At 73.3% G+C, this 56,648-nt stretch carries 53 protein-coding genes (1 of these 53 running past the window's edge); 29 read left to right on the top strand and 24 right to left on the bottom strand.

The features are described from left to right. Positions 1-248: 248 nt before the first annotated feature. Positions 249-1,139, bottom strand: a complete 891-nt coding sequence (locus IE265_RS32705) for a replication-relaxation family protein (protein WP_229916787.1) — start codon at positions 1,137-1,139, stop codon at positions 249-251. A 658-nt stretch (positions 1,140-1,797) separates the two neighbouring features. Between IE265_RS32705 and IE265_RS32710 the strand changes: the two genes are divergently transcribed. Beyond that, a complete protein-coding gene (locus IE265_RS32710; RefSeq protein WP_190039387.1) occupies positions 1,798-2,523 on the top strand; it encodes a DUF2470 domain-containing protein in 726 nt (241 codons plus the stop codon). 117 nt (positions 2,524-2,640) lie between these two features. Here the strand turns inward: IE265_RS32710 and IE265_RS32715 are convergent, their stop codons facing one another. The 4 genes from IE265_RS32715 to IE265_RS32730 form a co-directional block, all read right to left on the bottom strand. After that, positions 2,641-3,741: a hypothetical protein gene (locus IE265_RS32715; RefSeq protein WP_190039454.1), complete on the bottom strand. Its 1,101-nt coding sequence runs from the start codon at positions 3,739-3,741 to the stop codon at positions 2,641-2,643. Between the two features lie 158 nt (positions 3,742-3,899). Then, positions 3,900-5,159, bottom strand: coding sequence for an FUSC family protein (locus tag IE265_RS32720; RefSeq protein WP_190039388.1), 1,260 nt, complete (start codon positions 5,157-5,159; stop codon positions 3,900-3,902). Positions 5,160-5,402: 243 nt separating this feature from the next. Then, positions 5,403-5,897, bottom strand: a complete 495-nt coding sequence (locus IE265_RS32725; RefSeq protein ID WP_190039389.1) for an FBP domain-containing protein — start codon at positions 5,895-5,897, stop codon at positions 5,403-5,405. 298 nt (positions 5,898-6,195) lie between these two features. Beyond that, on the bottom strand, positions 6,196-6,615 hold the full coding sequence (locus IE265_RS32730; protein ID WP_190039390.1) for a hypothetical protein: 420 nt from the start codon (positions 6,613-6,615) through the stop codon (positions 6,196-6,198). Positions 6,616-7,086: 471 nt separating this feature from the next. Here IE265_RS32730 and IE265_RS32735 point away from each other — a divergent pair, with 471 nt between their 5' ends. From IE265_RS32735 to IE265_RS32745, 3 genes are all read left to right on the top strand, one after another. Then, complete coding sequence (locus IE265_RS32735; RefSeq protein ID WP_190039455.1) at positions 7,087-8,055, top strand: phosphotransferase family protein; 969 nt, start codon at positions 7,087-7,089, stop codon at positions 8,053-8,055. Positions 8,056-8,171: 116 nt separating this feature from the next. Then, positions 8,172-9,491, top strand: coding sequence for an ROK family transcriptional regulator (locus IE265_RS32740; RefSeq protein WP_190039391.1), 1,320 nt, complete (start codon positions 8,172-8,174; stop codon positions 9,489-9,491). Between the two features lie 154 nt (positions 9,492-9,645). Beyond that, entirely contained in the window at positions 9,646-9,942 is a 297-nt protein-coding gene (locus IE265_RS32745; RefSeq protein WP_190039392.1) for a hypothetical protein, read from the top strand. 111 nt (positions 9,943-10,053) lie between these two features. On the opposite strand, the gene IE265_RS32750 is transcribed toward IE265_RS32745, so the two are convergent. Together IE265_RS32750 and IE265_RS32755 are read right to left on the bottom strand one after the other, a co-directional pair. Next, positions 10,054-11,013, bottom strand: coding sequence for an SDR family NAD(P)-dependent oxidoreductase (locus IE265_RS32750; protein WP_190039393.1), 960 nt, complete (start codon positions 11,011-11,013; stop codon positions 10,054-10,056). A 314-nt stretch (positions 11,014-11,327) separates the two neighbouring features. Next, the gene (locus tag IE265_RS32755; protein ID WP_190039394.1) at positions 11,328-12,365 is read right to left on the bottom strand and encodes a PHP domain-containing protein; all 1,038 of its coding nucleotides are present in this window, start codon (positions 12,363-12,365) and stop codon (positions 11,328-11,330) included. Between the two features lie 182 nt (positions 12,366-12,547). Here IE265_RS32755 and IE265_RS32760 point away from each other — a divergent pair, with 182 nt between their 5' ends. Further along, positions 12,548-12,784: a hypothetical protein gene (locus IE265_RS32760; protein WP_190039395.1), complete on the top strand. Its 237-nt coding sequence runs from the start codon at positions 12,548-12,550 to the stop codon at positions 12,782-12,784. A gap of 208 nt (positions 12,785-12,992) precedes the next feature. Here IE265_RS32760 and IE265_RS32765 read toward each other — a convergent pair whose 3' ends face one another. The 6 genes from IE265_RS32765 to IE265_RS32790 all read right to left on the bottom strand — a co-directional run bounded on the left by IE265_RS32765 (position 12,993) and on the right by IE265_RS32790 (position 19,511). Continuing rightward, positions 12,993-14,396 (bottom strand): hypothetical protein, encoded by a 1,404-nt coding sequence (locus IE265_RS32765; RefSeq protein WP_190039456.1) that lies wholly within the window; start codon positions 14,394-14,396, stop codon positions 12,993-12,995. Between the two features lie 354 nt (positions 14,397-14,750). Continuing rightward, on the bottom strand, positions 14,751-16,007 hold the full coding sequence (locus IE265_RS32770; protein ID WP_190039396.1) for a glycoside hydrolase family 16 protein: 1,257 nt from the start codon (positions 16,005-16,007) through the stop codon (positions 14,751-14,753). Between the two features lie 201 nt (positions 16,008-16,208). Further along, positions 16,209-16,841, bottom strand: coding sequence for a VanZ family protein (locus IE265_RS32775; RefSeq protein ID WP_190039397.1), 633 nt, complete (start codon positions 16,839-16,841; stop codon positions 16,209-16,211). A gap of 320 nt (positions 16,842-17,161) precedes the next feature. After that, a complete protein-coding gene (locus IE265_RS32780) occupies positions 17,162-17,812 on the bottom strand; it encodes a DUF4230 domain-containing protein (RefSeq protein WP_190039398.1) in 651 nt (216 codons plus the stop codon). 78 nt (positions 17,813-17,890) lie between these two features. Then, a complete protein-coding gene (locus tag IE265_RS32785; RefSeq protein WP_308434836.1) occupies positions 17,891-18,373 on the bottom strand; it encodes an anti-sigma factor antagonist in 483 nt (160 codons plus the stop codon). Positions 18,374-18,560: 187 nt separating this feature from the next. Beyond that, on the bottom strand, positions 18,561-19,511 hold the full coding sequence (locus IE265_RS32790) for an NADP-dependent oxidoreductase (RefSeq protein ID WP_190039400.1): 951 nt from the start codon (positions 19,509-19,511) through the stop codon (positions 18,561-18,563). Between the two features lie 70 nt (positions 19,512-19,581). On the opposite strand from IE265_RS32790, the gene IE265_RS32795 reads away from it, so the two are divergent. The 5 genes from IE265_RS32795 (at position 19,582) to IE265_RS32815 (ending at position 24,564) form a co-directional block, all read left to right on the top strand. Then, a complete protein-coding gene (locus IE265_RS32795) occupies positions 19,582-20,598 on the top strand; it encodes a GlxA family transcriptional regulator (protein WP_190039401.1) in 1,017 nt (338 codons plus the stop codon). An 89-nt stretch (positions 20,599-20,687) separates the two neighbouring features. Continuing rightward, entirely contained in the window at positions 20,688-21,554 is an 867-nt protein-coding gene (locus IE265_RS32800) for a hypothetical protein (protein WP_190039402.1), read from the top strand. Positions 21,555-21,792: 238 nt separating this feature from the next. After that, positions 21,793-22,245 (top strand): peptidoglycan-binding domain-containing protein, encoded by a 453-nt coding sequence (locus IE265_RS32805; RefSeq protein WP_229916789.1) that lies wholly within the window; start codon positions 21,793-21,795, stop codon positions 22,243-22,245. A gap of 316 nt (positions 22,246-22,561) precedes the next feature. Beyond that, a complete protein-coding gene (locus IE265_RS32810) occupies positions 22,562-23,353 on the top strand; it encodes a VOC family protein (RefSeq protein ID WP_190039403.1) in 792 nt (263 codons plus the stop codon). Positions 23,354-23,625: 272 nt separating this feature from the next. Next, positions 23,626-24,564: a hypothetical protein gene (locus IE265_RS32815; protein WP_190039404.1), complete on the top strand. Its 939-nt coding sequence runs from the start codon at positions 23,626-23,628 to the stop codon at positions 24,562-24,564. A gap of 60 nt (positions 24,565-24,624) precedes the next feature. On the opposite strand, the gene IE265_RS32820 is transcribed toward IE265_RS32815, so the two are convergent. Then, positions 24,625-25,059, bottom strand: coding sequence for a VOC family protein (locus IE265_RS32820; RefSeq protein ID WP_190039405.1), 435 nt, complete (start codon positions 25,057-25,059; stop codon positions 24,625-24,627). 152 nt (positions 25,060-25,211) lie between these two features. Between IE265_RS32820 and IE265_RS32825 the strand changes: the two genes are divergently transcribed. The 5 genes from IE265_RS32825 to IE265_RS32870 all read left to right on the top strand — a co-directional run bounded on the left by IE265_RS32825 (position 25,212) and on the right by IE265_RS32870 (position 33,923). Then, the gene (locus tag IE265_RS32825; RefSeq protein WP_190039406.1) at positions 25,212-25,727 is read left to right on the top strand and encodes a putative immunity protein; all 516 of its coding nucleotides are present in this window, start codon (positions 25,212-25,214) and stop codon (positions 25,725-25,727) included. Positions 25,728-25,899: 172 nt separating this feature from the next. After that, positions 25,900-26,823, top strand: a complete 924-nt coding sequence (locus tag IE265_RS32830; protein ID WP_190039407.1) for a hypothetical protein — start codon at positions 25,900-25,902, stop codon at positions 26,821-26,823. A 344-nt stretch (positions 26,824-27,167) separates the two neighbouring features. Beyond that, positions 27,168-27,644 carry a hypothetical protein gene (locus IE265_RS32835; protein WP_190039408.1) on the top strand — a complete coding sequence of 159 codons (477 nt, stop codon included), beginning with the start codon at positions 27,168-27,170 and terminating at the stop codon, positions 27,642-27,644. A gap of 68 nt (positions 27,645-27,712) precedes the next feature. Continuing rightward, positions 27,713-32,437, top strand: a complete 4,725-nt coding sequence (locus tag IE265_RS38755; protein WP_229916791.1) for a tetratricopeptide repeat protein — start codon at positions 27,713-27,715, stop codon at positions 32,435-32,437. Between the two features lie 361 nt (positions 32,438-32,798). Further along, positions 32,799-33,923, top strand: coding sequence for a PP2C family protein-serine/threonine phosphatase (locus IE265_RS32870; protein WP_190039409.1), 1,125 nt, complete (start codon positions 32,799-32,801; stop codon positions 33,921-33,923). A gap of 172 nt (positions 33,924-34,095) precedes the next feature. Here IE265_RS32870 and IE265_RS32875 read toward each other — a convergent pair whose 3' ends face one another. Continuing rightward, positions 34,096-34,905 carry a universal stress protein gene (locus tag IE265_RS32875; protein ID WP_190039410.1) on the bottom strand — a complete coding sequence of 270 codons (810 nt, stop codon included), beginning with the start codon at positions 34,903-34,905 and terminating at the stop codon, positions 34,096-34,098. A 372-nt stretch (positions 34,906-35,277) separates the two neighbouring features. Between IE265_RS32875 and IE265_RS32880 the strand changes: the two genes are divergently transcribed. Both IE265_RS32880 and IE265_RS32885 read left to right on the top strand, forming a co-directional pair. Beyond that, positions 35,278-35,652 (top strand): amphi-Trp domain-containing protein, encoded by a 375-nt coding sequence (locus tag IE265_RS32880; protein ID WP_190039411.1) that lies wholly within the window; start codon positions 35,278-35,280, stop codon positions 35,650-35,652. 125 nt (positions 35,653-35,777) lie between these two features. Beyond that, positions 35,778-36,338 carry a DM13 domain-containing protein gene (locus IE265_RS32885; protein ID WP_190039412.1) on the top strand — a complete coding sequence of 187 codons (561 nt, stop codon included), beginning with the start codon at positions 35,778-35,780 and terminating at the stop codon, positions 36,336-36,338. Between the two features lie 112 nt (positions 36,339-36,450). On the opposite strand, the gene IE265_RS32890 is transcribed toward IE265_RS32885, so the two are convergent. Continuing rightward, positions 36,451-37,554, bottom strand: coding sequence for an SMI1/KNR4 family protein (locus tag IE265_RS32890; protein WP_190039413.1), 1,104 nt, complete (start codon positions 37,552-37,554; stop codon positions 36,451-36,453). Positions 37,555-37,900: 346 nt separating this feature from the next. On the opposite strand from IE265_RS32890, the gene IE265_RS32895 reads away from it, so the two are divergent. The 4 genes from IE265_RS32895 (at position 37,901) to IE265_RS32910 (ending at position 41,276) form a co-directional block, all read left to right on the top strand. Beyond that, complete coding sequence (locus IE265_RS32895; protein WP_190039414.1) at positions 37,901-38,926, top strand: alcohol dehydrogenase catalytic domain-containing protein; 1,026 nt, start codon at positions 37,901-37,903, stop codon at positions 38,924-38,926. Between the two features lie 322 nt (positions 38,927-39,248). Then, a complete protein-coding gene (locus IE265_RS32900; RefSeq protein ID WP_308434837.1) occupies positions 39,249-39,776 on the top strand; it encodes a hypothetical protein in 528 nt (175 codons plus the stop codon). Positions 39,777-39,994: 218 nt separating this feature from the next. Next, entirely contained in the window at positions 39,995-40,651 is a 657-nt protein-coding gene (locus IE265_RS32905; protein ID WP_190039415.1) for a hypothetical protein, read from the top strand. After that, positions 40,641-41,276 (top strand): Fic family protein, encoded by a 636-nt coding sequence (locus IE265_RS32910; RefSeq protein WP_229916793.1) that lies wholly within the window; start codon positions 40,641-40,643, stop codon positions 41,274-41,276. Before IE265_RS32905 ends, IE265_RS32910 begins: the two co-directional genes overlap by 11 nt. A 127-nt stretch (positions 41,277-41,403) precedes the next feature. Here the strand turns inward: IE265_RS32910 and IE265_RS32915 are convergent, their stop codons facing one another. Together IE265_RS32915 and IE265_RS32920 are read right to left on the bottom strand one after the other, a co-directional pair. Further along, positions 41,404-42,717 carry a PP2C family protein-serine/threonine phosphatase gene (locus tag IE265_RS32915; RefSeq protein ID WP_190039416.1) on the bottom strand — a complete coding sequence of 438 codons (1,314 nt, stop codon included), beginning with the start codon at positions 42,715-42,717 and terminating at the stop codon, positions 41,404-41,406. 402 nt (positions 42,718-43,119) lie between these two features. Next, a complete protein-coding gene (locus tag IE265_RS32920; RefSeq protein ID WP_229916795.1) occupies positions 43,120-43,854 on the bottom strand; it encodes an isochorismatase family protein in 735 nt (244 codons plus the stop codon). Positions 43,855-44,616: 762 nt separating this feature from the next. Here IE265_RS32920 and IE265_RS32925 point away from each other — a divergent pair. After that, positions 44,617-45,102: a hypothetical protein gene (locus IE265_RS32925; protein WP_190039417.1), complete on the top strand. Its 486-nt coding sequence runs from the start codon at positions 44,617-44,619 to the stop codon at positions 45,100-45,102. 239 nt (positions 45,103-45,341) lie between these two features. Next, a complete protein-coding gene (locus tag IE265_RS32930; protein WP_190039418.1) occupies positions 45,342-46,082 on the top strand; it encodes a VOC family protein in 741 nt (246 codons plus the stop codon). A gap of 74 nt (positions 46,083-46,156) precedes the next feature. Here the strand turns inward: IE265_RS32930 and IE265_RS32935 are convergent, their stop codons facing one another. Beyond that, on the bottom strand, positions 46,157-47,407 hold the full coding sequence (locus tag IE265_RS32935; RefSeq protein ID WP_229916805.1) for an MFS transporter: 1,251 nt from the start codon (positions 47,405-47,407) through the stop codon (positions 46,157-46,159). A gap of 555 nt (positions 47,408-47,962) precedes the next feature. On the opposite strand from IE265_RS32935, the gene IE265_RS32940 reads away from it, so the two are divergent. The 4 genes from IE265_RS32940 (at position 47,963) to IE265_RS32955 (ending at position 51,625) form a co-directional block, all read left to right on the top strand. Then, positions 47,963-48,763, top strand: coding sequence for a hypothetical protein (locus IE265_RS32940; RefSeq protein WP_190039420.1), 801 nt, complete (start codon positions 47,963-47,965; stop codon positions 48,761-48,763). Positions 48,764-49,028: 265 nt separating this feature from the next. Next, positions 49,029-49,733: a VanZ family protein gene (locus IE265_RS32945; RefSeq protein ID WP_190039421.1), complete on the top strand. Its 705-nt coding sequence runs from the start codon at positions 49,029-49,031 to the stop codon at positions 49,731-49,733. Between the two features lie 67 nt (positions 49,734-49,800). Further along, the gene (locus IE265_RS32950; protein WP_190039422.1) at positions 49,801-50,499 is read left to right on the top strand and encodes a response regulator transcription factor; all 699 of its coding nucleotides are present in this window, start codon (positions 49,801-49,803) and stop codon (positions 50,497-50,499) included. Further along, positions 50,492-51,625 carry a sensor histidine kinase gene (locus tag IE265_RS32955; RefSeq protein ID WP_229916797.1) on the top strand — a complete coding sequence of 378 codons (1,134 nt, stop codon included), beginning with the start codon at positions 50,492-50,494 and terminating at the stop codon, positions 51,623-51,625. The genes IE265_RS32950 and IE265_RS32955 overlap by 8 nt, the downstream gene beginning before the upstream one ends. Positions 51,626-51,688: 63 nt before the next feature. Here the strand turns inward: IE265_RS32955 and IE265_RS32960 are convergent, their stop codons facing one another. After that, on the bottom strand, positions 51,689-52,390 hold the full coding sequence (locus IE265_RS32960) for a 2-phosphosulfolactate phosphatase (RefSeq protein ID WP_190039423.1): 702 nt from the start codon (positions 52,388-52,390) through the stop codon (positions 51,689-51,691). 72 nt (positions 52,391-52,462) lie between these two features. Beyond that, positions 52,463-52,996: a hypothetical protein gene (locus IE265_RS32965; RefSeq protein WP_190039424.1), complete on the bottom strand. Its 534-nt coding sequence runs from the start codon at positions 52,994-52,996 to the stop codon at positions 52,463-52,465. A gap of 119 nt (positions 52,997-53,115) precedes the next feature. Here IE265_RS32965 and IE265_RS32970 point away from each other — a divergent pair, with 119 nt between their 5' ends. Next, positions 53,116-53,583, top strand: a complete 468-nt coding sequence (locus IE265_RS32970; RefSeq protein WP_190039425.1) for an SAM-dependent methyltransferase — start codon at positions 53,116-53,118, stop codon at positions 53,581-53,583. 58 nt (positions 53,584-53,641) lie between these two features. Here the strand turns inward: IE265_RS32970 and IE265_RS32975 are convergent, their stop codons facing one another. From IE265_RS32975 to IE265_RS32985, 3 genes are all read right to left on the bottom strand, one after another. Then, on the bottom strand, positions 53,642-54,208 hold the full coding sequence (locus IE265_RS32975; RefSeq protein ID WP_190039426.1) for a TetR/AcrR family transcriptional regulator: 567 nt from the start codon (positions 54,206-54,208) through the stop codon (positions 53,642-53,644). Then, entirely contained in the window at positions 54,205-54,567 is a 363-nt protein-coding gene (locus IE265_RS32980) for a DUF1304 domain-containing protein (RefSeq protein ID WP_190039427.1), read from the bottom strand. Before IE265_RS32980 ends, IE265_RS32975 begins: the two co-directional genes overlap by 4 nt. Before the next feature lie 197 nt (positions 54,568-54,764). After that, a complete protein-coding gene (locus IE265_RS32985) occupies positions 54,765-56,198 on the bottom strand; it encodes a cytochrome P450 (RefSeq protein WP_229916799.1) in 1,434 nt (477 codons plus the stop codon). 358 nt (positions 56,199-56,556) lie between these two features. Here IE265_RS32985 and IE265_RS32990 point away from each other — a divergent pair, with 358 nt between their 5' ends. Beyond that, positions 56,557-56,648: the 5' portion of a sensor histidine kinase gene (locus IE265_RS32990; RefSeq protein ID WP_190039428.1), read on the top strand. 1,582 nt of this gene lie beyond the right edge of the window; the window shows 92 of its 1,674 coding nt (coding positions 1-92); the start codon lies at positions 56,557-56,559; its stop codon lies beyond the right edge, outside the window.

Genomic DNA, 56,648 nt, shown 5'->3' on the forward strand with positions numbered 1-56,648 from the left:
AACGGCCTGTTGCCCTGGGGCTTTCGAGTCGTACGAACTGCACTGTCCATTGCCACCTCTGGGTTGAGGTGTTGCAACGACCGATAGAACCCAGATGGTCGGGGGTTCGGAGAGTCGTGGTCGGGAGTGTGGTCGGGGCCGAGCCGGCCGCACCGTACGTGTACCCGTTGTCGGGGTGGTCGGGGTGTGGCCCGGCCCCGAGCGCGGGGTGGTGCGGAGTCAGGCTTTGCGGTGAGGTGCCATCCAGCTCAGGCGCTGACCGAGGTCGTGAATGGGGCGCCACACAGGTGCCGAGGGTCCGTTCCCCAGCAGATCGGCCAGCGCCGCGACCAGGACCGGAACCGCACGCAGGAATCCGGGCGGGGTCGCTTGTCGGGCCGTGGCGTTGAGCGCCTGGAAACGGTGCTCGATGCCTCTGGGCCGGTGCCGTCGAGGACGAACAGCAGCCGCGGGAACAGCGGACAGCGCCGCTTCCAGGCCGCCTCCTGCTGTTCCGCGCCGTAGCGTCGGGGCGGTGTGCGCCCGCCGGGTACGGGCACGTATGCGTGGAGCCGCGCATAGGCGCCGACCTTCGCCGACAGTCGTTCGGGGCCCATGGTGGCGCGGTCGACCTCGACGAACGCCCGCAGCAATCTCCAGCCGTCGCCCCCGTCCCGGTTCTGCGACCGCCTCTCGTAGTAGAACAAGCCGTCGGGGATGACGGCTTCGCCGTTGCCGAGCGGGTGGTGGACCTCGGGGATCCAGTCCAGCGGCATGCATACGTCGCCGCGGCGACGGGCGTCCTGGACGAAGGCCAGGGCGGTCTCGGTGACCGTCAGCCCGTGTCCGGCCGCCAACCGCACGGCCGTGGGATCGCTGCCGCGCCGCAGCCGCGGTGCGCAGTTGCGCAGCTCCGGCCACGAAGCCGCGATCCGTGCCCCGTACTCGGTCGGGAACCACACGCGCGTGCGCCCGGCCTGCGGGAGGGTGATGCGGTCCACCAGGCCCTCCGCGCGCAGCTTGGCCAGCCGGCGCCTGGTCTGCTCGATCCGCACCCCGGGTGCGGTGAGCAGATGCATCTGCTCGGTCGTTGCCATCCGGTACTGCACGACCACCGCCAACGCCAGCCGGTCCCCGCCGCCCGCATCCACGTTCACCATCACCGAACCTCCGCAGGTTACGGCGGCACCCCTCCGGCGGGGTGCCGCGCGTCTCCGCCACGGGACCAGCCGGCCCCGACCGGCCCGGCGACCATCGAGGCCCGACCGCGGTCACGATGCGACAACACCGCCCTGAACCGGGCCGACAACCCCGCTTCGGACCCCTCCGGAAACTGTCCGCGCCCCACGGGCCGCCTGACGGTATCTCCGCAGGTCACCACACTCGTGCGGTCGTGGTCGGGAGCCCGACATTCCCCTCAGCACACCCCACGCCGCACCGAACAAAGAAGAAGGAAGAAGGAAGGAGGAAAAAGGGCGGGTGGGGCGGGTGCGTGCCTCGGGGGATCGGCGGCACGTGTTCCGGGTTGCGCGTCGGCGCCGCCTCCGCGCCACACGCACCGGACACGGCCGGCGCGGGTCTGAGCCGACGATGTCGCCGACACGGGGCACCCGGCGGGGTGGCCCGCGATGCGGTGGAGTCCGGGTCGGGCGGGTTCGGCGCTCCGGAACCCTTCGGAAGCGCGCGTTGCGGCGTCCCCGTCGCCGCCATCACGCCCCGAACGCACTGTCACAAAGGCGGCGTGGCACACCCCGCATGGTTGGCGTACACCCCGATCTTCGGTAGGTTAGGCAAGGCTTACCTAATGGAGGTTTTGGGATGGGTGACCGTCACAGCTGGACGGCCGCGCCGGCCACGGCACAACGTGCCAGGTCGGTGCTCGCCGCGGCATGGTCCTGCGCGGTGACCGCTGAGGGCGGCCGCGAGGAGTTCATCGGTGTGCACACCGTGGCCGAGGACGGCCGGGTGCTGCTGCGCCTTCCGGACGACAGCACGCTCGCCGCGGCGGCGATCTGCGCACCCCGCGGAGAGCCGTCCGCCGTCCTGGAGTTCGCGGACGTCGCCCCCGTCCCCGTACGCAACCGCATCCGCGCCCGGCTCTGGATGGCGGGCTGGTTCGCCGCCGAGGAGAGCCATCTGGCCTTCCACACCACCCGCGCCGTGCTGCGCGACGCCACCGGAGCGGTCGTGGTCGACCTCGACGAGTTCGCCGTCGCCGAGCCCGACCCGCTGGCCCTGGCGGAGGCCCAGCTGCTGACCCACCTCGCCGACGCGCACAGCGACGCCGTCGAGCGGCTCACCCGCCTCGTGGAGCCCGAGAGCCTGCACGGCGCGGTCCGGGTCCAGCCGCTCGCCGTCGACCGGCACGGACTGACCCTGCGCATCGAGCGGGCCGGCAGCCACGGCGACGTACGGCTGCCCTTCCACCGTCCCGCCGACGACCTCGGCCAGCTCACCGAGCGCATGCACGTCCTGCTCACCCAGGCGAGCAGGACCGGCTGCCCCCGCACCCTCCAGCGGCAGCACACGGAGCGCGACGGCTGACGCCGCGGCACGGGCGCGGGCCCGTGCCGCGCTCACCGGTCACCATCCGCCGGCGGCCGTCCCCGACCGCCCTCCGGTACGGGTGCCGCCGGCCGGCGGTGACCGGTCGGCCTGCGCCTACCAGTCGCCGTCGCCCACCGGCGCACCGGGCGGGTCGCCCAGCGGCTTCACCTGGTGGGGGGACGGCGGCTGCCACGGCGTGTGGTCGTCGCCGAGCCACTCGCCCACCGGCTTCACCGCGCCCAGCGTGTCCGTCGGAGCGAGGTCCGTGCCGTCCTGGTCGTAGTAGTCGAACCACGGCAGCCCGGCCCGCGTGTACGCCGCGCGGTCGACGGGCGAGGGCGGCGGCGCCTCACCCGTGATGCGCCGCCACTCGGGCGGAGTCACGAGGTGCACGAAGACCCGCCCGGCAGCCTGCGAAGCCCAGTCGGAGAGCGGCCGGTCGTCCTGGTAGACCTCCTGACGCATCGAACCGCCGACACCGAGACCCATCGCCGCCGCGGCCCGGGGAGCGGCGCCCGGAGTGGGCATGCCGCCGGCCGACTGCTGCGGGGCCGGCACGGGACCACCGGGCGGCGGCGGGGCGCCCGGCGCCCCCAGCGACATGGGCATCGCCGCCCCGTAGCCGCCCGCCGCCATGCTCCGGCGCTGCCGCTCGGCGGCCTCCGCCAGCCGGCGCTGCTCCGCGCGCCAGGCCTCCAGCTCGGTGTCGTTGAGGGGGAAGGACTGCAACTGCACCCCGCCCCAGACCTCCTCGCCGGTGACCTGGCCCTCGACAGTGGCCCCCAGTCCGAGAGGCACCGCGACGAACTGGCGGACCGTGCCCTTGCCGGAGTTGATGCCGTCCAGCCACGGCTGCCGGGGCAGTACCACGTAGTTCTGCGGCTTCCGGGCGAGTTTCGGGTTCCACGGCCGGCCGGAGATCGCGCACACCTTGCCGACACCCACCTGGAGCGCCGACGGCTCAGTGGTGCCGCCGAAGCTGAGCCACATCGCCTCGCGCAGGTACACCGGCAGCATCACCCCGCCGCGCGCCAGCCAGTCGGCGGGCACGGTGTCCGGGTAGTCCTCCACGCGCCGCAGGGGGAACTCGCCCAGCCCCGGGGGCAGGGGATGCGTCCCGCTCTCGGGCAGGCGCAGCGTCCGGATGAACCGGATGCGCACCCCGTCCGGCAGCCGCAGTGTGTTCCCGTCGATCCGTACCGTGCCGTCGGCCATCCGCCACTCCCCTTTGTCGTTCCGGTCGCTCTTGCCGCGCTTGCTGTTCCAGCTGCGCTCGCCGTCGCCGCAGGTCCCGCTCGTCGCCGCCGTCACCGGCGCCGTTGCCCGGCCGCCCGGCGTCCAGCGACGCCACCCCGCCACGCCACGCGCAGACGTCACCCCGCACCACGACCGGCGGGGGCGGAACGGTTCCGCCGCCTCGGGTTGAACCGCCGCAACCGCCGGCGCAGACGGTACAGCCACGGCCGCCGCTCCAGTTTCTCGCGCGTGTGGCGGTCGAGTTCCTCCAGCAGCCGGCGCGAGCGGTGCTCCATGTCGAGTTCGTCGAGCATCCGGTTGACCTCGGTCAGGACGGCTCCGTGCAACTGCCACTGGCGCGCGTCACGCCGGATCTCCTCCAGCAGCAGCTGGGCCACCTTGTCGCGGGTTGCGGTGGCGGTCGTGAGCTCGGAGGCGAGCCGTGCCTCCGCGGACTCGGCGTTGTCGCTGACATCGCTGGTGACGAGGACCGCGAAGCTGACCACGGCGTCACCCACCTCGGACAGCAGCTCCTCCAGGTTCTCCCCGATCGACGGTTCGAACAGCGGCTCGGGAGCCCGCTCCTTGGCCAGGTCCGTGAGGGTGCGCGCGAGGACCCGCAGGACGACCGTGCAGATCTCCAGCGTGTCCAGACCGGTGCGCAGCACGACCCGGTGCAGCAGGCCCTCCCGTACCCGCGGATTGAACCGCAGGCTGTCCTCGGCCTGCCGCAGCGCCGCGTCCACCTCGACGATGTCGTGGTCGAGCCGCCGCGCCTCGTGCAGCCGCGCCGCCGCCAGGGCCACGGGCGGGCGCCCCGAGGCCTCCTCGCCGATGCGCAGCAGCAACTGCCGCACCCGGCGCGCGAGATCCTCGATGGACTCGCCCGCGGCGCCGACCCACACCGGCGGCGGGAGCAGCAGATTGCAGCTGAGGCCGACCACCGCGCCGATCACCGTCTCCAGAATGCGGGACCACGCCGTGTCTCCGACGCTGGAGACGCCGAGGACCAGCATCGCGCTGATCGCGACCTCCGGCACGAACTCGCTGACCCGCACCAGATGGCCCACGGCCAGCGAGGCCAGGATGAGCAGGCCCAGGCTCCACCATGTCAGTCCGACCAGGGCGCTGAACCCGATGGCGACGACGACGCCCGCCACCACGGAGTTCACGCGGCGGACGCCGGTGGTGATGGTGGAGTAGAGGGTGACCTGGACGACGAGCAGGGCGGTCAGTGGCGCGGTGAGCGGAGCGGCCTCCGGACTGAAGTGCAGGGCGACCACATAGGCGAGGGTCGCGGCCGCCGCGGAGCGGAGCGTCTGGACCACCACGGGCTCCCGGCGCCACTTGGACACCCGGGCAGCACTCGCGTCCCACACTTCACGTACATCTCGCATCCTTGGCCACTTCCCGTTCCGGGCCCGCGCCGAACTCGGCCGGACGGCGCAGCCCGCCGCCACGGCATTCGGCGGACCGGTTGACGGTGGCCGGCGGTGGGCGGCGGCGCGTGGGTGGCCAGGAGCGGGAGGCACGGGTGCGGCCTGCCGGGGGAGGCGCGGATGGGCCGGTCGGTCGGGCGCATACGGCGGTACGCGCGCGGGTCGACGTGCCCCGTGAGGTCCGGGCCGCAGGGGGAGGGGTCAGGCGTGGAGCCGGTCCAGGAAGGCGGACAGATGCCCCGCGGTGCGGGCGATCTGCTCCTCCAGCGTGAGGCTCTCCTCGATGCGGGAGCCGGACTCCAGGGGCTTCTTTCCGCGCAGGTACAGCGAACATGCCAGGTCGGCGCACATGTAGATGCCGACCGAGTTGCCCTCGCGCCCGGCGGTGCCCGCCTTGCGCGCCGTCATCAGGGAGACGCCGTTGCCGGAGTGGGTCGTCAGGCACAGGGAGCACATGCTGCGGTGCAGGAAGCCGCGCTGCTGCGAGGGGAAGCGCAGGGTCACGCCCACGAGCCCGTCGCCGCGCTCGGTGACCAGGAAGCTGCGGTCGGGCGCCCCGGGGTCGCGCCAGCCGAGGAAGTCGAGATCGGCCCACGGCCGCTCGGCCAGGTCCCTCGGTGTCGCAAGCCGTTTGGCCTCGCCCTTGGAACAGTTGATGAACGAAGAGCGGATGTCCTGTTCGGTCAGCGGCCTCATGACGAGGGTTCTCCTGGAGAATCGGTGATGTCACAGCCTAGGGGTACTAGGTTCTGGACTATGTTACGTAGCCGTTCCCATGGGAATCCAATGAGTTTCCGCCAGGCCCTCCGGTACGGGTGGGGTCCCCTCGCACGGGACGGGAATGCGCCCAGCCGGGAGCCGGGAGCCGGGAGCCGGGAGCCGGGAGGCGGATTCGGGGAGCCGGGTGCCGCGAGGCGGCATGGACGCCGGCCGCATCCCGCAGGGGCGTCCCGGTTGCGGGGCCCTGCGCCCACCCCTCCCCGGCCCGGCGGCGTCAGTGCTCGTCGTCCCCGTCGCTCCCGCCGGCGTCGTCCCCGACGGTTCCGCCGCCGTCCGGACCCGCGCCCGCGCCCGCGTTGGCCAGGCGCAAGGCGAGCGTCCGCAGGAGTTCGGTGCTCTTGACGTCGACGCGCCCCGAGTCGTGGATCTCGGCGAGTTCGGAGAACAGGAACGCGAAGGCGCCCACCAGCGAGATCGCGGCCGGCATCAGGGCGTCGATGACGGCCTGGCCCGCTTCGGCCGGAGTCGCGTCGCCGGGGACCTCGACCGAGGGGAACACCTCGGTGACGAGCCGGCCGAGCTGGGCCTCCCCGGCGTCTATGTCGACCTCGACGTCCTCGTTGAGCCTGCGCACCATTTCCTGGGTCTCGGTCAGGACGCCGATTGCGCGGAGGATGATCTCGCTCTGTTCCATGCGCCGGAGCCTATGCGTTCAGCCCCGGCGGTGGGGAAAGGGTGCGGACCAGGTACCCGGAGCGGGGCCGCCGCCGGGGTGAGCGGCCCTCGGCGCCCCTGACGTGCGGGAGTCGCCCCCGCGCCCCCGGTGCCTTACGTACGCTGTACCGGTGTCGGAGCCGCCCCGTACGGTCACCGACCGGCACGGACGCCACCCGGCTCGAACGCGAACCGGCGTGAACCGAGATGAAGCGGCATGAATTGCGTCGAAACGCTGGCGGGGGTCGGCGCGGGGTGCCGGGCGGTGTGTGCGAGCGGGGTCGCGCGGGGCGGGTCAATGCGCTTTCGGCGCGGACCCGTTGAGCGGCCGCTGGGCGCCATCGGGCGTTGGGGCCCGGAACGGAGACGCGGGACGCCGGAGTACGCGGAGGGTGGGGAGGGCGCGGTGGAGGGGGAGGACGGCGTGGGCGGTGACGGCGGGGCGGACGGGATGGCGGCCGAGCGGGCCAGGAGGGTTCTCGACGCGGCGGGGCTGCCGTCCGCGGCGCTCGCCCACTGCCGTCCGCTGAGCGGCGGGTCCTACAACACCGTCGAGGAGATCGTCCTCGGCGACGGCACCCGGTACGTGCTGAAGACACCGCCGCCCGCCTCGGTCCCCGGGCTGGCGCACGAGCGCGAACTCCTCGTGTCCGAGGCGGAGTTCTACCGTGCCGCCGCCACCGTCGGTGTGCCCGCGCCACGTGTCGTGCCGCTCTCGGAGGGCGTGCCCGCGGGCCCTCACCTGCTGATGACGGCCTGCCCCGGCGAGACCTGGTCCACCTACCCGGCACCGGAACAGGCTCTGTTGCGAAAGGAGTTGGGGCGCCAGGTGGCCCGGCTGCACACGGTGACCGGCCCCGGCTACGGCTATCCGTCCGGCGCCCTCGGCCCGCTCGCCGCGGACTGGCGGACCGCCTTCACGGCGATGTTCGACGCCGTCGTCGAGGACGCCCGCAGGTACGGGGCCTGGCTGCCGCGCCCCGTGGACGAGGTGGCCCGCGCGGCCGCGTCGGCGTACGCCGTGCTGGACGAGGTCGCGCTTCCGTGCCTGGTCCACTTCGACCTGTGGCGGGGGAACATCCTGGTCGAACGGCCCGCGGGCGGTGCGCCGGGGATCGGCGGGCTGATCGACGGCGAGCGCATGTTCTGGGGCGACCCGCTCGCGGACTTCGTCTCCCTCGCCCTGCTCGGGGACATCACCGGGGACCAGGACTTCCTGAAGGGCTATCAGGAACTGCGCGGTCAACTGGAGTTCACCCCGTCGGTGCGCCGGCGCCTGGCCCTCTACCGCAGCTACCTCTACCTGATCATGTGCGTCGAGACGGTTCCGCGCGCGTACGGGGACGAGCACGCCGGGTGGCTGCGCGAGGTGGTGGGCCCGGAACTCGCCGCGGCCCTGGACGAACTGGGCCCCCATTGATCCCTTGCTTTTATCTCACCCTATAAAGTAAGTAGTGAGTTAAGTTCCTGCGGCGGTCGCGTCAGGACAGCGCGCGACGGTATCTTGCAGGTCGGGGGCAGGCGGGAAGGAACCAGATGGCGGGGCGGAGCGGTCGCACGGTACGTGACCTGCGGCGGGGCAATCGTACGGCCGTGCTGCGGCGGCTGTACTTCGACGGACCGATGAGCCGCTTCGAACTCGGCCCGGCCACCGGACTGAGTTCCGGCTCCATCAGCAACGTCGTCTCCGAGCTGGTGGCCGACGGCCTGGTGGAGGAGGCGGGCAGCGTCGACTCCGACGGGGGCCGTCCGCGCACCCTGCTGCGTGTCTCGCCCGCCAGCGGCCACATGATCGGCGTGGACGTCGGCGAGACCCGGGTGCGGGTGGAGCTGTTCGACCTCACCCTGACCGAACTCGCCCGGACGGACAGGCCCCTGGAGCACCGGGGATACGACGTCGACGTCGTCGTGGGCCACATCCGCGACGGTGTCGCCGAGGTGCTGGCCGCCGCGGGCATCGCTCCCGAGCGGCTGCTCGGGGTCGGCATCGGCGTGCCCGGCATCGTGGAACGTACGGCGGAGGACGGGGCCGTGGTGCACGGCCAGACCATCGGCTGGCCCGCGGTGCCGCTGGAGTCGCTGCTCCGCGAGGCGTGCCGGCTCCCGGACTCCGTCCCCTACTTCACCGACAACGGCGCCAAGACGCTCGGCCAGGCGGAGATGTGGTTCGGTGCCGGACGCGGCGCCCACAACGCGGCCGTGGTCCTGTTCGGTTCCGGCGTCGGCGCGAGTCTGGTCTCGGACGACGTCGAGTACGGGCGGGCCGTGGAGTGGGGGCACCTCACCGTCAGGGTCAGGGGACGCCGCTGCCGGTGCGGCGCCCTCGGCTGCCTGGAGGCGTACGCGGGCGCCGAGGCCCTGCTGGAGCGCTGGGAGGAGCAGGGAGGACGGCCGCCCGAGGGGGTCGACGAGGAGACCGCGCTCACCGCGATGCTCGCCGCCGCCTACCCCGCCGACGGCGGGACGGCCGACCCCGTGGCGCTCGCCGTGTTGGAGGAGACGGCCGAGTACCTGGGCGCGGGCCTGTCCGACCTGATCAACCTGTTCCAGCCGGAGCGCATCCTCATCGGCGGCTGGGCCGGTCTCCAACTGGGCTCCCGCTTCCTGCCCGCCGTCCGCGCGCACGCGACCTCCTACGCCCTGCGCCATCCGGCGGGGCGGGTCACCATCGACCTCGGCGCGCTCGGTCCCGACGCCGTCACGGTCGGCGCCGCGATCCTCCCGCTGGCCGACTTCTTCGCGCACGGCGGCCGGCGCGCCGGGTCCGGCACCGAGGGCACCCCGCCCCCCGCATGGCAGGCCTCCATGGAGGAGCGCGCACCGCGGGCCTCCCTGGAGCAACGCACCGCGCACTGAGGATCTTCGGGGTTTCGCACCCGCGACCTCAGGTACCCGCCCCGGGCCGGGCACGACGGCCCGCCCCCTGAGCGCGCCCGCAGGCGTGCGAGGAGGCGGACACGGATGTGCGGGCCGGCATTCGGCGCTGGGTGAAACGGAGAGGGAGTGCGCGGTGACGGACAAGCGGACGGAGACCCCGGGGGAGCACGGCGGCCTGATACCCCGTGACATGCCGGACCAGCAGGCCCAGGACGGCGACGACCCCTGGGACGTCGTCCCGGCCGGGCCCTCACGGGAGGCCGGCTCCGGCGGTGAAGGCGAGGCGGACCCGGCGGACTCCGCGGACGGGCCGCAGCGGGACGCGGAGGGCGTACCGGGCACCGACGAGGCGGGCACGGGCCCGCGGGGCGCTCCCCGGAAGGGCACCGTGCATCCCGAGCACCCCGGCCCGCAGGAGTCACCCGCCTGATCCCGGGCGCGCGGGTCCGGCCCCGGGCGGGGTGACCGCCCGGGGCCGGGGCGCGCCACCCGGGGCCCGGAGGCCCGGCGCCCGCCCGGCCCCACCGGGGGTGGCGGCGGCTCAGGCGAAGGCGTCGACGCCCGTGAGTTCCGCCGACAGGGCCCACAGCCGGGCGGCGGACACGGGATCGATCGCGTAGTCGCGCACGCCGGTCCGGTCGCCGTCGGCCGTGGCGGTCTCGGCGATGTCGCAGTCCTCGCAGTACACACCGCCCATGCCGTCCAGTTGCGGCGAGGTCGCGGCCCACACCTGGGTCGCGGCACCCTGCTCGGGCGTCTTGAAGGCGTCGGGGACGGCGGGCACGCCGTTCTCGTCGATCCAGCCGCGCTCGACCATCTCCTCCTTGGCGAGGTGGCGTTGCAGCGGAGTGAGGATGCCTCCGGGGTGCAGCGCGAAGGCGCGGACGCCGGAGTCCTTGCCGAGGGCGTCGAGTCGGACGGCGAACAGCACGTTCGCCGTCTTCGCCTGCCCGTACGCCTGCCACTTGTCGTAACCCCGAAGCCAGTGCGGGTCGTCCCAGCGGATGTCCGAGGTGTGGTGCCCGGCGGAGGACACGGAGACGACGCGGGCCCCGCCGGGGGCCAGTGCGGGCCACAGCCGGTTGACGAGGGCGAAGTGGCCCAGGTGGTTCGTCGCGAACTGGGCCTCCCAGCCCGGTCCCACACGGGTCTCCGGGCAGGCCATGATCGCGGCGTTGCCGATGAGGATGTCGATCGTGCGCTGCGAGGCGAGGAACCGGTCGGAGAACGCGCGCACGCTGTCCAGGTCACCGAGGTCGAGTTCGTCGACCTCCGCCCCCGCCACGTCCGCGAGTGCTTCCCTGGCGGCCGCCGGACGCCGGGCCGGGACGACGACCTCGGCGCCCGCCCGGGTCAGCGCCCGGGTGGTCTCCAGGCCGAGCCCCGAGTACCCGCCCGTGACGATCGCGAGCTTCCCGGTCAGGTCCGTACCGGCGAGCACGTCGTCCGCGCTGCTCCGGAAGCCGAACCCCGAGCCGATCTTGTGCTGTGCGGTGGTCATACGTCCGACGCTACGGACTGGAGCGCACTCGAAGTCAAACGGAACGCGCGGCCGGCGACCGGGCGCGGGCAGAGGAAAGGCCCCGACCGGACGGGGGAATCGCGGTCGGGGCCGTCTGTGGGTGGCCGCGGATGGCGGTCGCCTCTCGGCGGAGTGCTCCACAGGGCTTCAGCCGAACGATCTTCCCTGTGGGCGGAAGGTGAGGCCCGGGGACACTGTTCCATCCGCACCCACAGCTGATTTAACGGGAAACTACTGATGAGTGTTCCCAGGTCGGCGCGGTCCGGCCGTGATCTGTGTCACGAAGGCGGACCTCACCCGCCCGGCGTCCCGGCCGGTGTCCGGCGGTCCCGCGCCCAGGCCAGCAACTCCGGCTCCGACCAGGTCGTGACCACCCGCTCCGGGGGCACCCCGCACTCCTCGGCCCGCGCGCACCCGTACGCCTGCCAGTCGAGCTGCCCCGGCGCGTGCGCGTCCGTGTCGACGGAGAACAGCACGCCCGCGGCGACCGCCCGGCGCAGCAGCCGGCGTGGTGGGTCGAGCCGCTCGGGACGGCTGTTGATCTCGACGGCCGTGCCCGTCTCGGCGCACGCGGCGAACACCTCGTCCGCGTCGAACCCGGACTCGGGCCGCCCCCGCCCGGTGATGAGCCGGCCCGTGCAGTGCCCCAGTACGTCGGACAGCGGATCGCGGACGGCGGCGACCATCCGGCGGGTCATCGCGGCCGCGTCCATGCGCAGTTTGGAGTGCACGGACACCACGACGACGTCGAGCCGGTCCAGCAGCTCCGGCTCCTGGTCCAGCGACCCGTCGTCGAGGATGTCGCACTCGATGCCGGTGAGGAGCCGGAACGGGGCCCAGGTCTCGTTGAGCGCCGCCACCACGTCGAGCTGCTGCCGCAGACGATCGGGGGACAGGCCCCGCGCGACCGTGAGCCGGGGCGAGTGGTCGGTGAGGACCGCCCACTCGTGCCCGAGACGGGCCGCAGTGCGCCCCATCTCCTCGATCGGGCTGCCGCCGTCCGACCAGTCCGAGTGCAGATGGCAGTCGCCGCGCAGCAGGGCCCGCAGCTCCTCGCCGCCCCGGACGAGGGGCCCGGCGGACTCCCGCTCCAGGTTCTCCAGGTAGCCGGGCACCTGCCCGGCCAGTGCCTCGCGCACCACCTGCGCGGTCTTCGGCCCGATGCCCTTCAGGGACTCCAGCCGTCCGTCGGCGGCCCTGCCCGCCAGCTCCCCGGCCGGCAGCGCCGCGACCACGCCCGCCGCCGTGCGGAAGGCCCGTACGCGATAGGTGGGAGCCAGGGAGCGCTCCAGCAGGAAGGCGATGCGGTCCAGGGCCTCGGCGGGGTCCATGCCTCCAGCGTCGCCCAGCCCTGCACCGCTCGCACGGCGGCGGACGGGCCCACGTGCCACGATGTAGCTCGTACCGCGAACCTCGTACGGACGCCGGCCCGCCGGCGTCGCCGAGTGCCACGACGACCGACAGCACCGCCCGGCAGGCTTAGTGGCGGAGCGCCTGTGGAACCGGTGGGATCATGACTGAAATCGCAAGCCCTTACATCTCGCACCCGCGGATCACGGTCCTGGCGGTCCAGCCCGGCAATCCGCCCTTTCGCATCGTGGAGATCGACGGCGACGTCATCGGCGAGGCGAAGAACTTCACGGACGTCCTGATGGCCGCGGCGGCCTACGGCATCGTGGTGCACGACGCCGACGACCCGGACGTGGTCCGCTGGGTCGGCGGCGACAAACTGACCTGGCGACTGCGCTGAGCGCCGCCCGGGTCCCGGGCGCCGCGCGACGGTGACACCGCGGCGGGAGGGCCGGGCCCCGTGCACCGGGTCGCCCACGGGCTCCGTGCCGGCAGGCGCGCGGGTCGCCCGACGCCGGGGAACGGACACGGCCTCGCGTCCGGCGCCGCGCGATGCCTCCCCGAGCCGCCGTCCCCGCCGGTGCGCCCTGCCCGCCCGACGCCGGTACTCACCGGGGGAGTCCCGCCTCCCACTTGCGCCGGCGCACCGCGTCGTCCCCGAGGACGTGCCGGCACAGGTCGAGGAGTTCGCCCACCTCCGAGTCGCCCTGCGGTGCCCCCGCCGAAGGGCGCCAACGCAGCACGGCCTGCCCGGCGCGTGCGCGCAGCCTCTCGTCCGGGTCGGCGAGCAGCGCGACCGCGGCACGCAGCGCCGCGGCGCCGCCGCCCGCGACGAGCAGCCGGAACGCGGCGGCCCGGACGTGCCGCGGCCGGTCGGCGGCGGTGCGTTCCATCAGCCATCCGGCGGGCAGCCCGCCCGCAGACGGGAGCAGGGCCGCGACCGTCTCGCGCGTGACGCGCGGGGCCGGGTCGTCGAGCAGCGGCAGCAGCCCGTCCGCCCTCGCCACGTCGAGCGTGCGCAGCCCCGCGACCGCCGCGGCCCGTATCCCGGGCCCCGCGTGCCGGACCAGCGGCCACAGCAGCGCGCCGTCCGCGCGCTCCCCGCACTCGGCCAGGCCGATCACCGCACCCGGTGAGGGCTCCGGCGCGTCCGGTCCCGAGCACCGCGTCCGGTACCAGGCCGCCGGATCGCCGCCCGCCTGCCGTACGACGTACCGGGCGCACGCGCGCACCTGCGCGGCCCGGTCGTCGAGGAAGGCCCCGGCCCCTTCCGCCCGGCCCGCCCGGCGCAGGGCGGTGACCCCCGCCGCACGGGTCCGCGGCGTACGCGCGCCGAGCAGCCGTACCAGTACGGCGTCCTCCGTCGCCCCGTCGCCGTCGCCGACGGCCGCGAGCGCCGCCGTGGCACAGAGGTCCTGGACCACGACGTCGTCGTCCCGGGAGGCGGTCGCGGCGAGCTCGGCGGGGGCGAGTACTCCCTGCTCCACGGCGATCCGGTACCCGAACCGTCGTACGGTCCGGTCGGGATCGGCGAGGAGGACGTCGAGGCGCGCGCGGGGCGCCCGGTCAAGGACCTCCCGGAGCAGCCCCACGCCGAACTCCCCCCGGCCCCGGCGGCCGACGCGCAGGATCAGGGGCGCCAGAGCGACCGCGGTGTCCGCGTCGAGGGTCTCCCGCAGTACCTGCCGGGCCCGCTGCCGTACGGGGGCGACCCAGTCGGCACACCGGACGGCGATGAGCGGAAGCAGGTCGGGCCGGCCGGCCGCGTCGCGCACGGCCGCCTCCCTGACCCGCCCGTCGCGGTGGCACAGCGCGACCGCGAGGCGGGACAGGTCGTCGGCCGGCGGCGCGCCGAACGGCGGGGACGGCGCCGGGACCATGCAGCGACTCCGCACGTCCTCGTCGAACGCCTGCCAGGCGGCGGGGTCCCCGGCGGCCGGTGCGCGGTGCGGCGGCGGTCCGGGCGTGGGCCCGGTCACCGCGGCCGCCGTGCCTGCCGAGTCGCCGATCATGTCCGTCCCCCGTTCGTCCTGCTCCAGACGGAGATCGTAGAGCCGTACCGGCGCGGAAGTCGCCCGCATTTCCTGCGGTCGACTCGGCATGGGGCCACCCGTTTGCGTTTGCCGTGACCCGTCGGAGAGCCGGGCGGACGCGGACCGGCCCGGACCTGTCGGGCACAGGTCCGGGCCGGTGGTGGCACGGGTTCCGGCGGGGACGGCCGGGATGCCGGCCCACGGCGGCGCCCGCCCCGCCCCGCTCGGGGCGGCCGGTCCGGTCGGCCGCCCGGACCCGCATGGCGGTCGGCTGCCCGACCCGCGCGGCGGTCGGCCGCCCGGTTCCGCGCGGAGGTCAGCCGATCGGTCTCCTCAGCCGACCGTCCACTTCTGGTTGGCCGTGCCGGCGCAGGTCCAGATCTGCAGGCGTGTCCCGTTCGCGGAGTTGTTGCCCGTCACGTCCAGGCACTTGTTCGCCTGCGGGTTCACGATGTCGCGTGCCCCGGTGACGGTCCACCGCTGGGCGGCGGTGCCGTTGCAGTCGTAGAGCTGGACGGGCGTACCCTCGGCCGTTCCGCCCGCCGTCACGTCGAGGCACTTGCCCAGCGCACGGATCGAGCCGTCGGAGCCCACGGTCCACTGCTGGGCGGCCGTGCCGTTGCAGTCGTAGAGCTGGACCGGCGTACCGTTCGCGGAGTTCGCCGCCGCCACGTCGACGCACTTGCCCGCGAGACCCCGGATGGGAGCGCCGCCCGAACTCTCACCCGTCGTCACCTTCACCTCGTCCACGACGAGTTGCTGCGGGAACACGGTGGACCCGTCGGGGTCGCCCGGCCAGTAGCCGCCCACCGCGAGGTTGAGGATCAGGAAGAACGGCTTGTTGAACACCCACTGCCTGCCGCCCAGATCGGCGGGCGTACGCCGCTGGTAGACCGTGCCGTCCACGGACCACGTGATCGCCTCGGGCGACCAGTCGACGGCGAAGGTGTGGAAGGCGTCCGCGAACGCCTGGCCGCCGGGCAGCGTGTACGCGCCGCCGATGCCGCCCGAGCCGGAGTACCCGGGGCCGTGCAGGGTGCCGTGCACGGTCGAGGGCTCGAAGCCGACGTTCTCCATGACGTCGATCTCGCCCGAGTTCGGCCAGCCGACCTGCCCGATGTCGTTCCCGAGCATCCAGAAGGCGGGCCACATGCCCTGCCCGCGCGGCACCTTCAGCCGGGCCTCGACCCGGCCGTACGTCGTCGTGAACCTGCCCGAGGTGTTCAGGCGGGCCGAGGTGTACTCACAACGGCCGTACCAGCACTGGTAGTTGTTCGGGTTCTCGCGTCGGGCGGTGATCACCAGGTGGCCCTGGCCGTCCAGGGCCGCGTTGTTGGTGCCCGCGGTGTAGAACTGCCGTTCGTGGTTGTTGACGTTGTCGCCGGTCTCGGTCTGCCACTTCGAGGAGTTGACGGCCGAGCCGGCGGGCCCGTCGAAGGTGTCCGAGAACGTGACGGCCGCCGCCGCCCTCGGCTCGGGTGCCGCGGCTCGCGTGGGGTCCGCCTGGGCGGGCGTGACGGCGGCGGAGGCGAGGAGTACGGCGGAGAAGGCGGCGAGGAGGCATCTGCGGAGCAGGCGTGGGGAGTCCACGACTCTCCCTTCCGTACGGCGGCCCCGTGCGGGGTGCGCCGACTGAGGTGGGGGGTGCGTGCTTCGCCTCTTGATTTAAGAATTGAGGAAAGGGGGTGTCAAGGCTTTGGTACGGACCAACCGTTCACATCCGGTGGTCCGCCCCGCCCGACACCCCCTGGCACTCCCGCCGCTCCCGCGTCACCGACGCGGCCGTGCGCGTCAGGACTTGGCGCTCTCCCGCCTGCCGCGCCGCTTGCGCGGATGCACCGCGCGGCTCAGCCGGCGGCCGAGGATCAGGTAACCGACCAGCGCACCCGTGGTGTTGAGGATGACGTCGTCGATGTCGAAGGCCCGCCCGGTGATCAGCGCGCCCTGCACGAGCTCGACCAGCAGCATGACCGTCGCGGTCAGCAGGAGCACCCGCAGGATTCCGCGCACCCGGGGGATCAGCACCGGAAGCAGGATGCCGAACGGGATGCCGAGGACGAGATTGCCGCCGATCTGCCGGAAGGCGTCCCGCAGTTCGGGCTGGTCGAGATAGGCGCGCAGGGAGCGGCCCGGATGCATGTTGTTGTGCGTCAGCGCCTCGGACGCCGGCGACGGCTGGAGTGTGATCTGCGCGAGGGCCGCGGCGAACGCGACCATGGCGGCGAAGGCGACCAGCACCAGCAGCAGCCGTACGAGGAAGGGCAGGGGCCGCCGCTCCCGGGTGGCCGCCGACGGGCGGGCGGACTTGGTGTTCCGGGACCCGCGCTCCTTCTTCGCCGGACGGGGGCGCGACTTGCCGGACCGGAACCGTGAGGCGGACAAGGAGCGAAGTGCTGTACGTGGACGTGACACTGCGCGGTCCATCCGACCTCCATTTATCAACCGTGCTGCTGGCCCTCGACCAGTTACCCCGAATGGGTCGGACAATGCAGCCGATGTTCGACGTGCGGAAGCAGGGTCCGAGTTCCCGGTGTTCCCGGTGGTCAGGGCGGTTTCCTGTGCTCCCTGGAGCGGGCCCGCGGAACCGGGGAGGGGCCCGGCGGGGTGTTCGCCCCGCCGGGCCCCTGGACCGCGGTATGCGCTTGCAGCCGGCCGCCTCGGCCGGGTCCGTCCGGGCACGGGCGGGCATGGCCGGGCCGTGGCCGCCGACCCGCGGACGACGGCTCACGACCGGAGGTGGCGGCTCACGACCCGTAGGTCACGGTCACCTCCTTGAAGCCCAGCGAACCGAGCAGGCCCTTGAGCATGCTCGTGGTGTTCCCCTCGGCGCGTTCGGTCAGCTCGCTGTCCTTCGCGGCGTCACCGATGTGGCGGGCGGCGAGCCGCTGCACGGCCCTCTCGTCGTTCGGATTGTCCGAGAAGACGTCACCGAGCCGGTCGAGCAGACCGCGCTGCTTCGAGACGGCGTACGACTCGTCGGGGTCGAGCGCGGCCTTGCCCAGCCGGGCGTGGGGGAGATTGAGCTCGGCCGAGGTGCGGTCCTTGTTGACCTTCACGTCGTTCTCGCCGACCTTCCCGAGGTCGACGTAGGCGTCCACGGTGCCCGCGCCCACGTAGAGGGTGCGGGTCCCGCGGAGCGCGTCCGGCAGGAACCGGGCGTCCTTCTCCAGGTCCACCACCACCTGGAAGTTGCCCGAGGCGGCTTCGTAGCGGCTTATGTCCTGTATGGACTTGAGGAGCGTGGGCCCCGTCCGGTCATGGGTGTCCTCGCGGAACACGTCGCGCAGCCCGGGCAGCAGGCTGAGCTGCAACCCGGCGCCGAGCACCACCAGAACCAGCACGATCGCGCTCGCGACCTTGGCCCATCCCGGCAGGCGTTTCAGGGACGTCGTCATGTGACCGCCCTCCTTCCCTCCTCCCTTGTGCCCGCCAGAACCCTTGGCAGACAGGCATGTTGGGCGGGGGCGGACGGGTCACAGGACCTCGGAGGCCGCCTCGTGCCGGCCGAGCACCTCGTCCATGCCCGCCAGCGGAGTCACGACGCGGTCGAAGCCGGCCACCTGCATGATCCGGAGGGTCAGGGGGTGGGTGCAGACGAGCTGGAGCCGGCCGCCGCGGGCGAGGACCCGGCGGCGGGCCCGGTACAGCAGTCGCAGTCCCGAGCAGTCGAAGAACTCGATGTACCGCAGGTCCAGGACCACTTGGGCGCCCGGGCGCCCCGTCACCTCGTCGAGGACGGGGACGATGTCCAGGGCCGCGATGATGTCTATCTCGCCGTGCAGCTCCAGCACGGTGTTCCCGCGGTCCTGATGGACACGCAGGTGGGGAGTGCGGGACGCGGGATCGTCGCGCACGACGACATCACCTCCAACCAGGTCACCGGGGGCCAGGGTGACGTCGTTCTGCGAGAGCAGGCGCGGCACCGTGGGCCAGGAGGCCGCCAAAACGATTCCCACCCAGCAAGTTACCCTCGTTGGAGTGAATTCCAGCATGTTCGATTGACATATGTCTGGGATTTAATGTGCGTGGCGTGTGTGGGATGCGCCCCCTGACGCGCCCGTCGTTCCCGTGTCCCGCGCCCCTCGCTCCCCGGGCCTGCGGCCTTTTCCTCCCCGGGACCCGCTCCCCGTGCCCGTCGGGGTGTCAGCGCACCTGGAGCACCAGCTTGCCCGTGGTCCTGCCGGTGTCGCCGAGGGCGTGCGCCTTCGCGGCGTCGGCCAAGGCGAAGGTCTCGGCGACCGTGGCCCGGAGGCGCCCCTTCGCGACGAGGTCCGCGATCGCGTTCATCCCGGCCTGGTCCGCCTCGACCAGCATCTCGATGCCGCGCACGCCCGACCGGTCCGCCTCCTCGGCGAGTTCGGTGGTGCCGGTCGGCAGGATCGACACCAGCAGACCGCCCGGGCGGAGGGTGCGCAGGGAGCGCGACCGGTAGTCGCCGCCGATGGTGTCGAGGACCACGTCGACGTCGCGGACGGCCTCGGCGAAGTCGGTCTCCCGGTAGTCGACCGGCTCGTCGACCCCGAGGCCGCGCAGGTACTCGTGCTTGCCCGAGCTGGCCGTCCCGATGACGTACGCGCCCCGCGCCTTGGCGATCTGGACCGCCAGGTGACCGACCCCGCCGGCCGCCGCGTGGATCAGGACCCGCTGCCCGGACCGGACGTCCGCCGTGTCGACCAAGGCCTGCCAGGCGGTCAGCGCGGCCAGCGGAAGCGCTCCCGCCTGGATGTGGTCGATCCCGGACGGCTTGCGGGCGAAGGCCCGCGCGGGGGCGGCGACGTACTCGGCGTGGGCGCCCACGCCGTGCGGGTAGGGCAGCATGCCGAAGACCTCGTCGCCGGGCTGGTGCAGGGTGACGCCCAGGCCCACGGCCTCGACGACCCCCGAGACGTCCCAGCCGAGCACGAACGGCGGCGTCCGGAGGAAACCGCCGCCTGCCCGGTGCTTCCAGTCGGTCGGATTGAGGCCGGCCGCGTACACCCTGACCAGGATCTCGCTGGGGCCGGGCTCGGGGACTTCCAGTTCCACTTCCTTGAGGACCTCGGGACCGCCGAGGACGTCCTGACTGATGGCTCGCATGGTGCGGGGAGTGCTCATGGGCTCCAGACTGCCGGGCGCCGGTCCGACAGAAAATGGCAAGATGGTCATTGTTCGATAGGATCGTGCCATGCAGCGGACGTACTGCGGGGAGAGCCCCGAGCAGACCGGACCCGACGGACCGGACGCGCACGACGAGCGGGTGGAGCGGGTCGTCGTGCTCGCCCTCGACGGCGTGTACCCCTTCGAGCTGGGCATCCCCAGCCGCATCTTCGGCTCGGCCGAAGGCCGCTACGAGGTGCTGACCTGCACCGTCGACGGGAAGCCGGTGCGCAGCAGCTCGGACTTCTCGATCACCGTCGACCACGGCCCCGAGGTGCTGGCGACGGCCGGCACCGTGGTGATCCCGCCCTTCAGTACGTCACGGGTCGGCGCGGAACTCGCCGAGCCGGTCGCCGCCGCGCTGCGCGCCATCCGGCCCGGCGCCCGGATCGTCTCCATCTGCACGGGCGCCTTCGTCCTGGCCGCGGCCGGCATGCTCGCCGGACGCCGGGCGACCACGCACTGGGAGCTGGCGGGGCTGTTCCGGCAGATGTTCCCGGACGTGGACCTGGACCCCGACGTCCTGTTCGTCGACGAGGGCTCGGTGCTGACCTCGGCGGGCGCCGCCTCCGGCGTCGACGTCTGCCTGCACCTCGTGCGCGAGGACCACGGCAGCGAGTTCGCCAACCGGGTGGCCAGGCGCTGCGTGGTCCCGCCGTGGCGGGACGGCGGGCAGGCCCAGTACATCGAGCAGCCCGTGCCGGAAGCCTCGGCCGCCGGCACCGCGGCCACCCGGGAATGGGCCCTGCGGCGGCTCGGAGAGCCGCTGACACTGGCGGACCTGGCGGCCCACGCCCGGATGAGCGCCCGCACCTTCGCCCGCCGGTTCAACGACGAGGTCGGGATCAGCCCCGGTCGCTGGCTGATCCAGCAACGCGTCGTGCGCGCCCGGCAGTTGCTCGAATCCAGCGACCTCCCCGTGGACCGGATCGCGGGCGAGGTCGGCTTCGCCACCGGCACCTCGCTCAGACAGCACCTGCACGCGGCGATCGGTGTGTCCCCGCAGGCCTACCGGCGTACGTTCCACGCCACCCGCCCGCGGTGAAGGGCGGGCCCGTCCCCCGGTGACGCCCGGGTGAACGTTTTCCGCCGCCGGGGCGTCGGAGGGGCAGGAATCAAGGGCAAGGGGGCGCGATGCGTGGATTCGGGGCCGGCGGAGTGGCGGTGGCGGTGCTCGTCACGGCCATGACCGCGACGGGATGCGGCGAGGGCGAGACCGACGGCGGGCTCCTGGCGGAGGAGGCTTCCGTCAGCACGCCGTACAGCGGTCCGCTCCGGGTGCCGCACAAGGAGTACGACGAGGACAGCCCGCGGGCCACGAAGGCCGAGTCGGGCGCCGCCGGGATGGCCCTGGAGTGCGACGGGGAGATCGCCTCGGGCGGCTTCGGCGGCAACTGGAGCAAGCGCGACGGCGGCGCCACCCCCGAGGACGGACTCAGGACGTACTTCGAGGTCGAGCAACCGGACGTCCCCAGGTCGGGCTACCGCGTCGAGCGCAGGGACAAGGGCCGCGTCCTGTTCTCGTACGACGTCGACGGCCGTACGAAGGTGGCCGTCATCGTCGCCAAGGACCAGCCCCACAGGCCCGGTTGGGGTCCGGAGACGACCGCCTCGTGCGACATCGCGGAGTTCCCGCCGAGCTTCAGCGAGGAGCGCGGGCTGGAGATCTGGACCGACGGGCGCGGGCGTCGCCTGCCGCTGTCGACCATCAGCAGCTCCCAGGGCTCGGAGCACTGCGACTGGCAGTCGGCCCACTTCCTCGAACTGGGCAGCGGGGCCGACCGAGTCCTGTACGCCCGTGATCCGAAGGGAGTGCTCGACGGCATGCTCACCGCCGCGTACGACGGCGACGCCACCCTGCCCGACGACGCCCGGGACACCGGGTACCGCCGCGGCGAGAAGCGGCTGTGGCTGTCCGAGGACCGGACGAAGGCGTACGTCCGGACATCCGGCACGGTGGAGATGTGGCCCGCGGTGAAGCCTCGGATGGGCTGCGCCTGACGGCCGTCCCCCTCGGCGCACGGGCTTCGAGGAGTGCGCGCTGCCCCCGCGAGGCACGGGTCCCGGCCGTCGCGTACGGGAACGGTGGCCCCACGACGGCCTCACGGCGGACAGGGCCCCGTCCGCCCTCCCCAGCCGCAGGCCCATCAAACCCTCACAACCGGCAATACCGGTTCAGGAATGTACGGCGGTAGCGTCATTGCCGTCCCAGTCACTCCAGTATCGGGGGAAAAGGTACATGATCTCGAACAGGCTCACGAAGGTACTGTTAGGGACCCTGACAGCGGCCGCTCTCGGTGTCGGCACCCTCGCGGGTGCGACCGTGGCCGCGGCAGCACCCGCCCAGCAGGTGTCGAACCAGACCGTCGGCATCCAGGCGTACAACAACCTCGGCCTGAACACGTCCGAGGCCAAGAGTGCACAGTGCTACGTCCGCGACGCCGGATTCAGCCCCGGCGCCATCGACGGCGAACTCGGTACCAACAGCTGGAAGGCCTGGCAGCGTTTCCTCAACGACCGCGGCTTCAACGCCGGAACCGTTGACGGCGACGTCGGCCCCAACACGATCCGCGGCCTCCAGCGCTTCCTCACCTACATCGGCTACGACACCGGTGGCATCGACGGCGACGCAGGAACCAAGACCAGGGCTGCCTGGAAGGCGTTCAGCCACCTCGGTGGAGGCTGGTGCTGAACACCTGTCGCGCGCTTGAGGACGGACTGCCCCGCGCAGGCGTTCCTCGATCGTCCTGACACAGCGTCCGATGCGCCGTAGGCGCAGCGCCAAGCGGCGCGGGCCCGCCCCGGGAACTCCCGGCGGACCCGCGCCGCCGCCGTCTCCGCGAGGGCGGCGCCATGCCTACAGGACCGAGCGGCCGGGCGGGGGCACTACGGCGGTCAATGGTCCGTACGGGTGGACTCGGCCCAGGTGGCCGCCCACCGGTGGAAGGCTCTGCGTGGGGGTCGGCAGGCGGCCCCGGCACGACCACCCCGTCACGTGGAGGACCGCGATGTCCGAGACCGACTTCCGCCCCGGATCGCCCAACTGGCTCGACCTCGGCAGCCCCGACACGGACGCGGCCGCCGCGTTCTACAGCTCGGTCCTCGGCTGGCAGTTCGTCTCCGCGGGGCCCGAGGCCGGCGGGTACGGCTTCTTCCAGATCGACGGGAAGACCGTCGCCGCGCTCGGGCCGCTCACCGAGGAGGGGGCGAGCTCCGCATGGATGATCCACTTCATGACGGAGGACATCCGCGCCACCGCCGCGGCCGTCCCGGCCGGCGGCGGAACCGTCCGGATGGAGCCCATGGACGTCATGGGCGAAGGATGGCTGGCGCAGGCCACCGATCCGCAGGGCGCCGAGTTCGCCCTCTGGCAGCCCGGGCGGACCGCGGGACTGGACCTCATCACCATGCCCAACTCCCTGCTCTGGGCCGAACTCCACGTCGCCGACCCGCTCGCCGCCATCGCCTTCTACCACGGCCTCTTCGGCTGGCGCAGCCAGGACATGAAGACGCCCGGCATGACGTACCGGGTGCTCAGCACCAAGGACGGCGACCAGCCGATGGCGTCCTTCGGCGGCGTCGCACCCCTCGGCGACGGACCCGGCGGCGGGGTCGACAGGCCGCGCTGGGTGCCCTACTTCCACGCGGAGGACGTCGACGCCACGGTGGCGGCGGCCACGGAGAACGGCGGGTCCGTGCTGATGCCGGCGGCGGACGTGCCGGACGTCGGCAGGATCTCCTGGGTCGCCGATCCCTTCGGCGCGGTGTTCGCGCTCCTGAAGCCCGACCCGCGGATGTGATCCCGGCCGGCGGGGCCGGGCCGCGGCCACCTTCGGGCTCTGCCGGGGCCGCGGCCACCTTCGGGCTCTGCTGAGCCGGGGCCGCCGTCGGCCCGGGACCCTCCGGCCCGTACCGTCCCGCAGGCGCTCCCGGGGCGACGCGCGAGCCGGAGTGGGCCGCGGACTCCCCGGGCCCCGGGTCCTGGGAACGGGCCTGCCGGCCGACACACGCAACACCGCCACCGGGACCGACCACCGTGGCGGTCCCCGGACCCGTTGCCTACGCTCCTCCCATGCGCCGCAGCGATCTCAGTCAGGACGACGGCACCTGGGCGGGCCTGACCCTCGACGTACAGGACCGCCGCCCACCGGGTCTGCGCCTCTTCAGCGCCGGGCAGCGGCTGCTGCTCCGCCAGCAGTCCCGGCCCGTGCTGCTCGCACTCGTCGACCAGCACCTCCAGGGCGTCGACTTCTGGCGGACCGACGAGTACCGCTCCTTCGTCCCGCCGCTGCGCGCCGACGCCGGGCGCGCCCTGGCGGGCAGCCCGGAGCGGTGGGCCCACCGCTTCGCGGGGTACCTCGAGGAGTCACCGGAGAGCCCGTTGCACGAGGGCCGCTGGCTGCTCTCGCACGAGAGCCCGCTGAGGGGCCGGCTCCGGACGCACGCCGACATGTCGCACGGCGAGCACTGGAGAGCGATGCTCATCGAGGGGCACCCGGCGGGCCTCATCGACTGGTTCTTCCACAACATCTCGTGGGAGGTCCTTCCGCTGCGGCCGATGCCGGAGCCCGACGACAGCCGCGTCAAGGCGTACCGCAAGCAGGCCCGTGAGGGAACGCTCCCTCCCGTCCTGCTGTGGTGGGTCAGCGGCCTGCACTGCCATCTCGTCCTGGACGGCCACGCGAGACTCGCCGCCGCCGTCGCCGAGTCCGTGGAACTCCCGCTCCTGCAACTGCACCGAACGCTGTCGCACGAGGACCTGGCGGCCCGCACCGACGAGGCCGCGGACTTCTACGAGGGCGAACTCGCCCGCCACGCCCGGCTCCGAGCCGTCCACGGTCCCACCGTCCCCGACGGAACCACGACAGCCGGCCCGCAACTGGCCCGCCTCCTGGGCGATCTGAGCAGAGCCGAGCAACCCACCTGGGCCTGGCCCCTGCCCGGCGGGGAGGACCAGTGGCACCGCATCGCCCGCGAGGTGACCGCAGGCGGGGACTGGCCCGGCAACTGAACCGTCGGGCGCGGGAGCGGTGCTCGCGCGGCTGCGCGCATGTGCGGCCCGGCAGGGCGCTCAGTCGAGGCAGAACTCGTTGCCCTCGACGTCCTGCATCACGATGCACGACTCGTTCTCGCCGTCGGCGAGCAGGACGGTCTGGCACACCGCGCCGAGCGCGACCAGCCGCGCGCACTCGGCCTGAAGCGTGGCCAGACGCTCCTCGCCGACGAGCCCGGTGCCGGCCCGCACGTCGAGGTGCACCCGGTTCTTGACGACCTTGCCCTCGGGGACGCGCTGGAAGTACAGGCGCGGACCGACGCCCGAGGGATCACTGCAGGCGAACCACGCACCCCGCTCCTCGGGCGGCAGCGTGGCGTTGAAATCGTCCCAAGTGGCGTAGCCCTCCGGCGGCTTCGGCGCGACATACCCCAGGACCTCGCACCAGAAGCGGGCGACGCGCTCGGGGTCCGCGCAGTCGAAGGTGACCTGGACCTGCTTGATCGTTGACATCGGCGCACCATAGCAAAGGTGTTCGGCCGCCCATCTGCTTGTGGGCGGGGGACCGGCGGGCACACTGGTGCGTGCCCGTGCCGGGTGGCTGACTGACCTCTCCGGCACACGTGATGAGCGGCGCCGACGCGCGCGGAAGGGAGCACAGGGCCATGATCCTGCCGGCGGTCCGGGACCCCCGCTTCGTGACGATCCGCCGCGGCGGGACCCTCACCGACGCGGATCACCACCTCCTCGCGCTCTGGGCCGCCACGTGCGCGGAGCACGTTCTTCCGTTGTTCGAGTCGGCCCGGCCCTCGGACCCCCGACCGCGCCACGCGATCGAGCAGGCCCGCGGCTGGGTGCGGGGCGAGGTCAGGATGATGGAGGCCCGTGCGGCGGGCGGCCATGCCATGGGGGCGGCCAGGGACCTTCGCGGAGCGGCACGGCACGCCGCGTACGCCGCGGGCCAGGCCGGGGCCGTCGCCCACGTCGCCGCGCACGAACTGGGCGCCGCGGCCTACGCGATCAAGGCCGTACGTGCCGCGGCACCGGCAGGCGAGGGCGAGACGGCGGGACGGCTCGAGTGCCGGTGGCAGCGTGACCGGCTCCCGGAGGCGATCCGGGAACTCGTCCTCGACGACCAGCGGTTGCGGAACGACATCTGCTGGTCGGTGTTCGACTGCTGAGACGGATGACACGGCTGACGCCTGCCGTTCCAGTCGTGTCGTGGGCGACCATCCGGTGTGGAGACCGGTGTGGAGACCGGTGCGGAGGCGGGGTGCGTGCCCCGGTCGCGCGGGGCTGGAGTGAGTACGGCGACTCATGCGCTCCGCGGTGACGGCTGGCACGATCCTCGGCATGACGAGTGGCAGACGGACTCTGACGGCCCTGCATCTCCTGCTGGTCTGGGCGGTGACGGCGGTCGCGGTGCCGACGCTGGGCCTCGGCCTGGTGATGTCCGCCTGGGGCGGCGGGGGAGTGGGGGCCGCGCCGGTCCTGCTGCTGGGCGTGCCGCTCACGGTGGGGCTGCTGGCCACGGCGGGCATCCCGGCGCGGACCGTGGTGCCGCTGTGCGACTCCGTGGGGCGGCGGCTCGGCTGGGCCGTCCTGGTCCTCCTCCTCGGCACGCTCGGCGTCGTGGCGGGAGTGGCCGCCTACGGAGGGGACGTCGACCTGGGGAGCGCGGCCACCAGGATCGCGCTGACGGGCGCGCCGTACGCCGTGGCCGCGGCGTTCTTCGTGCCCAGCGGGTGGGTACGGGCGGGCGCGGTGGTGGTGCTGGCGGCGGCGGTGGTGTACGGGGGCGCCGTCGGGCCGGAGCACGCACGGCAGCGCCGGCACGCGGCGGAGGTCGCGGGGTTCCGGGAGCATCCCGAACTGCTGCGTCTGGGCGACCCGCCGTCCGGAATGCGGGTCGCCCACGCCTGGGTCGGCCCCGCCGACTTCGGCGTCGACTACCGGGGTGTCCGGGAGGACGAGTTCGCGTACGTCGGCCTCACGGTGCGCTCGCCGCTCACGCCGGCGGCCCGGTGCCCCGAGCCGGCGGAGGAGGACATGACCTGCACGGTGGGCGCGCGCGGCGAGTTGTGCATGGTTCGCGAACTCCGTGGAGGCGTCCGCGAGATCACGCTCGTCCGCCGCGACCGGAACGCGGAGGTGCAGGTGGAGAGCCAGACCCTCGGCGAAGCGGGTCTGCGCCGCGTCCTCGACACGCTGCACCCGCTGTCGGACGGGGAGTTGGCGGAGCTGATGCGCGAGGACCGGATCGACCACAGGCCGTGAGGCGTCCCTGCGTGCTCGGTGGGGGAGGTGGGACGCCCGGCATGCCCGGCGCCCGGCGCGTCGGTGCCGCGGGCTCGCCGACCTCGTCGGTGCGCGGGGCACGGCGATCGCACACCCGGACGCGGTGGCCTCCTCCGAAGACCGCGCGGACTGCTCGGACGCGGGGCGGCGGGTCCGGCGGAGCGGGGCACGAGCCGACCAGTACGCCTACGTCGACGAAGGTGGCGCCACCCCCGACACCGTACGCAACTGGCGCACGCGCGCACGGGTGTTCTCCCGGCGGCGGCCTGCGGTGGGAAGTGCGGCGCTATCGTCGGCGAAGGTCCACGATCAGGGGGTTGGGGATGCTGGAACAGGCTCTGGTGGTGCTCGCGGCGGCCGGCGGTACGGCGGTCGTGCAGGCCGCGGGCACGGACGCGTGGACCGGACTGCGCCAGGCCGTGGCGCGCTGGTTCGGCCGCGGTGACGACGGGCGCGAGCGCGCGGAGTCGGAGCGGCTGGAGCAGACCGCCGTCGCGTTGCTCACCGCGGACGACGCCGAGGTGGAGCGGGCACGGCTGCGCGGCGAGGCGTTCTGGCAGGCCCGCATCGAGGCCCTCCTGGTGAGCCTCGACGAAGCGGAACGCGCGCGGGCGGCCGAGGACTTCCGCGCCCTGCTCGCCCCGTACACCCCGCGGGACGGTGTCTCGGCCGGCGCGGGCGGGCTGGCCGCCGGGGGCGACATCACCATCCGGGCCGACAGGGGCTCGATCGCCGGCGGTGTCATCCACGGAGGTGCCCGCGTCGAAACCCCTACGGTGCCGGATCCGTCCCAGGGCTGACCGGACCGGCTTTCCCCAGCCCACCCCTCGCGGCGGGTGACGTCACCGCCCACGCCCGCGACCACAGCGTGGCCGTCGGCACCATCGCCGCCGGCGGAACCCTCTCCTACCACGCCGCGCCGCCGCGCGAAGTGACCTGGCCGCACCAGGTGGGCGTACTGCCCCGGCAGGCGGACTGCTTCCAGGACCGGGCAGCGGCCGAACAGCTCGAACAGGCCGTGGCCGGCAGTGGCACCGCGGTCCTCGGACAGGTCCTGGCCGGAATGGGCGGGGTCGGCAAGACGCAGCTCGCAGCCGACCACGCCCACCGCGCATGGCGCGCCGGCCGCGTGGACCTGCTCGTATGGGTCACCGCCACGACCCGCCCCGCCATCGTCAACGCCTTCGCCCAGGCCGCGGTCGAGATCCTCGGCGCCGACCGGGACGACCCCGAGCGGGCGGCCGCGCAGTTCCTGGCCTGGCTGGAACCCAAGCCCGCCCGCGTTCCCGGCCCCCGCGGCGCCCGGTCGGCGCCGCCGCCCGCCGAACCCCGGTGGCTCGTCGTGCTGGACGACGTCGCCGACCCCGCCGACCTGCGGGGCCTCTGGCCGCCCGCGGGCCCCGGCGGGCAGACCGTGGTCACCACACGCCGCCGCGACGCGGCCCTGACAGGACCGGGCCGCAGCCTCGTCACCGTCGGCCTCTTCACCCCCGATGAGGCCGTCGCCTACCTCGGCGCCGTACTGGCCGCGCACGGACGCAACGAGCCGGCCGATCAACTCGCGGCTCTCGCCGCGGACCTGGGCCATCTGCCCCTCGCCCTCTCCCAGGCCGCCGCCTACCTGGTCGACGCGAGCCTGAGCTGCACCGCCTACCGGGCCCGGCTGTCGGACAGGGCCCGCAACCTGACCGACCTGGTGCCCGAACCCGACGCCCTCCCCGACGACCAGTCGGTCACAGTCGCCGCCGCCTGGTCCCTGTCCATCGACCGCGCGGACCAGTTGCGCCCACGGGGACTGGCCCGGGAGACCCTCCGCCTGGCCTCGATGCTCGACCCCAACGGCATCCCCGCGCAGATCTTCACCAGCCCTCCCGGCCTGGCCCACCTCACGGGACACCGCACGCCGGCGGGCCCCGGGGCCTCCCGGAGCCGGCACCAGGTGACGGAGGAGGACGCGGCCGACGCGCTGCGGGTCCTGCACCGGCTCAGCCTCGTCGACTACACCGCGGACACCCCCGCCCAGTCGGTACGCGTCCACCAGCTCATCCAACGCGCCGTCCGCGAGCCGCTGCCCCGGACGTCGTACGAGGAACTGGCCGGCACCGCCGCCGACGCCCTCACCGCCTCCTGGCCCGCCATCGAACGCGACACGGCCCTGGCGCAGGCCCTGCGCGCCAACACCGAGAGCCTCACCCGCCACGCAGAGTCCTTCCTCTGGCGCACCTCCCCACCTCCGCCGACCGCGCACTCCGTCCTCTTCCGGGCCCTCACCAGCATCGGCGAGGCCGGCCACCCCGACGCCGCGGCGGTCCGGGCGCTGGAAATGGTGCGCGCGGCCACCCGCAGATTCGGTCCGGCGCACCCGGACACGCTCAACGCCCGGCATGAATGGGGCCGTTGGCGTGGCGAGTCGGGAGACCCCGTCGGCGCCGCCGAGGTCTACGAGCAACTGGTCCCGGACCGCCAGCGCGTGCTCGGCGCCGACCACCCGGACATCGTCGCCGCCCGCGCCGAACTGGCCCGGTGGCGCGCCGAGGTGGGAGACCCCGCCCAGGCCGTGACCGCGTACGCCGAACTCCTCGCCGCACGCGAGCGGGTGCTCGGCCGGGACCACCCGGACACGCTCACCGCCCGTCACGAATGGGCCCGTTGGCGCGGAGAGGCGGGAGACGCCGCCGGCGCCGCGGAGGCGTACGAGCAGCTGGTGGCCGACCGCGAGCGGGTGCAGGGCGCCGAGCACCCCCACACGCTCACCGCCCGGCATCAGTCCGGCCGGTGGCGGGGCGAAGCGGGGGACCCGGCCGGTGCGGCAGCGTCCTTCGAGTCGCTGGTGCCCGTACGCAACCGGGTGCTCGGGCCCGATCACCCGCAAAGCCTGGGCTCGTGCCATGAGTTGGGCCACTGGCGCGGTGAGGCGGGAGACGCGGCCGGTGCCGTGGAGGTCTTCGAGCGGTTGGTGCCGGATCGCGAGCGGGTACTGGGTGCCGACCACACCGAAACACTGGCGGCCCGGCACGCGCATGGCCGATGGCGTGGTGAGGCGGGTGATCCGGCCGGTGCCGTGGAGGTCTTCGAGCGGTTGGTGCCGGATCGTGAGCGGGTGATGGGCGCCGACCACCCGGACACGCTCACTGCCAGGCATGAGTTGGGCAGGTGGCGGGGCGCGATCGGCGAATCGAAGCGCGCGGTGGAGGTCTTCGAGCGGTTGGTGCCGGATCGTGAGCGGGTGATGGGCGCCGACCACCCGGACACACTCACCACACGGCATGAGCTGGGCAGGTGGCGGGGCGAGACCGGCAGTCCGGGCGGCGCCGTGGAGGTCTACCGGAATTTGGTGGCCGATCGGGAGCGCGTCCAAGGGGCTGATCACCCGCACACCCTCCTCGCCCGGGCAGAATGGGCCCGATGGCGCGGCCAGTCGGGGGATGCGGCCGGTGCGGCGGACGCCTACGGCCTGCTGGTGCCCGACGACGAGCGGGTGCTCGGCCCGGACCACGCGGAGACGCTCAACGCCCGGCACGGTCTGGGCAGGTGGCGTGGTGCGGCCGGGGACCCGTCCGAGGCCGCCGCGGTGTTCCAGCGTCTGGTGGAGGACCGGGAGCGTGTCCAGGGCGCCGATCACCGGGAGGCGTTCACCGCTCGGCACGAGTGGGGTCGTTGGCGTGGCGAAGCGGGTGATCCTGCCGGTGCGGCGCAGGTCTACGAGCGTCTGATGGCGGATCGCGGGCGTGTCCAGGGCGCCGATCACCCGGACACGCTCACCACACGGCACGAGTGGGGTCGTTGGCGTGGCGAAGCGGGTGACCCGTCCGGTGCGGTGGAGGTCTACGAGCAGCTGGTGGCGGACCGGGAGCGTGTCGAGGGCGCGGACCATCCGTACACCCTCGTGGCCCGCGGCGAACTGGCGCGATGGCGTGGTGAGTCGGGCGACCCGACCGGTGCGGCGGACGCCTATGAGCAACTGGGCGCGGATCGCGAACGGGTGCTCGGCATCGACCACCCGGACACCTTGTCCAGCCGGCACTGGTTGGGACGTTGGCGTGGTGAGGCGGGTGACTCGGCCGCTGCGATGGAGGTCTACGAGCGGCTGGTGGCCGACCGCGAGCGGGTGCTCGGCCCCGACCACCCGGACACGCTCACCGCCCGGCACGCGTCGGGCCGTTGGAGAGGGGAGAACGGGGACCCCGGCGGTGCGGTGGAGGTCTACGAGCGGCTGGTGGCCGACCGTGAGCGGGTGATGGGCGCCGATCACCCGGACACGCTCACCGCCCGGCACGAGTGGGGTCGTTGGCGTGGTGAGGCGGGTGATCCGTCCGGTGCGGTGGAGGTCTACGGGCGTCTGGTGGCGGACCGCGAGCGGGTCCAGGGCGCGGACCACCCGTACACCCTGCTGGCCCGCGCCGAACTGGCCCGCTGGCAGGCCGAGACGGGAGAGCCCGGCCTCGCTGCGACGGCGTACGCGGACCTGCTGGCCGCGCGCGAACGGGTGCTCGGCATCGACCACACGGACACCATGGCCGCCCGACACGGGCTGGGTCGTTGGCAGGGCGAGGCGGGAGACCGCGATGCCGCCGAGGAGACGTTCGAGCGGCTGGTGGCCGACCGGGAGCGGGTGCAGGGGGAGGACCATCCCGAGACGCTCACCGCCCGGCACGAGTTGGGCCGCTGGCGTGGTGAGGCAGGCGACCCGTCCGCTGCGGTGGAGGTCTACGAGCGGTTGGTGGCGGACCGGGAGCGTGTCCAGGGCTCGGACCACCCTTACACCCTGGTGGCCCGCGCCGAACTGGCCCGGTGGTACGGCGAGTCGGGGGACGCGGCGGCTGCCGCGGAGGCATCCGAACGGTTGGTCGCCGACCGTGAGCGGCTGCTCGGCGTCGACCACTCCGACACGTTGGGCACCCGGTACTGGCTGGCCCGGTGGCGGGGGAAGTCCGGCGATCCGGCGGGTGCGGCGGAAGCGTTCGACCGGTTGGTGGCCGACCGCGAGCGGGTGCTCGGCCCCGACCACCTCAACACCCTGACCGCCCGGCACGAACTCGGCTATTGGCGTGGTGAGGCGGGTGACGCGGTCGGCGCGGCGGAGGCGTACGAGCGGCTGGTGGTCGACGGGGAGCGTGTCCAGGGCGCGGACCATCCCCACACTCTGCTCGCCCGGTACCAGTTGGGCTGCTGGCGTGGGCGGGCGGGTGATCCGTCCGGTGCGGCGGAGGTCTACGAGCGGCTGGTGGAGGACCGGGGCCGGGTGCTCGGCCCGGACCACCCGGACACGTTCGCCGCCCGGTACCAGTTGGGCCATTGGCGGGCGAAGGCAGGCGACGCGGGCGGCGCGGCGACGGTCTTCGAGCGGCTGGTGCGGGACCGCGAGCGGGTGCTCGGCCCCGATCACCCCGACACCCTGGCGACACGCCACGAGTGGGCCTTCTGGCGTGGTGAGGCGGGCGACGCGGCCGGCGCGGCGGAGTCGTTCGCCGATCTGCTGGCGGACCGGGAGCGGCTGTTCGGCCCCGACGACCCCGGGACCCTCACCTGCCGTCGAACCCATGCGTACTGGGTGAGCAGGGCGGAGTCGGCCGCGAACGGGTCGACCGGCTGACCGACCCGGCCGGTGCGCGGCCCGGCCCGGCAGCTCGGGGCTGCGTGCCCCTCCACCGGGTCGGGCGGGTGCTCGGATGCCACCCAGGCGGTTCGGGGCCGTGCGCGGTGTGGACCGGCCGGGCCGTTGCCGGACGGGAGCGGGCCGGCTGACGGGAGGCTCGGCCGTCGAGCGCCTTCGCGGAGGCGGCCCGCCGGGACGGGACCGCCGCGACGGGTCCACCCTGACGGGCGCCCGGCAGTACGGGACCGCCGTGACGGGCCCGCCCGGCGCGTGTGCGCGTGGGGTCGGTCGGACCGCTTCGACCGGATGGTGGAGGTCGCGCCCCCGGAGATGATCACCGGTCGTCTACGATCCGATCATGGGTGACATCGGAGCATTTCGGACGGTATTCGCCAAAGTGAGGCGTCGGGACCCCGGCCTGCTGTCCCCCGTCGCGCTGACAGCGGTGATCGGCCTGCTGGCAGTGTTCACGCCGCAGGACGTGCCCTTCACCCAACTGCTGCCTGCGGCACCCGCTCTGGCGGCCTCGGTGTGGTCGGTCGGAGCGACGCTCGTCCTGGGCGCGATCTGCGTCCTGCCGGTCGTCGGCTACGCCCTGGCCTTCTCCGACGCGTCCGCCCCGTACACGGCCGGCGCCATCGCCGCCGTCACCCTGGCCGCCGCGCACGCCAGCCACCTCCGCCAGCAACGGGAGCACACCCTCGCCCAGGTCCGTGCCGTGGCGGACGCGGCCCAGGAGGTCCTCCTGAGGCCCGTCCCCGACCGGATCAGAGACCTGGACATCGCGACCCTCTACCTGGCCGCCGCACCCCAGGCACGCATCGGCGGCGACTTCCTCGCCGCGGCCGATACCCCGCACGGTCTGCGCATCATCCTCGGAGACGTCCGTGGCAAGGGCCTCGGCGCCGTCGGGGTCTCCGCCGCGCTGCTCGGCTCGTTCTACGAGGCCGCGTACGAGTCACCCGACCTCGGCCAGATCGCGCGACGCCTGGACACCGCGCTCACCCGCTACAACGCCGCCGTGACCAACGAGGAGTTCTGCGAGCGCTTCGCCACGGCCGTCATCCTGGAACTGCCGCCCACCGGTTCCCTCGTCTCCATCCTCAGCTGCGGGCATCCGCCGCCGCTCCTCGTCCGTGACGGGACCACCCGGGTCATCGAGCCGGCCGCTCCCTCGCCGCCCGTCAACCTCGCCGCGCTCATCGACTGCGACTACCACGTCGAGCGGATCCACTTCGTCCCCGGTGACCTGATCCTGCTCTACACCGACGGGGTGACCGAGACCCGAGACCCGGACGGCGTCTTCTTCCCCCTGGCCGACTGGGCCGGGCAGACCGCCACGACGTCACCCACCGTGCTGCTGCGGACCCTCCAGAAGGCCCTGGTGCGCCACAGCGACCGCAACCTCGACGACGACATCGCCTGCGTGGCCATCCGCAACGCCCCGCAGTCGCAGAGCCAGTCCGTGGAACTGGCCACCTGACGGACGTCCGAGCCCTCCCGCGAGGCCGAAACCGGTGGCCGGGGGCCAGTTCGTCAGTTGTCCGAGGCCTCGCCCGCCGGTCACCGAGTCCGAGCTCCGAGCCCGAAGGAACGGGTGTGCGCCGGGCCCGAAGGAAGCCGAGCCCGAAGGAGCGGGTGTGCGCCGGGACTTCCTACGCCGTGCCGCGGACGACCGCCACGGGGCAGTGCGCGTGGTGCAGCAGGGCCTGGCTCACAGAGCCCAGCAGCATCCCGGTGAACCCGCCGCGCCCTCTCGCCCCGACGACCATGAGCTGGGCGGACCTGCTCGCCCGGATCAGCGTCTCGCGGGTCTCGCCGCTCAGCACCTCGTGCCGGACGGTGACGTCCGGATACCTCTCCCCGTGCCCCGCGAGTGCCCGTGCCAGCAGGCGTTCGGCGCCCTCGGCCCCCGTACCTGGTGCCACGTGGTCGGGCAGCCACGCGTGCACGGCCAGGATCTCGGCGTCGCGCAGGGCCGCCTCCGCGAACGCGAATGCGACCGCTTCCTCTCCCGCGGGGGAGCCGTCGACTGCGAGCACGATCGGTCCGGTGCCGGCCGGTTCCTCGCGGGCCACCAGAACCGGGCAGTGGCTGTGCGCGGTCAGGGACGCCGCCGTCGATCCCAGCAGCATGCCGATGAAGGCCCCCGTGCCCCGGGGGCCGACGACCAGCAGGTCCGCCACCTCCGACTCGGCCGTCAGCACCGCCATCGCGGTACCCGCCACCACGGACTCGGTGACCGCCACCTCGGGCGCCACGCTCCGGGCATGCTGCGCGGCCTCGTCCACCAGACGATGGAGGGGCGCGGGGTCCGGCGGCGAATAGGCGGGCCTGGCCGGCAGGCCGACGGCGTGCACGACGTGCAGTTCCGCGCGCCGCCGCCGGGCCTCCTCGGCCGCCTCACCCACCGCGGCGAGACTCGACGACGAGCCATCCACTCCTACGACGACACGGTTGCCCACTGTTCCTCCAGCCCTCACAGGCACTCCACGTTCCAAGCTTCGGCGCGGGACGGTGATGGCGCCATCCGTGCAGGCGGCAGGCGGCAGGCGGCAGGCGGCAGGCGGCACGCGCCAAGAGGCAGGCGGCCGGGGACCGGGGTCCGGCAGGGTCGGGGTCCGAGGGGACGCGGCGCCCTGCCCTCCCGGCACCCGCCCCCGTCCGCCCGAGGTGCGGACGGGGCCCCGGGGGACGAGATTGGAATGAGTTGTGCGCGCCGTTGTCGCGATGCCCCCGCTCAGCGGGCGCGCTCGGCGCACCGAAGTGATGAGGCACCGACGGCCCGGCCGCGCGTCCGACCCGGAGCCGGGCCGTTTCCGGATGGGAGACACCCGTTGAAGGACTTCAAGTTCGAGCAGAAGCGTTCGCTGTCCCGCTTCGAGGCGGCCGACCAGCTGAGTGCCCTCGCGGCGGCGTTGCGCAAGGGAGGGGAGGTCGAACTGGAACTCGGCGCCGGCACACTGAGCCTTCGCATCCCCGACGACCTCCGCAGTGAGGTGGAGATCGAGATCGGCGACGGGGAGGTCGAGCTGGAGATCGAGTTCACCTGGCCGACCGCGTCGCCGAGGCCGGCACCCTCGCGGACGGCGGAAGCGGCGGACAAGCCGGTTCCGGCGAAGACCGCGGCCGCCAGGCCGGCACGCGGAACCACCACCGCCGGCAGCAGCAGGGGCAAGAGCGCGAAACGGTCCGCCACGAAGGCGTCCTGAGCCGTGGAGGACGCGGCAGGCGCGTCGTAAGGGATTCGTCATCTCCCGAGGGCCACGCGCGGACCCTCCGGCTCGTTGAATGGGGTGGTGGCAGAAAGCCGGGACTCTCGGAGGGCGGGGCGGGGATGGGACGTGTACGTGGGGTGCTCGGCAGGCCGTGGGCCGTCGGGCTGCTGGTGCCGGCCGTTGCCGGGATCGGCGCCGGGCTGTTCTGGTTCGAGCCGTGGAAGCTCTGGCAGGACGAGACGGTGAACGAGGCACCGCCCCTGGTGGTCGAGGCCTCCCGGTCCGCCGGGGCGTCGCCTTCCGCGACGGCCTCCGTGCCGGACGGACCGCTGACGCTCGCGAGTGGCGAACTGGTGAGCCACGAGCACGAGACGTCGGGCACCGTGAAACTCGTACGGCTGTCCGACGGCTCCCATGTCGTGCGGCTGGAGGAGCTCGACACCAGCAACGGGCCGGACCTGCGCGTGTGGCTGACCGACGCGCCGGTCAAGGAGGGCCCGGCCGGCTGGCGCGTCTTCGACGACGGTGAGTACGTCAGCCTCGGCAGACTGAAGGGCAACAAGGGCAGCCAGAACTACGCCGTGCCCGGGGACGTCGACTTGTCCGGATTCAGCAGCGTCAGCATCTGGTGCGACCGCTTCGACGTCTCGTTCGGCGCCGCCGAACTCGCCCGCGCCTGAGGCCCGACGTGCGGATCCGGCGTACGGGACCGGGAAGCGTTGACGTACTTCGCCGCACACTGACGCCAGTTGACGCCAGGTCAAGTCGCGGTCGCTGGCGTGGACTTCCCCGCTACACGACAAACGGTGCGAAGCCGATGTGGTCCAGAGCGTCCTCGTGGGGTTCGGCGACCCGGGGCAGTCCCTCCGTCGTGAAGTGGCCGCGCAGCCAGTCCAGGAGCACGTCCGTGAGGGTGCCCGGCAGCGGCGGGCCCTGCTGGGCGTGACGCGGCACGACGATCAGCGGCCAGTCGTCCGGTGTGGCGCCCTCGGTGAGCCAGCACAACTGGTCGCCGTCGATCGAGTCGGCGAACGGCAGGAAGCCGCCCGGCTCGGGCCAGACGGCCAGCGGGTTGAACTGCGGGAACCGGGTGCGCCTGTCGCGGTAGGCGTCCCCGAACCACTCGACCACGGGTGCGAGGTCGTACTTGTCCGGGCCGAGCGGGGTGTTGAAGCTGAGCCAGTCTGCCCAGCACCCGGCCCCGTAGGCCTTCATGAAGTCCACGTACTCGGTGGGCAGGCGGGTGCCCAGCCGCTCGTACAGCCAGTCCCAGGTGTGTTCCCCGAGATCGGGTGCGGCGGGAGGGGGCACGAGGGCGATCAGGGTCTCCAGGCCGCTGCCTTCGGCGAATGCCGCCCGCTGCTCCGGCGTGGGTTCAGGGCGTCGGGCGGGCGGGGTCCACGCCCCGGGTTCGAGGTCGGTGAGGAAGGCCGTACGGACCGCGGAGGGCCGGAGTCCCTCGGCCACCAGGCGGACCAGGGTGGGCAGCAGGGGCGTGCCGAAGCGCCGCCAGGGGTCGCGGCCCGCGTTCTCGTCGTCCTGGCAGCGCAGCACGACCGGCCACCGGTCGGGGTCGACGGACGCGGTGGTGTCCCAGTACAGGGTGTCCGCGGTGCGCGTCGCGCCGAAGGGGATGACGCCCGGTGCGTCGCGTCGGCCCTCCAGGACCCAGGTCCCGTAGTCGAACCAGCCCTTGTTCCCGCAGGGGGTGTGCAGCCACAGGTGTTCGCCGATGTCCAGCGGGCCGTACGCGGAGGCCACGGCCTTGTAGTCGGCGGGCAGGCGCAGGCCCAGCCAGGACTCGACCGCCGCCCAGTCGACCGGGACGGCGGGACCGTCCGGGGGCGGGCCGAAGAGGTCGGCGAAGGCGGTGACGTGGGAATCCGAGGCGTTCATGCGTGCAGGGACCTCCGAGCCCGGCGAATGGTTGCCCCGTCGGGGGAGCGTACGGGTGCCCCTGCGGCGTGGCTGCCGGTGAGGACCGGGGGAGGGGGCGCGTCCCGGCGATCTCCGACGGCCAGCGGTTGCCGCTCCGGACGGCCGATGGTGGGATGGAAGGGTCTTGTGCCGGACCGCGGTGGCCGGCGACGGCAGGACGAAGCGTGATACGGACCGTCCCGGTCGCGACGCGGCGCCTGTGGTGGAGAGTCCGAGCACGACCTTCGGTGCCCTCGTCGACGAGTGACGCCGGAATTGGCCGTTGGCCGCGGTGGCATCCGTTCCAGATCACGGAGGCACCCCTGTGGATACCTATCGCGCCGCGCAGGTGGCTACGGCGAACGGACATTTCGAGGTCGTCGAACGCGATGTGCCGGCGCCGGGCCCCAACCATGTGCGGCTGGCCGTCGAAGCCTGCGGCATCTGCCACAGCGACGACTTCTTCGTGAGCGGCGGCCTGGCCGGAGTGCGGTTTCCCCTGGTTCCCGGGCACGAGGTCGCCGGGCGCGTGGAGGAGTTGGGCGAGGGGGCCGAGGGCTACGGCTGGAAGGTGGGGGACCGCGTCACAGTGGGCTGGTTCGGGGGCAGTTGCTGGCACTGCACGCCCTGCAGGAAGGGCGACTTCATCGTCTGCGAGAACCTCAAGGTTCCCGGCTGGGCCTACGACGGGGGTTTCGCCGAGTCCATGATCGCCCCGGTGGACGCGCTGGCCCGGATTCCAGAGTCCCTGTCGGCCGTGGACGCGGGGCCCATGGCCTGCGCGGGAGTGACCACCTTCAACGGGTTGCGGCGCAGCGTCGCGGAACCGGGCGACCGGGTGGCCGTGGTGGGCCTCGGCGGTCTCGGACACCTCGGCGTGCAGTTCGCCAGGGCGATGGGGTTCGAGACGGTGTCCATCGCCCGGGGGCAGGAGAAGGCCGAGCTGGCCGAGCGGTTCGGCGCGCACCACTACATCGACAGCACCGGATCGACACCGGTCGGGGAGGCGCTGCAGGCCCTGGGCGGAGCCAAGGTGGTGCTCGCGACGGCCGGCGACTCCGCCGCCATCACGGCCACGGTCGACGGGCTGACGCCCAGAGGCGAACTCGTGGTCATCGGCATCTCGCCCGAACCCTTGGACATCACCCCGCTCCAGCTCATCCTGGCGGGCCGGGTCGTGCGCGGCCACCCCTCGGGTACGGCGCAGGACGTGCAGGCCACGCTGGACTTCAGCGCCCTGCACGGCATCCGTCCCACGGTCGAGGCGCTGCCGCTGAGCGAGGCCGAGGCGGCGTACCGGAAGATGCTTTCCGGCGAGGCGCGCTTCCGGATGGTCCTCACCAACGGCTGACCGGGCGGGATCCGGACCGGAGTTGCCGCGGCGGCCCCCCGCGGACGCGGAGCTGTGCGGCCGCACGGCACGGGGTCACCGGGGTCACCGGTCGACGAGCCGCGTCCGACGAGTGCCTGTGCCGCGTGTGCGTCAACCACTGAGCAGGAGCCGCACGGGCCCGTGCGGGGGGCCGCTTCGGCGGGACCGCGCGGACACGCTAGGCCTGCGCGGTGCCGCTTTTTGACGTGTCGTCAGCAGTATCGTCCGTGCAGGCCCGTCGAGGCCCGGGCGCCGGCCCACCAGGGCGGGCGCGAACGCGGTGCGGGACCGGAACGGGGCGATGCGGCAGATGGTGGACGACGGGCAGCCGGCGCTGCCGCCCGAGCAGGACGCGGGCGCGCTGGCGGACCGGCTCAAGGAGCGCATCTACGCGACCATCACCATGATCGCCGTGGTGGTGGGACTGTCCCTGGGCCACGCCGGTCCGACCGGCGCCTTGGCCACCGTCCTCACGACCGCCCTGGGCCTGTGGCTCGCCGCGTTCGTCGCCGACCAGCAGGCGCACCGCACGGTCCACCGCCATCTGGCCACCGGACGCGAACTGCGCCGGATGCTGTACGTCAGCAGCCCCCTGCTCTCCTGCGCGGTGGGCCCCGCGGTGATGATCGCCCTCGCGGCCCTGGACGTGCTGTCCCTCTCCGCGGCCCTGCTCACGTCGGCGGGACTGGGCGTCGTCTCGCTCTTCATCTGGGGGTGCACGGGCGGGGTGCGCATGGGAGGCGGCCTCCTCCTCGCGACCCTGGCAGGCCTTCTCGACGCGGCCATCGGTGTCGCGGTCGTCCTGGTCAAGGTGTCCGCGGGCCACTGACTCGGGGCATGTGCCGGGCGGGGGGCCGCGTCGCCCCCTGCGGGACTCCGTCCCCCCCCCCGGCGGCATCGCTCCTCGTCCGGCGGTGCGGTCGCGCGGCCGCGCGCGAAACCTGGATGACAGCGCCTTGAGCGTTTGGCACAATCGCCCGGCGCTCTGCCCCGCCCGATTCCCGAGGAGTCACCACGACCACCACTGACCAGCTCGCTCCGGCCCGGTTGCCGTGGTCCGCCGCCGATCCCGACCGCGTTCCCTTCGTCTGGGACGAGGAGGAGGCGTCCCGCACCACCGCCGAGATCACCTCGATGGTCCCCGTCGCGGACGCCGGATGGCAGGAGAAGCACCGCTTCATCCACGAGGTCACGGTCCTGCTGGCGGCCCGTTACGGCCGGTGGACCTGCGGATGGCACTGGGCGGTCGGCGAGGGCGGCGGGGGCGGTGTCGTCGGCAGCTGGTGCTGCGCCTCCCATTCCGTACGTGAACCCGCGGCGACAGCGGCCGGCGTGATCGCGTCACTGCTGGAGTGGCGCGACTGGCTGGAGGAACTCGCCGAACGGTTCCAGCAGTTGGCGCCGCCCGCCGAGGCGGACGCCGAGCTGCGCAGCTGGCACCTGGAACGGGCCGCCACCCGCCTGGTCACCGTCGTCGTGGACCGTACGGGTGCCGAATGCGGCTGGTACGGGCTCTGCCACACCGTGCTGACCTGGTTCCTGTCCTCCACCGGCATGGGTCCGGAGGACGCGAGGGCTGCCGTCGAGGCCGCGATCGGTGGACGGTTCGAGAGCTGGACGACACCACCGCGGCCCCTGGTCGACACCGTCGGCGAGGACCTCGCCGTGGGCCTGACCGGAGAACGGCCCTACCGTGAGCGCTGATGCCCTGGCCGCCTGGTGCCGTACCCGGAGCCGGGTCGACTGGTCCGCCGCGGGCGATGCGACGCCGGGTCCGGTCGACGCGATCGAGGACGGCCTCGCCGCGTGGTGCGGGACGCAGAGCCGGCCCGCGAGCCGGGATCGGGGCCGCAGGCTGCTCGTGGCGCTGACCCGGACGCGCGCGGACGCCTCGCAGGGCCGCCCCCTCACGTACCCGCTGCTGGCCGAATGGCAGCGGCTCGTCCTCGGCGTCCCGCAGGTTGGCTTCCGGCAGGGCGACGCCTTCGCCAAGGGCGGCCGTGAACGCTACGCGCTCACCCCGCACACCCGGCAGGACTTCGAGGAGTGTCTGCGCGATGCCGCCGACGCGCGGGTCCCCCTGGCCGCCCGCGCGGCCAGGGCCTTTCTGGACGTGGCCTTCTTCCACCCGTTCCCGGACGGCAACGCCCGCCTGGCCATGCTCACCCTGGGCCATGTCCTGGAGCTGGAACGGGTCCGGCTGGATCGGGCCGGCCCGCTGCAGACCACGCGCTACGCGGACGACGCCGCCGGCGCGGCGGACCTCGCCGTCCTGGTCTCGGTCCTCATCCGCGCGACCCGTGGCCGGGCCACCGGAGCCCGTCACTGAGAGCACGGCGCTTCCGGGTTCCGGGGTACCGGTCCTCGGCGGCCGTCCGTCGCCGACCGACGCACGGCCGCCGTCGGTGACTGCCGGGGGCGGGTGCCGTACGCCGGCCGCGCGCCCCAGGGCCAGGTCAGTGGCCGTCGTACTCCGGCGGGACGCGGAGGATCATCATCGCGGTGTCGTCGACGGCATGGCCGCCGGCATGGGCGGACGCCTCCCGCCAGAGCAGGTCGAGAGTGGTGGCGGCGTCGGCGCCGTGCGTGGCGGCCAGCGTCCGGGCGAGGCGGTCGTCCCCGAAGAGCGGGCCGCGGTGCCGGTCGCGGGCCTCGGTGAGGCCGTCGCTGTAGAGGAGCAGCGAGTCCCCGGGGTGCAGGCGGAAGGCGGTCTCGTCGAAGTCGTCGCGGGAGGCCGGGATCTCGGGGCTCAACAGGATGCCGGTCGCGTTCAGTTCCTCGACGGTGCCGTCCGCACGCCGGATCAGGGCCGGCGGGTGGCCCGCGCTGGCGTAGAGGCCGGTGATCCCCTCGGAGGTGGGCTCGAAGACGGCCATGGCGGCGGTCAGGAAGCGCTCGCTGACGCGCTGGTCGACCAGCGCCTCGTGCAGCCGGTGCAGGACGGTGGCCGGGTTGTGGTGCTGGTTGGCCTCGGCGCGCACCGTGTAGCGGGCGAGGGTGGTGACCTTCACCGCGTCGAGGCCCTTGCCGCACACGTCGCCCATCACCGCGGACCACTTGCTGTCGCGGGTCCGGAACAGGTCGTAGAAGTCGCCGACCACCTCGGCCCCCATGGCGCCGGTGGCGTCGGCCGGTCGGTGGACCGCGGCCACGTCGAGTCCGGGCACCCGTGGGAGGCAGGGCGGCAGCAGGCTCTCCTGCAGTGTTCGGGCCAGTGCGGCCGAGGCGTCGCCCGAGGCCCGGGCCTCGCGCAGCGCCTGGCGCAGCGCGATCTCTGAGGAGACCGAGCGCGCGAGGATGCGCAGGGCCTCGCACTGCTGCGGGGTGAAGGGCCGGGCGTTCTTGTCGATGACACAGAACCCGCCGAGTACGTGCCCGTCCGGCGAGACCACGGGGTAGCCCGCCCAGGCGCCCATTCCGAGAGCGCTGATGGCGGGGAGGTCCATGATGCGCGGGTCGGTCCTCGCGTCCGGCGCCAGAAGCTCCTTGCCGGTCCCGATCAGGAGGTGGCACGGGCTGTCGTGGATGCCGTTCTCGCGCTCGGCCGCCGGAACCGCGCCCACCGCGCTCTTCCAGAACGACCTCCGCTCGTCGGCGACGGTGAAGAACGCCATGTCCGCGCCCGTGAGGGCGAGGGCGAGCCGCCCGATGTCGTCGAACGCCCCCTCGGGACCGGTGTCCAGCAGTCCGGAGGCCGCCACCGCCGCCAGTCGCGCCGGATCGGACACCTGCGCCGGCAGTTCTCGGGCCGGGGTCGCATTCACGGTCATGTGCTTTCCTGTCCTGCTCGCGAATCCTCGGCCATCGCCGCGGAACCGTTCGGGCCGCGGGGCGCCGCGTCCTTCGGCGTCCGTCCGCGACGCCTGGACCTGCGGCTGTCCCGCTGCCCGATTTCGTACTGTCGCCTCCGCGAGGGCTGTCGCGCCTGCGCGGAGTGCCGCCCCTGCGCGGAGTGACGCCTCCGCGCGGAGCGCCGCCCCTGGGTGGAGGCTTGCCGCGGGGGCCCGCCGCGATGGAGGGCCCTGTTCCGGACGTGGGCGAGGGGTGCCGTGTGCGCGGGCCCGCCGCGTCCGGCCCGGGAGGGCCCGGGGCGACGGCCCGCCGCTCGCGCCAGGGGTGCCGCTACGAGTGCCGGGTACCCCGGAGGGCACGCCTTTCCGCGCGTCGGGCGGTCAGTGCCCGTCACCCGTGGCCGGGGTACGGCCGGTGGGCTCGGACCTGCCCTCCTCGAACCATTCGGGCGCGGTCATGCGCCCGCTCCCGTAGGCCATGTCGGTGTCCAGGAGGTAGCCCCAGCTGGGCAGGTGGTCGTGGACCGCCCCGGTGGCCAGCGGCCAGCCGTCGGCCGCGTCCCGGCGCCAGTCGGCGATCAGCTCCGCCGCGACGCCGAACCAGGTCCTGATGTGCACCCCGGCCCGAGAGAGGTTCGCCACGGTCGCCTCACGGACGATCTGCCCGGGTGCCTCGGCTCCCGAGGCGTCGATCACGGCGTGCACCTCGTAGCCGTCCTGGACCATGTCCAGCGACGGGAACGACAGGCAGGTGGAGTCCGTGACACCGGCCACGACGACCTTCCTGCGGCCGGTGGCCTCCAGCGCCTCGCGGAAGGCGGGCCAGCGGTAGGCGTTGATGACGCCGGGGCGGCGGACGACCTCGGCGTCGGGGAAGAGCGAGGCCAGTTCGGGCAGCAGGGGGCCGTTGGGTCCCCAGTCGCGACTGGTGGTGACGATCACGGGAAGACCCAGGGTCCTGGCCGTGCGGGCGAGGCCGAGGACGTTGTTCCTGGCCGTCTCGGGAGGCATGTCGTCGATCAGCTGCATCAGACCGAGCTGGTGGTCGATGAGCAGCACGACCGCGTTCTCCGGGGTCAGGGTGTCGTGGGGTCCTGCGTTTGGTGCGTGCGGCACGTGTCACTCCTCTTCGTCGGCGATGGGCGGACAGTTCCGTCTCGATGCCGGGGTGTCGTCCACAGCGTTGGACCGAATAACCCTTGAAAGTGTGACAAGGGGGTCTTGCGCCAGGTGAGGAACGGGGTCCGGTCCGGGGAGCGGGCGTGGGCCGCGCCCGCCCGGTGCGAGGCGCCGGTTGCCCGCGGTCCTCGGAGCGGGGCAGGGGCGTCACGACGGCTGCGGGCCGAATCCCGGCTCGCGCCGATCCCTGCCGGTGCCGTGCCGGGCTACCGGACTCGTCGGCGTTTCCGCCCGGCTTCCCCCGCCAGGTGTCCCGCAGAAGCCGGAGGTCGTCTCCGGATCCCAGGACGGCATCCCCGGGTCTCCCTGTCCTCCCAGCTCAACAGGGGTGGGACAGCCCCACCGTCCCGGATGTGACGACAGCGGTTGTCGGGAGCTCCAGGCGTCCTGGAGTCTGTGGACGTCGCACCGGCCGAGGCGGCGAGACCGGCCGCACGACAACAGACCCCTGCGCCCGGGCACCGGGACATCCCTGTGTCCGGGGGTGCTCGGTGCCTCGTACGACTGCCGTCCTACGACGCGCAGCGCACCCGGGTTCGGGCCGTGGAAGGAAGCCGAAACATGAACAGCAGTACCCCGCACGCCGTAGTCCGGGGCGCCGCGCGGCAGTCGCCGCCGGCCTCGTCCCGGCCCTCGGGTCCGGTGCGGTGTCGCAGGCTTCCGGTCCCGGTCCGCCCGGCGCAGCGGTAGCCCCCCACCATGTCACCCAACAAAGGAACCCATGTGAAGAAGTCCCGTACGGGCCGCCTGGTCGCGGCCTCGGCCGTACTGATCAGCAGCGGCGCCATCGCCTTCGTCCCCGCGTCGGCGGCCTCGGCCACCGAGGACGACTGCGACGGCATCGGCGTCATCGGCGTCTTCAGCGCCGTCGGGTCCGGAGCCTCGTTCGACTTCAACGGCCGCCGTGTCGAGCTGCAGAACGAGTCGGCGCTCGACCGCTACAGCCGCGCGGAGATCAAGTCCGGCCGCAAGGCGGGAGACCGGCTGTGGGTCGACCGCAGCTTCCACTCGTTCCCGAACACCAAGGGAATCGTCACCGACCAGCAGGCGAAGAGCGAGGGCTGGAAGATGTGCGGCCCGTACACCGGCAGCCGCACGCAGTCCGTCTACAACTCCAACTACGCCGCTCGCGCCTGTGCCGAGCTCGACGGCATCACCAAGTGCGGCAAGTGGTACGTGGACTGACCTGTCCCGGCGGTGGGGCACCCGGGCGGTGCCCCACCGTGTGACCGCGTCCCGCGAGGCCGTCGCCCGTCCCACGTGGACGCGCGGCGGCCTCGCAGGCCGTGCGGGTGTGCTCCTCCGAGCCACCCGGCCGCGGAGGGCGGGGCCGACGGCTGCGCGGAGGGTCTCGTCCGGTCCGAGTGAGGCCGCCGCGGCGGACGTCCGGGACGTCGTCGCGGCGCGTGCATAGGATCGGCGGCATGGCACTGCGACCGGTCCACGTGAACGTGAAGGCCCAGGACAGCTCGGCGATCGGCCGGTTCTGGGCGGAGGCGCTCGGCTGGAGTGCGTTCCATGCGGGCACGACCACGTACGTGGGCCCCGGCAGCGAACTCGTCTGGCCGGACCCGGCGGTCCTCGGCATCGACGTCGTCCCGGTCCCGGAACCCAAGTCGCGTACGAAGAACCGTGTGCACCTCGATCTCGCCAGCAAGTCCCTGGCCCATCAAGCGGAGTTGGTCGCGCGGCTCAGGGCCCTCGGCGCGACGCCCGTCGACGTGGGGCAGGGGGATGTGCCGTGGACCGTCCTCGCAGACCCCGAGGGCAACGAGTTCTGCGTGCTGGAGCCGCGGGAGGTCTACCGGGACACCGGTCCGGTCGCCGCGGTGGTCGTCGACTGCGCGGACCCGCGGGCCATGGCCCGGTTCTGGGGCGGTGCGACGGACTGGACCCCGCACGAGGTGACCGACGACCAGGCGGGGCTGCGCTCCTCCAAGGGGGTCGGCCCGTACATCGAGTTCCTCCGCGTCCCCGGTACGAAGACCGTGCCGGACCGGGTCCACCTCGACCTGCTGCCGTACCCCGGCGACGACAAGGAGGCGGAGGCGGCCCGGCTGCGGGCCCTCGGCGCCACCGACCTCGACCTCGGCCAGGGCGACGTCCCGTGGACGTGCCTGGAGGACCCGGAGGGCCACGAGTTCTGCGTCCTCGCCCTTTCCTGACACGGAGACATGCCGATTTGCCGACATGCAACCGTGCCTGAGTGCCTGAACGCCTCAGCGCCTCAATGCCGGGATCACGCGGGGCTGCCGGGCGTGCCGTGAGCCGCCGGCAGCGTACGGCCGAGGCGGGCGAGCGGGGACAGGGCCATCACCACCGGTGACAGCAGCATGCCCGAGGCGGCGACCAGCAGGCCGGCGCGCAACCCCCACTCCTGCGCCAGGAGTCCGCCGAGCAGGGAACCGATCGGGGTCAGCCCCATGCCGACGAACGTGATCGTCGCCGCCACGCGGCCCTGCAACCCGTCCGGTGTCACGGCCTGCCGCACGGCCATGACCGTGACACTCACCAACTGCCCGCCGGCCCCGAACACGAAGCCGACCGCCAGGAGTACGGCGATCGTCTTCCCGGACGAGCCGTGCAGGGCGGGCACGCACAGGAACACACCGTCGCCGAGGGCCGCCGCGCCCACGAGCACGGTGCCGTGCCCGAACCGGCGCGGCAGTCGGGCGGCCAGGAGGGAGCCCAGCAGCGCACCCGGCCCCGCTGCCGCGAGCACCAGCCCGACGGCCGTGCCCGACAAGTGCAGTTGACGGGAGAGGAAGAGCAGGTGGACCGTCGCCGTCGCCGCGAAGGAGAGCTGGAAGGCGGCCGAGGCCAGGCACACGGCGCGCAGCACGGCATCACCCGCGACGAAGCGCAGGCCCTCGTGGATGCGCCGCCACACCCGGGGAGGACGTTCGGATTGCTCCGGGACCGATTCGATCCGCCGGATGCGACGGATCGACAGGGAGGACAGCGCGAACAGCAGGGCGCCGCAGGCAACGGCGACCGGTGCCGGGAGCAGGGAGACGAGCGCACCGCCGAGGGCGGGACCGCCGATCTGCGCGGCGGACCGGCTGCCCTCCAGCGCGCTGTTGCCGAGGATCAGCCGATCACGTCTCACCAGCCGTACGAGGGACGCCTGGTACGCCACGTCGAAGAACACGGAGAGCGTCCCGACGACGAAGGCGAGTGCGAACAGCGCGGGCAGGCCCAGCAGTCCGAGCAGGCAGGCCGCGGCGGCGACGCCCAGTGCCACGGTCCTGCCGACGTCCGCGAGCAGCATCGTCGTGCGGGTTCGCCACCTGTCCACCCAGGCGCCCACGAGGAGTGAGAGCAGGGCGATCGGCGCCTGCCCCACCGCACGGAGGGCACCGAGTTGGCCGGCCGTGGCGTCGAGGGCCAGGAGTGCGAGGAGCGGGAGGACCACCATGCCGGTGTGCTCGCCGAGTTGGGACGCCGACTGGCCCGTCCAGAGTCTGCGGAAGTCGGCGTCCCGCCACAAGCCCGACGGAGCGGGACGACCGGTACGGCGACCGGCCGAGGCGGTGGAGGCGGTGGAGGCGGTGGAGGCGCCAGCGGAGTCGGACAAGTCGGACGAGTCGGGTGAGTCGCATGAGTTGGTGGAGGCTGAAGAGGCGCACGGGGCCGGAGAGGGCTGAGGGGCCGGAGAGAACATGGACGGGTCTGACGGCACGGGAATCCCCTGGACTGCGGACGGCGAGGCCCGGCACCGGCCGCGAAGGGCAGGCCGGCGGGTCGGGCGGAGGAAGGCTCGCTGTGCCGCGACAGCAGGGGGCGGCACGCGATGACGGGCCGCGGACGGCCCACAGTGTCAACGCGTGCTCGGACGACCGGGCATCTCTCGTCTCCTCGTGGTCACTTGCCGTCCCCGGACACTAGCCGCCGACTCGACCGGTGCGAAAGCAGGTTGTGGGCCGCGCCGGCCGGAGGCACCTCCCGGACGCGAGCAGGAGCGAGCACGCGCGACGGGCGGCGTGACCCGTGCATGGACGCGGACCGGGGCGGGAAACTCCGACCCAGTGAGGGGAGGCCGGTGTTGAGCCAAGGGGAGCTGTTCACGGCCGTGTCGGCCGTTCTGTGCGTGGCCCACGCCGTGCTCGGCGTGCTGTGGTGGGCGCGTGACCGGGCCGACCGGGCCGTCGTCGCCCGGCTGGACGCGGCGGACATCGACCCGTACCACGCCGTGGCCACGACCGACCGCGACCCCGGCCGCGACGCGGACCGGGCCGGAGCCGCCGAACTGCTGCTGGCGGGTCTGATCCGCGTCAAGGACGACGGGCAGGTGGCCGTCACCGCCGCGGGCGCCGCTCCCGACATGACGCCGGAGCATCCGGTGCCGGCCGCCGTGCTGACCACCCTGCGGGGCCACGCCGCCCCGTGGGCGCTCAACTGGCTGTACCTGGACGCCGAGCACCGCGCGCGGCGCGATGCCTTCCTGCGGGCCGAGGACGCCAGGTGGCCGCGTTGGGCCACACGCTCCCGCGACCGCGTGAAGCCCGCGGCGATCCTGGTCACGGTGCTGTTCGCGGGCTGGTGCTCCGGCCAACTGCTGTACGTGAGGGGGGCGTTCTCCGGTCCGGGCGGCGAGGTCGCGGCCGCCGTGTTCGTGGGACTGCTGATGTGGGGCGTGTTCGCGCTGGTACTGGGCCTGGTCGTGCTTGCCGTATGGCCGTGGCGCAGGGACCGGTTCTCCGCGTACTGCCGCAGCCTTCCCCCGCACCCGGCCGAGGCCGCGTTGGACGACGAAGGGCGCGACCGGCTGCACCGGGCCATGACCTACAGCCCGCCGAGGACGGAGGTCGTCGAGGACCTGTCGTGGGACCCGGGTGCGTTCTGACGGGGTGACCCGTGACCGGCCTCGGGCCGGAGGCACGACCCCGCCCCGGGGTCGGAGGACACGACCCCGCCGCCGGTACGGAGGACACGACCACCCCCGCCGGTACGGAGGCAGCCACCCGCCGCAGGCCGACAGTGCGACCCGTTCCCCGGGACCGAGGCTCCGAGGCTCCCGGCGGCAGCGGCGCGGCACCGACAGGCGTGTATCGCCGGCGTATCGAAAACCGCATACGCCCCCGGAACCGTCCTCCGTCTTTCATGAGGACATGAACACCGAAGCCTCCCTGCCGGCAGAGCCGGGCCGCACGCTCAGGATCGTGCTCCTCGGACTGGCGGTCCTCACCCTGGCGAGTGCGCTCTTCGCCCTGCGCCGGCCGCTGATGATGTCCGCCCCGGTGTGCGCGGCCGGACGGTGGCACGGCTGCTTCGACACCTTCAACGGTGTGGTGCTCATGACGCTGGTCGCGCTGCCGCTCGCCGTACTGGTGGCATGGGGCCTGGCCCTCCGACGGCGTGCCGCCGGTGCCGAGCGGGCCTGGCGGATGTCGCTGGCGGAGGTGGGCATGGTCCACGGGACGGTGCCGTTCCTCTGGATGACCATGATGCCGGGCGCCGCACCGGGTGTCGCCCCCCGCCGCGTGAGCCTGGTCCCGCTGGGGGACCTGGTCACGATGGGGGCGGGCGGGATCGTCGGCAATCTGCTGGTCTTCGCCTCGCTGGGGTTCTTCGCCCCGGTGCGATGGGCGGCGCTGTCGTCCGTGCCGCGGGTCCTGGCGCTCGGAGCCGCCTGCTCGGTCCTGGTCGAGATCGCGCAGTACGCCCTGTGGCTGGACCGGGTGTCCTCCGTGGACGACGTGCTGGTCAACGCCACCGGCGCCGCGCTGGCCGCGCTCGCGTCGCGCCGCTGGTGGCGTACGACGGCCCGGACGGGTTCGGACCGGCCCCGTCCCGCGCCGGCACCGGCGGGCTGAGCCGGGTGTCCGTGCGTACACGCCGTCGCATCCGTCCGCTGCCTGCCGCGCTGCTTAGGCTTCGTACATGCGCGTACTGATCGTGGAGGACGAGCCCCACCTCGCCGAGGCCGTCCGTGACGGTCTGCGGCTGGAGGCGATCGCCGCCGACATCGCGGGCGACGGCGACTCCGCCCTGGAACTGCTCAGTGTCCACTCCTACGACCTCGCGGTACTCGACCGCGACATCCCCGGCCCCTCCGGCGACGAGGTCGCCCGGCGCATCGTCGCCTCCGGCAGCGGCATCCCGATCCTCATGCTCACCGCCGCCGACCGGATCGACGACAAGGCCTCCGGCTTCGGGCTCGGCGCCGACGACTACCTCACCAAACCGTTCGAGCTGCGGGAACTCGTCCTGCGGCTGCGCGCGCTCGACCGCAGGCGCGCGCACACCCGGCCACCCGTCCGCGAGATCGCCGGGCTGCGGCTCGATCCCTTCCGCCGGGAGGTGTTCCGCGACGGACGCTACGTCGCCCTCACCCGCAAGCAGTTCGCCGTACTGGAGGTCCTCGTCGCCGCGGAGGGCGGGGTCGTCAGCGCCGAGGAACTGCTGGAACGTGCCTGGGACGAGAACGCCGACCCCCTCACCAACGCCGTACGCATCACCGTCTCCGCCCTGCGCAAGAGGCTCGGCGAACCATGGGTCATCGCGACGCTGCCCGGCGTCGGCTACCGCATCGACACCGGTACGGAGCCCGTCCACCCCGGCGGCGGCGCCCGTGGCTAGACGCCCGGAGCACGGTGCCCGGCTGAGGCTCGCCCTCAGCTACGCCGGATTCCTCTTCGTCGCCGGCACCCTCCTGCTGGCCGTCATGTGGGTGTTCGTGCTGCGCTGGCTGCCGGTCCAGGATCCGAGAGCCATCCAGGAGAGGTTCGGCGCCGTGGTCATCGTCGGGCCCAATCGCTCCGACCTCCTGCGGGGCTTCGCCCCCGCCGCGGCTGTCGCGCTGGCCCTCCTCCTGGTGCTCGGCTTCCTGGGCGGATGGTTCCTCGCAGGCCGGATGCTCGCACCGCTCACCCGGATCACGGACGCGGCACGGCTGGCCGGGGCCGGTTCGCTGTCGCACCGGATCCGGATGCGGGGCCGCCGGGACGAGTTCCGTGAACTCTCCGACGCGTTCGACTCGATGCTCCAGCAACTGGAGTCCCACGTCGCCGAGCAGCGGAGGTTCGCCGCGAACGCCTCGCACGAGCTGCGCACCCCGCTCGCGATCTCGCAGACGCTCCTCGACGTCGCCCGCAAGGACCCGACGCGGGACCGGGGCGAACTCATCGAGCGACTGCACGAGGCCAACGCGCGCGCGATCGGCCTCACCGAGGCGCTCCTGCTGCTGAGCCGCGGCGACCGCGGTCACTTCACCCGCGAGAGCGTCGACCTCTCCCTCCTCGCGGAGGAAGCCGCCGAGACGCTGCTTCCGCTCGCCGAGCAGCGCGGGATCACGCTCGAGGCCACCGGCGGAGCCGCCCTGACCAGCGGTTCCGCGGAACTCCTGCTGCGGATGGTGACGAACCTCGTCCAGAACGCCGTCGTCCACAACCTCCCCGAAGGCGGCACCGTGACGGTCCACACCGAGGCCGACGCCGACACGAGCGTGCTGCGCGTCGAGAACACGGGCCGTCGGCTGCCGCCGGAACTGGTGGCGACCCTCACCGAACCGTTCCGGCGCGGAACGGAACGCGTACGCACCGACGGGCACGCCGGCGTCGGCCTCGGCCTGGCCATCGTGGACAGCGTCGTCCGCGCCCACGACGGGACCCTCGACCTCGCCCCACGAGCCGCCGGGGGCCTCATCGTCACGGTCCGGGTTCCCGGCACACGACGGGCGGCGGGACACCAGGGGAACTCCGGCTGACGACGCGCCGGTACGAGCCCCCGTGCCGTCACCGCGGCCGGCACCCGGCTCCGGTCGCGGCGGTCAGGGTGCGGTCCTGTCGTTCGGCGCCGGCACGGGGTGCGGACGCAGGACCATGAGGGTGCCCTCCGAGGCCGCCGCCATGGCGAAGGGGAACCGGTCCAGTTCGAGACAGAGCGCGATGTCGTCGGGATGGACCCCTTGTCGTACGCCCCCGGCCAGTTCGCGGGCGGCGCGCGACTCCGCGGCACGGCGCAGGAATTCGGCGGGGTCCGCGCTTGTACCGGCGGCCCGCAGGGCGATGTACTGGGCGCACGCCAGGTCCTCGTCGGCCCGTCCGTCCTCGCCGGTGACCACGAACGTGACACGGTCAGCCACGTGCGACCGCAGGGCCCGCGCGGTCGCCTCCGCCACCACGAAGCTCGCGCACAGAACCAGTTCAGCGTCCTTGACCGCGAGCGCGCCGACGGTCCCCGCCGTGGTCTTGTGCACGACGGTCCGGCCGCGGAGGTCGAGGCCGCGCAGCAGCCCCGGCGAGTTGACGGCGTCGAACCCGGGCGCGGGCGGACCGTCCTTGATCGCCACCCACTTCGGATGCCGGGCCTTGAGCGCCAGGGCGGCGTCCAGCGACTCGGCGAGAACGATCTTCTCCGCCCCCTGCGCGAAGGCCCGCGCCGCCACCGTGAAGGCCCGCATGACATCGACGACCACGGCGACCGACGGGGTTTCGTCCAGTTCGGCGATGCCGAGGAATCGAGTGTCCATCCGATCATGATCGCGCAACCCCGGCCCGAAGCGCGAGGGCGTTTCCTCCCGCCCCGAGGCGGCGCAGGCCCCTCACGGCCGAGGGGCCCCGGGGTCGCGGTCGGCCTCCTGGACGGACGCCTTGAGGCGGTGCAGGGACCGCAGGGCCGGGAGGATGATCTCCGCGCCCTCGCGCACGGGGTTCACCAGATCGAGCAGCGGGCCCAAGCCGACCCTGAAGAAGGCGATTCCCAGGACGACCAGGCAGAACCTGGCGTCCGCCGCCGCGGGCCCCGGGTCGGCGGACGCCAGCCATCGCAGCGCGCGCATCTCCGCGTCGAGCAGCAGAACCGCCGTCACGGCGGACACGGCGAGGTAGGCGGACACCCACGCGAGATTGCGGACCCCCGAGTTCAGCTGCTCCACGGCCCGTGCCGCGCGCCGGAGTTGCGCGTCGCCCCGTGCGGGACGCCTCGCCATGGCACGGACCAGGGCGGCCGGCCGGGCCATCTCCCCGAAGAGGGTGCGGAGACGATTCCTGTGCCCCGCCACCTCCACCATGATCAGAAACAGCACGACCGGCACCAGACCGGCCACGGCCCCCGCGTACGCCTCGCTCATCCTCATCGCGGCAGTCTCACGGAAACCTCGGAGCCCGACACGGGCATCCGTGAACGGCCGCCGAATGCACGGGGGTTCGGTTGGCGGCGAAGCCGGAGCGGGCGTGACGGCGATAGCCTCCGGGGATGTCGAGCTTCGAGATCACACCGATCGGTACGGTCCGGAACGACCGGACGGATGTCCAGGACACGGACCACTGGGGCGCGGTCCGCAGCACCATCACCGTCGACGAGCGCTTCGGTGACGCGTGCCTCCAGGGGCTGGAGGGCTTCTCGCACGTGGAAGTCCTCTTCGTCTTCGACCGGTTCCCCGAACAGGACGACCACCGCGAACCGCGCCCCTACCGCGGCCGGGCCGACCTTCCGCCGGTAGGTGTCTTCGCCGGCCGCGGCCCCCGCAGGCCGAACCGGATAGGCGTGACGACCTGCGCGGTGGAATCCGTCGACGGCCGTGTGCTGACGGTGGTGGGACTCGACGCGGTCTCGGGCACACCGGTCGTCGATCTCAAGCCGGCGATGGCCGAGTTCATCCCCTCGAACATCGAACAGCCCGCGTGGGTGCGCGACTTGATGGCGGAGTACTTCCGGCCGTGAGCGGGGCCGCCGGGGAGTGAGTCGAACGGCACCACGGGTCGGCCGGTCCGGCCATCCGTCACGTGCCGATCCGTGAGCCCGACGCGTGCAGGGCCACGAGCAGGCGCCACACCTTGTGCGCGATCTCCTCCGGAGTCGCCTCGACCAGTCCGTGCAGCCAGTCGGCGAGGACGCCGGCGAAGGTGGCGGCGACGGCGGACGCGACGAGCGGAGCCTCCGGGGCGCCGACGAGCTGCCGCTCCGAGAGGCTGCGAGCGCGCAGGTCCCTGTGCAGGACGAGTCCGAGCGGGCCCCCTCCGCCCGGGCTCAACAGGGCGCGGTACAGGGAGGTGTGCGGTCGCAGGCCGGCGAAGAACGAGAGCAGCGCGTCCGGCGCCGACGCGGGGTCGGGCCTGCCCCGCCAGGCGTGGAGCGCGTCCACCGCGTCGCGTACGACATCGGCGCAGGCGTCGACGGCCAGCGCCTCCAGGTCGTTGTAGTGCAGGTAGAACGTGGCCCGGCCGACCCCCGCCGTGCGGACCAGCGAGGCGACGCCCACCTCCGCGAGCGGCCGCCGGGCGCACTCGTCGAACAGGGCGCGGCGCAGCTTGGCCCGTGTCCGCTCGGCCCGGGGGTCGGAGGTCATCGCGCGGCGAGGACGGCGGCCAGGGCGACGGCCCCGGGGAGTGCCTGGACGAACAGGATGCGGCGGTTGGCGGTGGCCGCGCCGTACACGCCCGCGACGACCACGCAGACGAGGAAGAAGACCTGGACGCGGAAGCCGGTCGGGTCGTCGGCGATCAGTCCCCAGACGAGTCCGGCGGCCAGGAATCCGTTGTAGAGGCCCTGGTTGGCGGCGAGCGGAGCGGTGGCCTTCGCCATCGCGGGGTCGAATCCGTGGAGCTCGCGGCCCGGCCTGCGCTCCCACAGGAACATCTCCAGCACGAGGATGTACGCGTGCAGGGCGGCGATCAGGCCGACCAGCACGTTCGCGAGCGTCTGCATCGGGACCTGCTCCTTCGGGGTTCCGCCGGAAGGTCGTCCCGGTCGGTTCGCCGGGCGATTCCTGGACAGGTGTCCACCATACATGGACACCTGTCCAGGATGCTGCCGGGGTCCCGCCGGGGTCCCGCCGGGGTCCCGCCGGGGTCCCGCCGCGGTCCCGTCGCGGTCCCACCGGGGTGGTCGGCGGGACGCGTCGCTCAGTCGGCGGGGGAGTGCGCCCCCCGGGTGAAGGATCGTTTCTCCGGTGTCATCCGCAGCCTGTCCGGCTTGACCGTCACGATCGCCTGCGGACGCGGAGGGCCCGAGGCCGGGGCGAGGCGCCAGCGCTGGACCACGGTCGCGAGGATCACCAGGAGTTCGGCCCAGGCGAACTCCTCGCCGATGCACTTGCGGCGGCCGTCCCCGAAGGCGAGGAAGGAGGAGCGGTCGATGTCCTTCGCGCGCCCGGGCTCCCAGCGGCCGGGGTCGAACGCCTCGGGGTCCGCGTAGAGGGCCGGGTCGTGCTGGTGGAGGTACGGGCTGTAGACGACGTCCGCGCCCCGCGGGACCGGCACGCCGTCGAGCACCACGGGCCGCGTCGCCGTCCGCGTCACGAGCCAGGCCGGCCCGTACATGCGCATCGTCTCCTTGAGGACGGCGCGCAGGTAGGGCAGGGAGCCCAGATCCTCCTGTCGCAGCGGCCGCTCACCGCACACGGCGTCGAGCTCGTCCAGCACCCGGCTTTCGACCGGCGGGTTCCTGCTCATCTCGTACAGCGCCCACGCCAGGGTCGTCCCGGTCGTCTCGACGGCGCCGGTGAGCAGGGTGATCGCCTCGTCCTGGAGCTGCTGCCGGGAGAGCGGGCCCGTCCGTGGGTGCTCGGCGGTGAGCAGCGTGGTGAACAGTCCACCGGGCGACGTGCCGCCCCGGTGGGCGGGGCACTCCTCCGGAGGGGCGGCCCGCTCCGCGGACTCCAGCCGGGCGCGGTGGTGGTCGATGGTCTCGTCGATGAGCGCGCGCAGCCGTGCGACGCGTTTCGCGTGGGCCCGGTTGGAGGGCAGCGGTAGCCGTGTCACCCAGCCGGGCAGGATGGTCTGCCGGATGGTGCCGCGCATGATGGCGGGCATCAGGCCGCCGAACTCCGCCCGGACCCTGTCCGGCAGGTCCGAGCCGAAGAGGGCCACGAGGAACGTGGACAGCGCCAGGTCGTTCATGTCCTCGTACGTGTCGCGCGGGACGCCCGGTGTCCATTCGGCGGTCGCGGCCCGTACGTGCTCGATCATCACGTCGCCGCGGGTCGCGACGTGGGCTCTGCCGAACATCGGCTGCATCAGGCGCCGGTGTTTCAGGTGCTGGTCGCCGTCGGCGATCGTGGCGAGCCCGTCGCCGAAGAACACGCGCAGCGCGTCGATGATTCTGCCGCCCTTGGCGAAGGCGTCGACCTCCGTCACCAGGACGCGCCGGGTGACGGCCGGATCGGTGACCACGTAGGCGGGGGTGGGGCCGATGAGGATGCGGACGACGCTGCCGTGCTCGCGCAGGGAGTTCATGAACTCCAGCGGTCTGTTGGCCAGTTGGAGTCCGTGGCCGAGGAGGGGGAGTCGGCCGGGGGCGGTGGGGGCGGTGGGGGGAAGACCTGGGATGCCGGTCACGGGGGACGCTCCAAGGGATCAACTCGGGTGCTGTGATCGCGACATGTATGCCCCGGCGGCCGATGGTGTATCCGTCGACGTCTCGTGGCCGTTCGGTTCCGGGAATGAGTAAAGGGATTTGTCGACCCGGAAGCGGCGGTCGGACCCAGGCCGAAGCCGTATACGAGCGGACCGGGGGAGGTTGATCAGTAGGTGATCAAACCCGATAAGGTTCCCTGAGGCACGGCGAGTTGACGTGACAGTCACCGGCTGTCGCTCGTCATCCACGCATGCCCGCCGCCGGGTCGACCACCCTGCGCGACGCGTGCTGCCCCGAGCCACCACCCCCCGTTTGATCGTGTTGCTTCGAAGGATGCGCATGGAACTTGCCACTCCGCCACCGGCGGCGAGGGCACCCGCCGCCTGGTACAGCTGGTGGCTGCTGCCACTGGCGTTAGGTGCCGGGACCGT

This window comes from Streptomyces fructofermentans (genome assembly GCF_014651055.1).
In the GTDB taxonomy this organism is placed as follows: Bacteria; Actinomycetota; Actinomycetes; order Streptomycetales; family Streptomycetaceae; genus Streptomyces; species Streptomyces fructofermentans.

Coding starts and splice junctions, on each gene's coding strand:
- IE265_RS32755 (WP_190039394.1), bottom strand. CDS start 12,365: ATGGACCCCGCCGAGGCCCTGGACCGCATCGCCTTCCTGCTGGAGCGC.
- IE265_RS32820 (WP_190039405.1), bottom strand. CDS start 25,059: ATGTCAACGATCAAGCAGGTCCAGGTCACCTTCGACTGCGCGGACCCC.
- IE265_RS32885 (WP_190039412.1), top strand. CDS start 35,778: ATGGGACGTGTACGTGGGGTGCTCGGCAGGCCGTGGGCCGTCGGGCTG.
- IE265_RS32945 (WP_190039421.1), top strand. CDS start 49,029: ATGAACACCGAAGCCTCCCTGCCGGCAGAGCCGGGCCGCACGCTCAGG.
- IE265_RS32915 (WP_190039416.1), bottom strand. CDS start 42,717: ATGACCGTGAATGCGACCCCGGCCCGAGAACTGCCGGCGCAGGTGTCC.
- IE265_RS32925 (WP_190039417.1), top strand. CDS start 44,617: ATGTCACCCAACAAAGGAACCCATGTGAAGAAGTCCCGTACGGGCCGC.
- IE265_RS32790 (WP_190039400.1), bottom strand. CDS start 19,511: ATGAGCACTCCCCGCACCATGCGAGCCATCAGTCAGGACGTCCTCGGC.
- IE265_RS32715 (WP_190039454.1), bottom strand. CDS start 3,741: ATGGCCGACGGCACGGTACGGATCGACGGGAACACACTGCGGCTGCCG.
- IE265_RS32775 (WP_190039397.1), bottom strand. CDS start 16,841: ATGGACCGCGCAGTGTCACGTCCACGTACAGCACTTCGCTCCTTGTCC.
- IE265_RS32780 (WP_190039398.1), bottom strand. CDS start 17,812: ATGACGACGTCCCTGAAACGCCTGCCGGGATGGGCCAAGGTCGCGAGC.
- IE265_RS32950 (WP_190039422.1), top strand. CDS start 49,801: ATGCGCGTACTGATCGTGGAGGACGAGCCCCACCTCGCCGAGGCCGTC.
- IE265_RS32705 (WP_229916787.1), bottom strand. CDS start 1,139: ATGGTGAACGTGGATGCGGGCGGCGGGGACCGGCTGGCGTTGGCGGTG.
- IE265_RS32805 (WP_229916789.1), top strand. CDS start 21,793: ATGATCTCGAACAGGCTCACGAAGGTACTGTTAGGGACCCTGACAGCG.
- IE265_RS32825 (WP_190039406.1), top strand. CDS start 25,212: ATGATCCTGCCGGCGGTCCGGGACCCCCGCTTCGTGACGATCCGCCGC.
- IE265_RS32720 (WP_190039388.1), bottom strand. CDS start 5,159: ATGCGAGATGTACGTGAAGTGTGGGACGCGAGTGCTGCCCGGGTGTCC.
- IE265_RS32835 (WP_190039408.1), top strand. CDS start 27,168: ATGCTGGAACAGGCTCTGGTGGTGCTCGCGGCGGCCGGCGGTACGGCG.
- IE265_RS32725 (WP_190039389.1), bottom strand. CDS start 5,897: ATGAGGCCGCTGACCGAACAGGACATCCGCTCTTCGTTCATCAACTGT.
- IE265_RS32960 (WP_190039423.1), bottom strand. CDS start 52,390: ATGGACACTCGATTCCTCGGCATCGCCGAACTGGACGAAACCCCGTCG.
- IE265_RS32870 (WP_190039409.1), top strand. CDS start 32,799: ATGGGTGACATCGGAGCATTTCGGACGGTATTCGCCAAAGTGAGGCGT.
- IE265_RS32975 (WP_190039426.1), bottom strand. CDS start 54,208: ATGACCTCCGACCCCCGGGCCGAGCGGACACGGGCCAAGCTGCGCCGC.
- IE265_RS32710 (WP_190039387.1), top strand. CDS start 1,798: ATGGGTGACCGTCACAGCTGGACGGCCGCGCCGGCCACGGCACAACGT.
- IE265_RS32970 (WP_190039425.1), top strand. CDS start 53,116: ATGTCGAGCTTCGAGATCACACCGATCGGTACGGTCCGGAACGACCGG.
- IE265_RS32900 (WP_308434837.1), top strand. CDS start 39,249: ATGCGGCAGATGGTGGACGACGGGCAGCCGGCGCTGCCGCCCGAGCAG.
- IE265_RS32830 (WP_190039407.1), top strand. CDS start 25,900: ATGACGAGTGGCAGACGGACTCTGACGGCCCTGCATCTCCTGCTGGTC.
- IE265_RS32760 (WP_190039395.1), top strand. CDS start 12,548: ATGACTGAAATCGCAAGCCCTTACATCTCGCACCCGCGGATCACGGTC.
- IE265_RS32740 (WP_190039391.1), top strand. CDS start 8,172: ATGGCGGGGCGGAGCGGTCGCACGGTACGTGACCTGCGGCGGGGCAAT.
- IE265_RS32800 (WP_190039402.1), top strand. CDS start 20,688: ATGCGTGGATTCGGGGCCGGCGGAGTGGCGGTGGCGGTGCTCGTCACG.
- IE265_RS32750 (WP_190039393.1), bottom strand. CDS start 11,013: ATGACCACCGCACAGCACAAGATCGGCTCGGGGTTCGGCTTCCGGAGC.
- IE265_RS32765 (WP_190039456.1), bottom strand. CDS start 14,396: ATGATCGGCGACTCGGCAGGCACGGCGGCCGCGGTGACCGGGCCCACG.
- IE265_RS32930 (WP_190039418.1), top strand. CDS start 45,342: ATGGCACTGCGACCGGTCCACGTGAACGTGAAGGCCCAGGACAGCTCG.
- IE265_RS32980 (WP_190039427.1), bottom strand. CDS start 54,567: ATGCAGACGCTCGCGAACGTGCTGGTCGGCCTGATCGCCGCCCTGCAC.
- IE265_RS32795 (WP_190039401.1), top strand. CDS start 19,582: ATGCAGCGGACGTACTGCGGGGAGAGCCCCGAGCAGACCGGACCCGAC.
- IE265_RS32965 (WP_190039424.1), bottom strand. CDS start 52,996: ATGAGGATGAGCGAGGCGTACGCGGGGGCCGTGGCCGGTCTGGTGCCG.
- IE265_RS32735 (WP_190039455.1), top strand. CDS start 7,087: ATGGCGGCCGAGCGGGCCAGGAGGGTTCTCGACGCGGCGGGGCTGCCG.
- IE265_RS32815 (WP_190039404.1), top strand. CDS start 23,626: ATGCGCCGCAGCGATCTCAGTCAGGACGACGGCACCTGGGCGGGCCTG.
- IE265_RS32890 (WP_190039413.1), bottom strand. CDS start 37,554: ATGAACGCCTCGGATTCCCACGTCACCGCCTTCGCCGACCTCTTCGGC.
- IE265_RS32730 (WP_190039390.1), bottom strand. CDS start 6,615: ATGGAACAGAGCGAGATCATCCTCCGCGCAATCGGCGTCCTGACCGAG.
- IE265_RS32810 (WP_190039403.1), top strand. CDS start 22,562: ATGTCCGAGACCGACTTCCGCCCCGGATCGCCCAACTGGCTCGACCTC.